Genomic DNA, 57,671 nt, shown 5'->3' with positions numbered 1-57,671 from the left:
TGCGCGAGGTGCTCGAAGCTGACCGCGAGGGCCAGGAACTCGCCCAGGCTGTCCCAGCGCAGGTAGTTCTCCTTGACCAGCTGCTGGACGTGCTTGGGCGCCGAGCCGCCCGCGCCGGTCTCGAACAGACCGCCACCGTTGATCAGCGGGACGACCGAGAGCATCTTGGCGCTGGTGCCCAGCTCCAGGATCGGGAACAGGTCGGTCAGGTAGTCACGCAGGACGTTGCCGGTGACCGAGATCGTGTTCTCGCCGCGGCGGATCCGCTCGAGGGAGAGCTTGATCGCCTCGACCGGGGCCAGGATCCTGATGTCCAGGCCCTCGGTGTCGTGCTCCGGCAGGTACGCCTTGACCTTCTCGATCAGGTTGGCGTCGTGGGCACGGCCCTCGTCCAGCCAGAAGACGGCCGGGTCGCCGGTGGCGCGGGCGCGGGTGACGGCCAGCTTGACCCAGTCCTGGATCGGCACGTCCTTGGTCTGGCACATCCGGAAGATGTCACCGGCGCCGACGACCTGCTCGATGACCGCGTTGCCCGCGCCGTCCAGGACGCGGACGGTGCCGGTGGTGGGGATCTCGAAGGTCTTGTCGTGGCTGCCGTACTCCTCGGCCTTCTGCGCCATCAGGCCGACGTTGGGCACCGAGCCCATCGTGGCCGGGTCGAAGGCGCCGTGGGCGCGGCAGTCGTCGATGACGGCCTGGTAGATCCCGGCGTAGCTGCTGTCCGGGATCACCGCGAGGGTGTCGTGCTCGTCGCCGTCCGGGCCCCACATGTGGCCGGAGGTGCGGATCATGGCCGGCATGGAGGCGTCGACGATGACGTCGGACGGCACATGCAGGTTGGTGATGCCGCGGTCGGAGTCGACCATGGCCAGCTCCGGGCCCTCGGCCAGCTCGGCGTCGAAGGACGCCTTGATCGCCGCGCCCTCGGGCAGGGCCTCCAGGCCCTTGAGGATGCCGCCCAGACCGTCGTTCGGGGTCAGACCGGCGGCGGCGAGGGTCTCACCGTGCTCGGCGAAGGTCTTGGGGAAGAAGGCGCGTACGCCGTGGCCGAAGACGATCGGGTCGGAGACCTTCATCATCGTGGCCTTCAGGTGCAGCGAGAACAGCACGCCCTCCGCCTTGGCGCGGGCCACCTGCGCCGAGAGGAACTCGCGCAGCGCCGCGACACGCATCACGGAGGCGTCCACGACCTCGCCCGCCAGCACCGGCACCGACTCGCGCAGCACGGTGGTGGAGCCGTCGTCGCCCGCCAGCTCGATGCGCAGCGAGCCGTCCTCCGGGATCACCACGGACTTCTCGGTGGAGCGGAAGTCGTCGGTGTCCATATGGGCCACATTGGTCTTGGAATCGGCCGTCCAGGCGCCCATGCGGTGCGGGTTGGCCTTGGCGTAGTTCTTCACCGAGGCGGGGGCGCGGCGGTCGGAGTTGCCCTCGCGCAGCACCGGGTTCACCGCGGAGCCCTTGACCTTGTCGTAACGGGCGCGGATCTCCCGCTCCTCGTCGGTCTTCGGGTCGTCCGGGTAGTCCGGCAGCGCGTAGCCCTGCTGCTGCAACTCGGCGACCGCGGCCTTCAGCTGCGGGATCGAGGCCGAGATGTTCGGCAGCTTGATGATGTTGGCCTCGGGGGTCTTGGCAAGGTCACCCAGCTCGGCGAGGGCGTCGGGGATGCGCTGGCCCTCTTCCAGGTGCTCGGGGAACTGGGCGATGATCCGGCCCGCCAGGGAGATGTCCCGGCTCTCCACGCCGACCCCGGCGGTGGAGGCATACGCCTCGATCACCGGCAGGAACGAGTACGTCGCGAGGGCAGGGGCCTCGTCCGTGTGCGTATAGATGATGGTCGAGTCAGTCACCGGGTGCTCCGCTCCACGTCTGCAACATTGCTCGACATCAAGATATCCGGTGCCGAGTGCTTTCCCGAAAGGGCCCTGGGCAGAAAGCCGCGCCCTGGTCACGGCACGCGCTTCGACGGGACCGTCCCGTCCATGCCGTTGACTCCGCGGGACGCGCGGGTGGTGCCGCGCCCCGCCGTCCCTTCCGATGTTCCCTCCCTGGCCGCGGTCCGCGCCACGCCCGCGGTGCACGCGCGCCGGCGGGGTCGCGCGGGCCTGGTGGCGGCGGCGGTGCGATCGCCGGCCACGATCCGCGCTTACGGCAAGGCCGGCTTACGGCAAGACCGGCTCACGGCAAGACCGGCTCACGGCAAGACCGGCTCACGGCAAGACCGGCTCACGGCAAGGCCGGTTTACGGCCCCGTCGGTGTCAGGCGGTCCTACGAGCGCGGTGCCGACGGTACGTGGCACGACGGGCCGCTGATGGATCCGCCGGCCGAGGAGCTCACGCCGTGAGCGGAGGCCCGCCGCGCCCCGCTGTCACGCACCGTCCACGCGCAGCCGCCACTCGCCCGCCCGGCCGGTGAGGGTGACCGTGGAGAGCGGCCGGATGTCGACGTTCCAGTAGCAGTGCGGCGGCGCCTTGATCGCGTACATCAGGGCGGCGCGGACCACCCCGGGGTCGGCCACGGCCACCATCTTGGCGTGGTCCTCGGCCGGGCGGGTGTCCAGCCAGCCGCCGATCCGCATGATGAACGCGTGCAGCGACTCCCCGCCGTGCGGTGCGGAGCGCGGATCGCCGAGCCAGGCGTCCACCTCCGTGGGTTCGCGCGCCATCACATCGGCGAGGGAGCGGCCCGCCCAGCGGCCCATGTCGCAGTCGCGCAAGGCGAGTTGGACCAGTGGCGTGAAGCCCAGCGCGTCACCGGTCTCGCGGCTGCGGGTCGACGGCGAGCAGTAGCGCAGCTCGGCCGCGGCCAGCGGCAGCAGCCCGGGGGCCGCGCGCTCGGCGGCGAGCCGGCCCTCCGGATCCAGCGGCCGGTCGTCACCGAAGCGCTCCCCCAACCGGGAGGAACTGCGACCGGCGGCGACCAGCGTCAGCCGAAACGTCATCCCGGCATCGTAAGGTCACGGCCGCGGCCGCAGGACCCGTAACCAGGAGAAGAGCAGCGCCTTTCGGTGTGCGCCGGGTCACCGGACGGCTCGAAGCGGCCGTCTCATGAACACCGCGCGCATCGCGGGTGGCGGGCAGGATGCGGCGCGGTCCGTGGGGCGCGGGGCCGTGCCGCACAGCGATGCTGAGAGAGAGGGCGCAGCCTCGCTCCGGGATCCGGGGCGCAACCCCACCCCGGGACCTGGGGCACAACCCCGCCCCGGGGTCTGGGGCGTAGCCCCCACGTGGCGGAGCCGCATATCGTCAGGTGCCGGGGAGGGGAGCAGCCCGCCGCAGGCGCCAAGAGCCGGCGGGCACCGGCTATGCCCCCGCCAGCACCTCCTCGCACGCGGTGCGCAACCGCCGCGCCCCCTCGGCCAGTTCACCGGTACCCGCCACCGACGCGAAGCTCAGCCGCACATGCGGCGCGGGCGGTTCGGCGCAGAAGTACGGGCGGCCGGGGGCGACGGCGACCCCGGCGCGCAGCGCGGCGGAGGCCAGGGCGGCCTCGTCGGTGCCCTGGGGCAGCCGCAGCCACAGGTGGTAGCCGCCGGGCGGGACATGGCGCAGCTCCAGCGCGGGCAGCTCCCGCCGTACGGCGGTGACGAGCGCCTCGCGGCGGATGTGCAGCTCGGCCGCCACGGTACGCAGATGGCGGGGCCAGGAGGGCGCGCCGACGAGTTCCAGCGCGGTCTCCTGGAGCGGGCGGGCCACGAAGAAGCTGTCGACGACCTGGATCGCCCGCAGCCGCTCCAGCGCGGGGCCGCGGGCCGCGAGCGCGCCCACCCGCAGGCTGGGCGAGGTGGCCTTGGTGAGCGAGCAGACGTGGACCACGGCCCCGTCGGGGTCGTCGGCGGCGAGGGTGGCGGGCAGCGGGGCCGCGTCCTCGTGGACGAGCCGGCGCGCGAAGTCGTCCTCCACCACGAACGCGCCCGCCTCGCGGACGATCGCGAGCACCTCGCGGCGGCGCCCGGCGGAGAGCGTCGCGCCGGTGGGGTTCTGGAACAGCGGCTGGCAGACGAAGACCCGGGCGCCGGTCGCCCGCAGCGCCTCGGCGAGCAGTTCGGGGCGCACCCCGTCGGCGTCCACCGGGACCGGGACGGGGCGCAGCCCGGAGGCGCGGGCGGCGGCGAGCATGCCGGGGTAGGTGGGGGACTCGACGAGGACGGGCGCGCCGGGCGGCGCGAGCGCACGCAGCGCGCAGGTGAGCGCGGACTGGCCGCCCGCGGTGACCAGGACGTCGGAGGCGCCGAGGGCCCCGGCCGGGCCGCCGATCTCGCGGGCGAACCAGGCGCGCAGCTCGGGCAGGCCCTCCACCGGCGGGCGGTCCCAGGCGCCGGGCCGCCGCCCGGCGCGGGCCAGGGCGGCGGCCAGCGCCCGTTCGGGCTGGAGGGAGGAGTGCAGATAGCCGCCGTTGAACTCCAGGATCCCGGGCGGCAGGGTGGCGAGCGTGGCCAGGACGCCGGAGGCGTCCACCGAGCGCGGCACCGACTCACCGGCCGTCTCCACGCTCAGCGCGACCTCCTGCCAGGAGGTGTCGCCCGGCCGCGGCACCCCGGCCCGCGGCCGGTCGGCGCGGAAGGCACCGGCGCCGGGGCGGGTGACCACCAGCCCTTCGGCGACCAGCGCGGCGAGGGCGCGGGAGACGGTCACCGGGCTCACCCGGTGGCGCTCGACCAGGGCCCGGCTGGGCGGCAGCTTCTCTCCGGGTGAGTAGCGGTCCAGGTCCTTCCGCAGCGATTCCGCGAGTTCGGCCACACTGCTACGCTGTTGCATGACAGCACAGGATAGCGCTACTGACGGCAGTGCGATAGCGGTGAGCGGTGCTCCCGCCCCGGGTGGCGACCCCGCACCCGGCGGCGATCCCGCCCCGGGGATTGACCTCGCCCCGGGCAACGGCCCAGCCTCGGGCAACGGCCCAGCCCCGGGCCGGGGCGAGGCCAGAGCGGCCCCGGCGCTCCCGACCCCGTTCGCCCTCCGCACCGGCACCCTGCTCGCCGCGCTCGGCGTGGCCGCCTTCTCCCTCACCTTCCCCGCCACCGCCTGGGCGCTCACCGGCCTCGGCCCCTGGTCGGTGACCACCTGCCGGGTGGTGCTCGCCGCGCTGATCGCGGGCGGGGCGCTGATCGCCCTGCGGGTCCCGGTGCCGGACCGCCGCCACTGGCCCGGACTGCTGGTCGTCGCGGCCGGGGTCGTCGTGGGCTTTCCGCTGCTGACCACGCTCGCCCTGGAGACCTCCACCACCGCGCACGCGGCGGTGGTGAGCGGTCTGCTGCCGCTCACCACCGCCGCCTTCTCGGCCGTACGGACCGGGGTGCGGCCCTCACGGGTGTTCTGGGCGGCGGCGCTGGCCGGGGCCGCGGTCGTGATCGCCTTCGCGGTGCAGCAGAGCGGCGGGGCGCTCACCATCGGCGATCTGTATCTGTTCGGCGCGCTGGTGGTGTGCGCGGCGGGCTACACCGAGGGCGGCCGGCTGGCCGGCCATATGCCGGGCTGGCAGGTGATCGGCTGGGCGCTGGTGGGCTGTCTGCCGCTGTCGGTGCCGGGCGCGGTGCTCGCGCTGGCGGGCGAGGACGTCCACCTCGGCGGCCGCGCGGTGGCCGGGCTGCTGTGGCTGGCGGTCGGTTCGCAGTTCGTGGGCCTGGTGGTCTGGTATCGGGGGATGGCCGCCATCGGGGTGGCCAGGGCCAGCCAGCTCCAACTGGCCCAGCCGCTGCTCACCCTGGTGTGGTCGGTGCTGCTGCTCGGCGAGACGCTGACCCCCGCCGCCCCGATCGCCGCCGTCGCGGTGCTGGTGTGCATCGGGGTGACCCAGCGGGCCCGGGTTCCGGCGGGCGGGGTACGGGCTTCCCACCCCGGCCGGACGCCCGAGCACCAAACCGCCGAAGGGACCGACCGAGTCCCCGAAGGGGCGGACGAGATCCCCGAAGCGGTGGACGAGATCCCCGAAGCGGTGGACCGGAATCGCTCCCCGGCCGGGGCAAACCAGGACAACCGGCCATAGACTGGCCTCAAGGGATCGCATGCCCTCAGCAGATCGCATTGCCCTCCAGCGGACGGGAGGTCACGCACATGGAGGCGACCGTAGGCGACAAGCTGCTGGTGCACGGCAGGGTTGTCGGAATTCACGATCGTGTAGCGGAGATCATCGAAGTGCTCGGGGACAACGGGGAACCGCCCTACCGCGTGCGTTACGAGGACGACGGACATGAGTGCCTGTTCTCCCCCGGGCCCGACTCGGTCGTCCGCCACCTGGCCGCCGGACCCGGGCAGCGTTAGGGGGTGCGGGGGGCGTCCGACGGATCTTGACGCCCGCGTCGGGCCGCTCCCCGCCCCGCCCCTTCCCGGCGGCTGACGCCCGCCCCTTCCCGGCACCTGACGATATGCGGCTCCGCCGCGCGCATCGGTGTGCGGCTCCGCCGCCTGGTCCGCCGGACACCCCGTAGCCGCCCCCACGGGGCCGGGCCCACGGGGCCGGGCCCACGGGGCCGGGCCCACGGGGCCGGGCCCGGGTCAGCGGGGCGGGCGGACGCGATACGGATAGTGGTCGGCGACCACCCGCGCCATGGCGCCGTTGCGGTCGGCGGCCACTTCCTTCGCCGAGAAGTACACATTGCCGCGCACCTGGGGAAAGCCCTGGTCGAGGGTGAGGTGCCGGGACAGCTCCGCCGGGTCCTGCCAGGGCGCGGGCTGCGCCGGATCGCCCGCCTTGTAGAGCGCCTCGCCGATGTAGAGGTTCACCCCGGTGTCCCGGACCGCCTCCGACCACCAGGGGACGAGCACCGCGTAGTCGGCGGCGGCGAAGCCGATGTTCCAGTAGACCTGTGGGACGACGTAATCCAGCCATCCCCGCCGCACCCAGCCACGGGTGTCCGCGTAGAGGTCGTCGTAGGTCTGCACCCCCGCCGTGGTGGCCGAGCCGAGCGGGTCGGTGGCCTGGTTGCGCCAGACGCCGAAGGGGCTGATGCCGAACCGCACCCGCCGCTTCAGTCGTTTGACGCGCACGGCCGTCTCGTACACCAGGCGGTCGATGTTGTTCCGCCGCCAGGCCGCGCGGTCCGGGAAGCCCGCGCCGTGGCGCTCGTACGCCGCGTCGTCGTCGAAGACCTGACCGGCCACCGGATACGGGTAGAAGTAGTCGTCCCAGTGGACGGCGTCGATGTCATAGCGCACGACCGCGTCCAGCATGGCGTCCTGGACGAAGCGGCGGACCTCCGGCAGCCCGGGGTTGTAGTAGAGCTTCCCGCCGTACGGCACGACCCACTCGGGGTGCACCCGGGCCGGATGGGTGGGGATCAGCCGCGAGGGGTCGGTGTGGTTGGCGATCCGGTACGGGTTGAACCAGGCGTGCAGTTCCAGACCGCGCCGGTGCGCCTCGCGCACGGCGGTGCCCAGCGGATCCCAGCCCGGGTCCTTGCCCTGCGCTCCGGTGAGGCACTCCGCCCACGGCTCGTACGGTGAGGGCCACAGCGCGTCCGCCGTCGGCCGCACCTGGAAGACCACCGCGTTGAGCCGGCGGTGCACGGCGGTGTCGAGGAAGCCCAGCAGCTCGGCCCGCTGCCGCTCCGCGGGGAGACCGGGTTTGGACGGCCAGTCGCGGTTGGCGACGGTGGCCAGCCACATTCCGCGGAACTGGGGCCGGTGCCCACCATCCCGCCCCTCCGCCAGCGCGTCACCCGCCGTGACGGTGGCGGCCAGGGCTCCGGCGGCCGCCACCGTGAGACTTCTGCGCGTGATCCGACCCATGAAACTCAGCTCCTCGCCCCAGGGACCTGCACGGCAACTCCCGCTGATGATGGGGCCCTTGTGGGGCGCCCGGCAATGCTTACCGCGAATCCGGGACGGTCGGGCCCAACACCCCTTGAGGACCCCTTGACTTCACCCTTCTCGCACGGCCATCCGGCCGCTAGCATCGGATGACGCACGCATGGGAGCGCTCCCAAATACCCTCGCCCGCATGGCCCTCATGGCTCACTACCCCCACGTCCGGAGAGGAAGTTCCCGTGCGCAGCAACGGCAGAAGACCGGTCGGCGCGCTCATGGCCGCGCTGGCGCTCGTCGGCGGATTACTCACCGCGGCGGCCTCCCCCGCCGCGGCCCGCCCCGAAGCCGCCCCCGCCCGGGGCACCGCCCAGGCCGACGCCTACACCTGGAAGAACGTCCGCGTGGACGGCGGCGGCTTCGTCCCCGGCATCGTCTTCAACCGCAAGGAGAAGAACCTCGCCTACGCCCGCACCGACATCGGCGGGGCGTACCGCTGGGACCAGTCCGGCAAGCGATGGGTGCCGCTGCTGGACTCGCTGGACTGGGACCACTGGGGCTGGACCGGGGTGGTGAGCCTGGCCAGCGACTCGGTGGATCCCAACAAGGTCTATGTGGCGGCCGGTACGTACACCAACAGCTGGGACCCGGGCAACGGTGCGATCCTCCGCTCGTCCAACCGGGGCGCGAGCTGGCAGTCCACCACCCTCCCCTTCAAGCTGGGCGGCAATATGCCCGGCCGCGGCATGGGTGAGCGGCTGGCGGTGGACCCGAACCGGAACAGCGTGCTCTATCTCGGCGCGCCGAGCGGCAATGGGCTGTGGCGCTCGACCGACTCCGGTGTCACCTGGTCGAAGGTGACGTCCTTCCCCAACCCCGGCACATACGTCCAGGACGCGAGCGACACCAGCGGCTATCTGAGCGACAACCAGGGCGTGGTGTGGGTGACCTTCGACGAGCGCACCGGCTCCGCCGGCAGCGCCACGAAGACCGTCTACGTGGGCGTGGCGGACAAGGACAACACCGTCTACCGCTCGACGGACGCGGGCGCCACCTGGTCGCGGGTGGCCGGGCAGCCGACCGGCTATCTCTCCCACAAGGGTGTCCTGGACGCCAAGAACGGCTATCTGTACGTCACCACCAGCGACAAGGGCGGCCCGTACGACGGGGAGAAGGGCCAGGTGTGGCGGTACACCACGGCCACCGGGGAGTGGAAGAACATCAGCCCCATGGCGGACGCCGACACCTACTTCGGCTACAGCGGGCTCACGGTGGACCGCCAGAAGCCCGGCACGCTGATGGTGACCGGCTACAGCTCCTGGTGGCCGGACACCCAGATCTTCCGCTCCACCGACTCCGGCGCCACCTGGACCCGGGCCTGGGACTTCACCAGCTACCCGAACCGGTCCTTCCGCTACACCCAGGACGTCAGTGCCGTCCCCTGGCTGACCTTCGGCACCAACCCCACCCCGCCCGAAGTCACCCCGAAGCTGGGGTGGATGACCGAGGCGCTGGAGATCGACCCGTTCGACTCCAACCGGATGATGTACGGCACGGGGGCGACGGTCTACGGCACGGAGAACCTCGGAAACTGGGACACGGGCGGCAAAATCGCCATCACGCCCATGGTCAGGGGCCTGGAGGAGACGGCGGTCAACGATCTGGCCAGCCCGCCCACCGGCGCCCCGCTGCTCAGCGCGCTCGGTGACATCGGGGGCTTCCGGCACACCGATCTCGACGCGGTGCCGGCGAGGATGTACACCTCGCCGACGTTCACCACGACCACCAGCCTGGACTACGCCGAGACCAGTCCGAACACCGTGGTCCGAGTGGGCAACAACGACTCCGCGCCACGGATCGCCTTCTCGACCGACAACGGCGCCAACTGGTTCCAGGGCAGCGAGCCGTCCGGGGTCACCGGCGGTGGCACGGTGGCCGCGGCGGCCGACGGCAGCGGCTTCGTCTGGGCCCCGGAGGGCACCTCGGCCGTCTACCACACCACCGGTTTCGGCAACTCCTGGTCGGCGTCGAACGGCATCCCGGCCGGGGCGGTCGTGGAGTCCGACCGTAAGAACCCCAAGAAGTTCTACGGCTTCAAGGCGGGCACCTTCTACGTCTCCACCGACGGCGGCGCCACCTTCACCGCCAGGGCGTCCGCCGGGCTGCCGGCCGACGGCCCGGTGCGGTTCAAGGCGCTGCCGGGCGCCGAGGGCGACATCTGGCTCGCGGGCGGCAGCACCGGCGGGGCGTACGGGCTGTGGCACTCCACGGACTCCGGCGCGACCTTCACCAAGCTGAGCGGTGTCCAGCAGGCGGACACCATCGGCTTCGGGAAGGCGGCGCCGGGCGCCTCGTACCAGGCGCTCTACACCAGCGCGAAAATCGGCGGGGTACGCGGCATCTTCCGCTCCACGGACGCCGGGGCGAGCTGGACCCGGATCAACGACGACGCCCATCAGTGGGGCTGGACGGGCGGCTCCATCACCGGCGACCCACGGGTCTACGGACGGGTCTACCTGGCCACCAACGGGCGCGGCATCCTGCGCGGCGACATCTCCTGACGGCGGGGGCGGGCCGGGGCCGGATTTCCGGCCCCGGCCCGCCCCCTACCGATAACCGGAGGGTAACGTCTGGGGCGACAGGGGGACGACACAACGGACAGTTGGACCAGCGAAAGGCACGATGTGACCGACATCGAACGCGTCGGAGTGGTGGGCTGTGGCCAGATGGGCGCGGGCATCGCGGAGGTGTGCGCCCGATCCGGCCTGGACGTCATGGTCGCGGAGACCACGGGCGAGGCCCTGGAGATAGGGCGTACCCGGCTGACCAACTCCCTCGGGAAGGCCGCCGAGCGCGGCAAGATCACCGAGGAGCAGCGCGACGCGACGCTGGACCGGCTGAGCTTCACCACCGATCTGGGGGAATTCGCCGACCGTGATCTGGTGATCGAGGCGGTCGTCGAGAACGAGCAGGTCAAGACGGAGATCTTCCAGGTCCTCGACCAGGTGGTGACCCGCCCGGACGCGATCCTCGCCTCCAACACCTCGTCCATCCCGCTGGTCAAGCTGGCCGTCGCCACCTCCCGCCCGGACCAGGTGATCGGCATCCACTTCTTCAACCCGGCGCCGGTGCAGGCGCTGGTGGAGCTGATCCCGGCGCTCACCACCGGTGACGAGACCATCAAGCGCTCCGAGGCGCTGGTCGGCGACATCCTGGGCAAGCACGCCATCCGCGCCCAGGACCGCGCGGGGTTCGTGGTCAACGCGCTGCTCATCCCGTATCTGCTGTCCGCCATCCGGATGTTCGAGTCCGGGATCGCCAGCCGCGAGGACATCGACAACGGCATGGAGCTGGGCTGCGCCCATCCGATGGGCCCGCTGAAGCTGTCCGATCTGATCGGCCTGGACACCATCGTGGCGATCGCCGACTCGATGTACGAGGAGTACAAGGAGCCGCTGTACGCCGCTCCCCCGCTGCTGCTGCGGATGGTGGACGCGGGCCGCATGGGACGCAAGACGGGCTCGGGCTTCTACACGTACTGAGCGGGCACGCGGCTCGTTCTGGATGACGGCGGTGCTGACCGGATCGTTCCGTCACCGGCCCCGATCGTGTCTGGTCGGTGGCGTTCGTCCCTGGTCAGACTGGGGACCATGAAGCGAGCGCTGATCGTCATCGATGTCCAGGAATCCTTCCGCGCCCTCCCGTCCTGGGAGCGGATCGCCAACCCGAAGATCGCGGATCCGGTCAACCGGCTGGTCCGCCTCGCCCGTGCCGAGGGGGACCAGGTGATCTGGGTGCTGCACACCGAGCCCGGCAGCGGGGGCGCGTTCGACCCGGAGCAGGGGCACATCCGGCCGCTGGAAGAGCTGGAGCGGCCGGCTCCGGGTGAGCCGGTCCTCCACAAGACCGCGCACAACGCGTTCACCACCACCCGGCTCCAGCGGCTGCTGACCGAGGCGGGCGTGCGCGAGCTGGTGGTCTGCGGGATCCGCACCGAGCAGTGCGTGGAGACCACCGCCCGGGTCGGTAGCGATCTGGGGTACGGGGTCGTGTTCGTCACCGACGCCACCACCACCCATCCGCTCGGCGCGCTGAGCGCCGAGGCGATCGTGGAGCGTACGGAGGCGGTGCTGCGCGACCGGTTCGCGCGCATCGCCACGGTGGCCGAGCTGGAGGCGGAGCCGGGAGCCTCCACGGTATGAGCCGGGTGGTGTTCGTGCTGGTGCCCGGGGTCCATCTGCTCGACCTGGCCGGACCGGCGCAGGTCTTCGGCACGGCGGCGGAACTCGGGCTGCCCTACGAACTCTGCTACGTGGCCGACCGGGAGCTGGTCCCCAGCGCCCAGGGTCTGACGCTCAACGCGCGGACCGAGTGGCCCACGACGGGCCCGGACGACCTGGTCGTGGTGCCGGGCCGACGCACCTCGCCGCCGTACGACGGCCGGGCTCCCGGTCCGGAGTCGCCGGCGCGGCTGTGCGCCCACCACGCGGCCGGGTCCACTGTGGCCAGCGTATGCGCCGGGGCGCTGGCGCTGGGACGGGCGGGGCTGCTGGACGGCCGCCGGTGCACCACCCACCATGAGCTGCAGGACGAACTGGCGGCCCGGCACCCCCGGGCGACGGTGGTCCGGGATGTGCTGTTCACCACCGACGACCGGGTCGTGACCTCGGCGGGCATCGCCAGCGGTATCGATCTGGCGCTGCATCTGCTGGCCGTGCGGCACGGACCGGCGCTCGCCGCCCAAGTGGCCCGGAACATGGTCATCTACGCCCGCCGCAACGGCGAAGAGCCGCAGGCCAGCGCGATGCTGCGGCACCGCGCCCATCTGGACGACGTGGTCCACCGGGTCCAGGACGTCATCGACACGCGGTTCACCGAACCGCTGTCGCCGGCGCGGCTGGCCGTCGGGGCGGGGGTCAGCGAACGTACCCTCACCCGGCTGTTCACCCGCGCCACCGGCGGGCTCACCCCGCTGTGCTACCAGCAGACGCTGCGGCTGGAGCGCGCGGAGCATCTGATCGGCCAGGGCTCGACGGTGGCGGCCGCGGCTCGGGAGGTGGGGTTCGACGACGCGCGGATGCTGCGCCGCCTCCGGGCGCGGGCGCTCTGACCTCGTTCCCGCCGGATCGTCAGTCGGAGGCGTCGAGGTCGTGGCCGGCGTCGGCGCCGAGGACGCCGTCCAGCTCGGAGATCTCCCCGACCAGCCGGAGGACGTCCCCGGTGCCCTCGAGGGCGAGCACCACCTCGGCGACGCCCGTATCGGAGGGCCGGGCCTCCTCCTCGGCCCGGACGATCCGGGCGGTGCGGTCCCGGCCCTTCCACGGCGCCCGGTCCACCCGGACCCGCAGCACCTTGTACCCGGCGGCCGTGCACAGCTCCAGCACCCGCGGCAGCAGCCCGGCGCCCACCCGGTACGAGAGCTGCAACTCCACCCGCTCGGCGGACCAGACGGTCGGCAGCCGCCGGGTGAGCACCGGATAGCCCCGGATCACCAGGAAGTGCACCGCGGTGGCGGCGGTGGCCAGCAGGGCCAGACCACCGCCGCAGGCCATGCCCACCGCACAGGTCAGCCAGACGGTCGCGGCGGTGGTCAGACCGCGGACGGCGTCCCGCCGGACGAAGATCAGGCCGCCGCCGATGAAGCCGATACCGGAGACGATCTGCGCCGCCACCCGCGAGGGGTCGAGGCTGACGTGGTCGCGGAGCAGCACATCGGCGAAGCCGTACTGGGAGACCTGCATGAACAGCGCGCTGCCCACCCCCACCAGGGTGTGGGTGCGCAGCCCGGCGCTCTTCTGCTGCACCGCCCTCTCGAGCCCGATCAGGGTGGACAGCACCAGCGCTACGCCGAGCTCGGCGAACTGCCGCACTCCCTGGTCGGCACCGAATTCCCACATCGGAGCGGCGATCAGTTGCACATCCGTCCCTTCTGTCCGGCCTGTGGATGGATCCGCTCCATCCGGTCCGCCCGCCCCTCACGGTCCCTTCCCTCGACCGCGGTCCCCCATGAGTACCCGTTGAGTACCCGCTGAGTACCGCCTTTCGCACGGGGTGTGCGCCGGTGACTCACACACCATCCCCACACACGCTCCCGCACCACCTGGGCATGCGCTTGACTCGGAGCGTCACCACTGCATGGACGTTACATCCGGAAGGGGATCAACCTGTGACCACCGAGCCCGAGCAAACCGCGTTAGCCGTGGAGCTCGCGGAACTGCGCCGGACCGTCGAAGTGGGCTTCACCCGCGTCGACGGCCGGCTCGCCCTGCTCGACCACCGCGGAGAGCAGGCTGAGGAGGACGTGAACCAACTGGGCGGTCGGCTGCGGATTCTGGAGCACGGACGCTGGCCGCTGCCCTCCATCGCCGCCCTGACCGGGGTATCCGCCCTGGCCGTCACGGTATGGCAGGCGGCGGGACACTAGCCAGGACGCCCGGCGGCCCGGCCTATCCGAGCCTGATGTGGTGGAGCAGCAGCAGCGCGGCCGCCATATTGGCCGCGGGCACCTCGCCCCGCGCCACCAGGTCGGGCACCAGCTTCAGCGGCACCCACTCGCGGCGGTCCGACTCGAAGTCGTCCTCCGGGTGACCGACGTACGACGCCTCCTCGGCCCAGTAGATGTGGTGCCGTGCGTCGGTGAGCCCGTTGGACGGCTCGACGGAGAGCAGATGGCGCAGCGGGCCGGGCCGCCAGCCGGTCTCCTCCTCCATCTCCCGGGCCGCGGCGTCGGCGATGTCCTCGCCGTCCTCGACGACGCCCGCGGCCAGCTCCCAGCCCCAGGCGTCGGTGATGAACCGGTGCCGCCACAGCAGCAGCACCTCGTTGGCCGCGTTCACCGCGGTGGCCACGGCCACCGGACGCAGCCGGATCAGATAGTGATCGAGTTGACGTCCGTCGGGGAGCCGGACATCGGCGAGGTTGACCCGGAACCATCGGTTCTCGTACACGGTCCGCTCCCTGAGATTCTTCCAGCGCACTGTCAGCCACCTTTCGTCGCACGGGAGGCCATCCTGGGCCACCCGCTGACGAGAGTGCGGACCCGCGAGCGGAACCGCGGTCACAGAGGAACGCGCAGTGCCCCGTCGATGAGTTCGGCGGCCTCGGCCGTCGCGGCGCTTCCGCTGGCCGCGAGGTGTTCCCGTACCGCCCGGAGCCGGTCGCGTAACCGCTGGGACTCCATGCCCCGGGCCCGCTCGGTCATCTCCACCGCGGTGGCGCCCGCCCGGTCCGCCTCGCCCTGGCGCAGCTCGATATGGGTGAGCATGGCGAGCCGGTGCACCCGGCCCCGGTCATGGGCGGGGGTGCCGACCGCGGCGGTGGCGTGCTCGCGGGCGCCGCCGAGATCGCCGAGGCTCAGCAGCGCCTCGGCCACCTGGACGTTCACCAGACCCGGCTGGACATAGCCGGTCTCGTCGGGCTCCTGGCCCGGTCTGATCCGGTCGGCGGCGGTCTCGGCGCGCCGGATGCAGGACAGCGCCCCGGCGCCGTCGCCGAGCCGGGCGTACGCCTTGGCCTGCATGGCGTAGAGGTCGGCGGCGAGCGCGGGGGTGATCTGGGAACCCGCGGCGCGCAGCGCCGACTCGGCGAAGGCGACCGCCTGCCGGTACTCCTTCATGAAGAGGGACTGGTTGACCAGCAGCGCTATCACATACGCGCCCAGGCCCCGGTCGCCGCTGGCCTTGGCGAGCCGCAGCGCCTGGTGGAAGTAGCGCTGGGCCAGGCCGTGGGTGTTGGAGTCGTACGCGCAGATCCCGGCGATGGCCACCAGGCCGCCGGTCGCCCGGTGCAGCTGGCGGCCGGTGTCGTCGGCGTACGCGCCGCGCAGCAGCGGCGCCGCCTCGGAGTTGAGGAACCCCACCACCCGGGTCCGGGTCGCGACACCGCCGGCCTTGCGGTACATCTGCTCGTAGTGGGCGCGGGCGGCGCGCAGCGTCTCGATGTCGGTCATGCTGACGCGGGTCAGCCCGCGCCGGGAGACATCGGAGTCCTCGGGAGGGTTCTCCCACTCCCACACCGGGATGACGGCGGGGGTGCCGGTGACCGCCGGGGCCTCGACGACATGCGGGCGCTGCTGTTCGTCGGAGCGCCACAGCGCGGTGGCGCGCTCGACGAATCCGGAGAGCGAGGTGGCGGGGCCGCGGGCGCTGCCGGGGGTGCCGAGGCCGATGTCGTCCAGGGTGAGGGCGCGGTGCAGCCGCTCGCCCAGCACCTCGCAGATGAGGTCGGGCACCTGGCCGCGCGGCCGCTGGCCCTTCAGCCACCGGGCCACCGCGGTGTGTTCGTACCGCAGCTTCATCCCCCGGGCCCGGCCCGCCTCGTTGACGTGCGCGGCCAGCCCCGCGTGGGAGACTCCGGCCTCGTCGAGCACGGAGTCGAGCAGTGTGTTGGGCTCCATCTCGCCCTCCCGAAGCGCTCGGTGGCGCCAGCGTAATGGAGGACGATTCGCACGGGGTGTGAACCGGATGGCCGTACCAGGCGGCCCTAGGCCCGGTGGGCGTCGGCGGCGGGGCGGGTGAGAGCGGTGGGGCTGGAGAGCGGGCAGTGGTCGTAGCGCAGGGCGAGCAGCGCCACGTCGTCGGAGAGCCGACCGCCGGTGTGGTGCAGCAGCGCCGAACGCACCCCCGCCACGACCGCCGCGGGGACGAGCGGTCCGGCGCCCGCGGCCTCGGACAGGGCGCGGCGCAGCGGGAAGAACGTGCCCTGGGCGTCGCGGGCGTCCTCGGCGCCGTCAGTGTGCAGCACCAGGGTGTCGCCGGTCGCCAGGGAGCCCCAGCGGGCGGTGGGGAGTTCGGCGGGGAGCGGGAAGAGGCCCAGCGGGGGCAGCACCTCGCCGGGCGCGGTCTGCCGGGCCAGGGCCGGGCCCACGGGCTGTTCGCGGAGGCGGTACGGCCACGGGTGGCCGCAGTTGAGCGCGGTGACCTCACCGTCCCGGCCCACATCCAGCAGCAGGACGGTCACGAACTCCTCGTCCACATGGCTGTCCAGCGGGCACTCCCCGTCGGCGCGGGCCCGCAGATGGCGCTCCAGGGCACGGTCGAGCCGGCGCAGCACGCCGCCGAGCCGGGGTTCCTCATGGGCGGCCTCGCGGAAGCTGCCGAGGACGGCGGCCACGGTGCCGATCGCGGCGAGGCCGTGCCCGCGCACATCGCCGATGATGACGCGGACGCCGTACGGGGTGGCCAGCGCCTCGTAGAGATCGCCGCCGACGGCGGCGCCCCGGCTGGCCGACAGATGGCCGCCCGCCAGCTCGATGCCGTCCAGCCGGGCCGGGAGCGGCCGCAGCACCACGTCCTGCGCCGCGGCGGCCACCGCCCGGAGCTCCTCCAGCTCGCGGACCAGCCGCATCTTGCGGCCCGCCGCGAGATAGCCGCCGACGACCACACCGAGGATGGCGCAGCAGGTGACCAGTGGTGCGTGCGGCTCCTCCACCTCGCCGTCGGGCTCCAGCGCGGTCGGAGGGGCGAGGGCGAACAGCAGGCTGGCGCCGCCGAGCAGCAGAACACATACGCGGCGGCCGCCGCTCGCGCAGGCGATGGCGGGCGCCGCGGCGATGAGCGGGACGACCTCGGTGTGGTGCGGGGTCAGCAGCTCCCAGCAGATGACGCCGAGCACCCACAGACAGGGGACGGCGCGGGCGGTCACCCGCAGGCTCCGTGCCCTCCGTACGAACGCGCCGCCGACTGCCGCTGTCCCGATCATGTGTCGCCCCCAACGCCGGCCAATGAGGCGGTCGGCCGGGCCACGGACGGTCGGTCCCGCGTGGGCCGTGCGACCGGCACGATTCTTGCGACAGCTTCTGCCAATTGGACCAGTCGCCTCCGCATCTCACCTGATCGGGTGACCGTCCCCCGCGCGCCCGCCCGAACACCCCGCCGTGCCGCGGACGGATGTCGGCTGTTTGCCGTTGACCGGGGGACGGGGGTTGGGGGCTACGGCGGGGCCGTGGCCCCCAAGCCCGCCCGGAAGGCCGACGGCGCCCGCCAGGGACCGACGGACCGTGACGCCTGCGGCGGGCTGTTCCCCTCCCCGCCCCTTCCCGTCGGCATCGATATGCGGCTCCGCCACGTGGGGGCCCCGCCCCAGACCCCGAACCGGGCTCCGCCGCACAGCGGGGCCCCGCCACACACCAGGGGCTCCGGGGTCCAGGGGCGGAGCCCCTGGTTACGAGAAGGGGCGGGGAGAGGAAAGCACCCCGCCCGCGGCGCGGCGTGGCGCGTGCGTCCGCCGTCCCGGGGCCGGGGTACGGCGGAGGGGCGCACCCGTTGTGTGCGGGCGCGCCCCTCCGTGGTGGCGCGGGGCGGGTGCCGTCAGGCTCCGCGCAGGGTGGCGCCCGTGCGGGCGGCGGCCGCCGACACCGCGGCGTCGCGGGACGCGGCGATCTCCTCGGCGGTCAGCGTGCGGTCCGGGGCGCGGAAGCGCAGCGCGTAGGCCAGCGACTTCCTGCCCGCGCCGAGCTGGTCTCCGGTGAAGACGTCGAACAGGCGGAGGGATTCGAGCAGTTCCCCCGCGCCCTCCCGCAGCGCCGTCTCGACCTCGGCCGCGGGCACGGACCCGTCCACGACCAGCGCGACGTCCTGGGTGGCCACCGGGAAGGTGGAGACATGGGGCGCCTCCACGCGGCCGGCGCCGGCCTGCTCAAGACGGTCGAGCTCGATCTCCATCGCGCAGGTGCGCTCGGGCAGCCCCAGGGCCTTGGTGACCCGGGGGTGGAGTTCACCGGCGTTGCCGACGAGGATCTCCTCGCCGTCGACGACGGCCAGCAGCGCGGCGCAGCGGCCCGGGTGCCACGGGTCCTGCTGGTCCTGGCGGACGATCAGCTCGGCGCCCGCCTCGCGGGCCACGACCCGGCCCGCCTCGATGGCGTCGGCCCAGCTCACCGGGGTGCCCTCGCCCCACCAGCCGGCCTGCTCGCGGTCGCCCGCGAGGACGACGGCGGCGCGGCGCGGCTGGTGCGGCAGCGCCGCGTCGAGCCCGGCGATCTGCTCGTCGGTGGGACGGCGGTCGACGGGCAGGATGGCCGCGGGCGGCTCGTCACCGGTGGCGCGGAAGACCAGACCCGTCTCGAAGAGCGCGAGGTCGTGCTCGCCGCGGCCGACGTTGCGGCGCAGCGCGCCGAGCAGTCCGGGCAGCAGCGTCGTACGGAGCGCGGGCTCGGTGTCCGACAGCGGGTTGACCAGCCGGACCAGATCGCGCCGCGGATCGTCGGCGGCCAGCCCGAACTGGTCGAGGACCTCGTCGCCGAGGAACGGGTAGTTCAGCGCCTCGACGTATCCGGCCCCGGCCAGCGCCCGGCCGACCCGGCGGTGCAGCCGCTGACGCTCGGTCAGCCCACGCCCGGCGGGGGGCCGGGGCAGGGTCGAGGGGAGGTTCTCGTACCCCTCGAGCCGGATGACCTCCTCGGCCAGGTCGTTGGGGTCGGTGAGGTCGGGCCGCCAGCTGGGCACGGTGACGGTGAGGTCGTCGGCGCCGTAGACATCACAGCCGATCTGCTGCAGCCGGCGCACCACGGTCTCGCGGCCGTAGGCCACCCCCGCGACCTTGTCCGGGTGGTCGGCGGGCAGCGTGATGGTGTGCGGGGCGCTGGGCGCGATGATCTCGGTGACGCCCACCTCGGCGGTGCCGCCCGCGAGCAGCACCAGCAGATCGACGGTGCGCTGCGCCGCCGCCGAGGTGGCCTCCGGGTCGACACCGCGCTCGAACCGCTTGGACGCCTCGGAGGACAGCTTGTGGCGGCGGGCGGTACGGGCCACCGAGACGGGGGCGAAGTGCGCCGCCTCGACGACCACCTCGGTGGTGCCCGCCACCTGGCCGGACTCGGGGTCGGCGGCGGTGTCCGCGATCTCGGTGTTGGCGCCGCCCATGACACCGGCGAGGCCGATGGGCCCGCTCTCGTCGGTGATGACGAGGTCCTCGGCGTCCAGGACGCGCTGGGTGCCGTCGAGGGTGGTGAGCTTCTCGCCGGGCTGCGCGCGGCGCACCCCGATCGCCCCGGTGATCCGGGAGCGGTCGTAGGCGTGCAGCGGCTGGCCCAGTTCGAGCATCACGTAGTTGGTGACGTCGACGGCGAGCGAGACCGGGCGCATCCCGGCCTTCTGGAGCCGGCGCCGGAGCCAGATCGGGGAGTGCGCCTCGGGGTCGAGCCCGGTGACGGTGCGCGCGGTGAAGCGGTCGCAGCCGACCGGGTCGGCGACCTTGACCGGGTAGCCGTGGCCGTTGGGCGCGGGCACGTCGAGGAGGGCCGGGTCGCTCAGCGGCAGCTGGTAGGCGGTCGCGGTCTCGCGGGCGACGCCGCGCATCGACAGGCAGTAGCCCCGGTCCGGGGTGACGGCGATGTCCAGGACCTCGTCGACCAGTTGCAGCAGCTCGATGGCGTCGGTGCCCGGCTCGTACTCCGGCGGCAGCACGATGATGCCGTCGTGGTCGTCGGACATGCCCAGCTCGCTCGCGGAGCAGATCATGCCCTCGGAGGTCTTGCCGTACGTCTTGCGCGCGGAGATCGCGAATCCACCGGGCAGCTCGGCGCCGGGGAGCACGACGACGACCTTGTCGCCCTCGCGGAAGTTCCGGGCGCCGCAGACGATGTTCTGCGGCTCACCGGTGCCGTTGGCATCGCCGACGTCCACCTGGCAGTAGCGGATGGGCTTCTTGAACCCCTCCAGCTCCTCGATGGCCAGCACCCGGCCGACCACCAGCGGGCCCTTGAGCCCGGCGCCGAGCTGCTCGACCGTCTCGACCTCGAGCCCGGCGGCGACGAGTTTGGCCTGTACGTCACGGCCGGTCTCACCGGCGGGCAGGTCGACGTACTCCCGCAGCCAAGAAAGCGGGACCCGCATCAGATCTCCATCCCGAAGGGCCGGGTGAAGCGCACATCACCCTCGACCATGTCTCGCATGTCTTCCACGTTGTGCCGGAACATCAGCATCCGCTCGATGCCGAAGCCGAAGGCGAAGCCGCTGTACTTCTCCGGGTCGAGCCCGCAGGCGATGAGCACCCGCGGGTTGACCATCCCGCAGCCGCCCAGCTCGATCCAGCCCTCGCTGGAGCAGGTGCGGCAGGGCCGGTCCGGGTTGCCGACGGACTCGCCGCGGCACACGTAGCACAGCATGTCCATCTCGGCGGACGGCTCGGTGAACGGGAAGAAGTTCGGCCGCAGCCGGGTGGACATGCCCTCGCCGAACAGCGCCCGCACCATGTGGTCGAGCGTGCCCTTGAGGTCGGCCATGGTCAGGCCCTCGTCGATGGCCAGCAGCTCGACCTGGTGGAAGACGGGGGTGTGGGTGGCGTCCAGCTCATCGGTGCGGAAGGTGCGGCCCGGACAGATCACATAGATGGGCGGCTTCCGGTCGATCATCGACCGGATCTGCACCGGCGAGGTGTGGGTGCGCAGCACCACACCGGAGGTCTCGCCCTCCTCCGCGCCCTGGACGAAGAACGTGTCCTGCATCTCGCGGGCGGGGTGGTCGGGCGGGAAGTTGAGCGCGTCGAAGTTGAACCACTCGGCCTCGACCTCGGGGCCCTCGGCGACCTCGTAGCCCATCGCCACGAAGACGTCCTCGATGCGCTCGGAGAGCGTGGTGATCGGGTGGCGGGCGCCGGCCGGGGTGCGGTCGTACGGCAGGGTGACATCCACCGCCTCCTCGACCAGCACCCGGGCGTCACGCTCCGCCTCCAGCTCCTCCTGCCGGGCCTTCAGCGCCTGGTTGACCTGGCCGCGGGCCTGGCCGACGCGCTTGCCCGCGTCCGCCTTGGCGTGCGGCGGCAGGGCGCCGATCTCGCGGTTGGCGAGCGCCAGCGGCGAGCGGTCGCCGGTGTGGGCGACCTTCACCTCGCGCAGCGCCTCGAGGTCCCCGGCGGCGGCGATGGCGGCGAGCGCCTCGTCCCGCCTGCGGGCGATCTCTTCCGGTTTCAGTGCCTCGACCTCGACAGGGTCGTACGACTTATTGGGTGCCGACATCTCTTCCCGTGCTTCCGATTGTCCCCCAGCTACCGCTGGGAGGTGCCCCCCGGCTGCGCGACCCCGGCTCGACTGGCTGCGACCGCTGCGCCCCGTGCAGGGGACGCCAAAGGTGCCAAAGCCCGAGTCTAAGGGGCGCGGGAGGGGTGCTGTTCCGGGGGACGCCGCGCGACGGCCGCCGCGCTCGGGGTCCGCCCCGTGCTGGAGAAGCCCGCGGGTGGATCAGGCCAGATAGGCCGGGGTGCCCACGGGCAGGATAAATCGAAACTCCGCGCCGCCGCCGCGGGCCCGGTCGACGGTGATCGTGCCGCCGTGGGCCTCGACGATGCCCTTGACGATGTAGAGGCCCAGGCCGGTGCCGCCGCGCTTGCTGCCCCGCCAGAAGCGGGTGAAGACGCGGCTCATCGACTCCTCCGGGATACCGGGGCCCTCGTCGCTCACGGTGACGGCGGTCCTTTCGACAGTGGGGCCTTCAGCGAGGCCCTCCCTGGGGCCTTCTTCAGGGCCTTCCGCGACCGGTTTGGCCGGTGCGGGCGCTATGTCAATGGTGACGGTTCCCTCGCCGTGGCGCACCGCGTTTTCCAGCAGGTTGCCCAGCACCTGATCGATCTTGTCCGGATCGGCCCACAGCCTGGGCAGCGGGCCCCGCACCCTGATCAGGAACCGCTCGGCGGTGTGCCCGGCCGCGGTGAGCGCCTGCACATGGCGGCGGACCGCGGCGGCGAGGTCCACCGGCTGGCGGCGCACCTCCAGCCGGCCGGAGTCGATCCGCGAGATGTCCAGCAGCTCGGCGATCAGCCGGGTGACCCGGTTGGCGTCGGCGTCGACGGTCTCCAGCATCAGCCGCTTCTGGTCGTCGGTGAACCGCTCCCACTTGGCCAGCAGCGTGGCCGTGAACCCCTTCACGGACGTCAGCGGCGAGCGCAGCTCATGGGCGACGGTCGCGATCAGCTCGGCATGGCTGCGCTCGGTGCGACGGCGGGCCTCGGTGCCGCGCAGACAGACCACCACCCGGCGCACCGGCCCGGTCGGCCGCTCGCGCACATAGCGGGCCGAGACCAGCACCTCACGGCCGCCCGGCAGCAGCAGGTTCCGCTCGGGCTGACCGGCCCGGATGGCCAGCCCTCCGTAGGGATCGGTCAGCGCCCACCAGCGCCGGCCGTCCAGGTCCTCTAACGGCAGGGCCACCTCGAGACGGCGGCCGAGCGCGTCCGCGGGGTCGGTGGCGGTGATCCGGGCCGCGGCCGCGTTGAAGCACGTGACCAGGCCGGTCTCGTCGGCCACGACCAGGCCGTCGGGCAGATCGTCGGGGTGCGGCCCGAGGGCGTCCGGCGCGCCGCCGGGCCCCTCGTCCTGCCTGTCGTCGTGCCGTTCGCCCAGCTCCTCGCCGGGCGGCTCCGCTCCGGGCGCATGGGCTTCGGCCGCCCTGGCGCCGGAGGTCCTGACGTCCATCCCCACACCCCCTCTCGGGTCCCCTCCCAGAGGGGGCAACCCTACTAGGTCGATGTGACGGAGCGGCACCCTGCGGGAGCGCGCTGCGCACGAGCGGAGGCATAGAGGCACACGGCGGCGGCCGTGGCGAGGTTGAGGCTCTCGGCCCTGCCGTGAATCGGAACGCGCACCACCTCGTCCGCGAGTGCGCGGGTAGCCTCCGGCAGGCCCCATGCCTCATTGCCGAAGATCCAGGCGGTGGGGGCGCCCAGCAGCCCGTCGTCCAGCTCGGAGTCCAGGTCCCGCTCCCCCGCCCCGTCCGCGGCCAGCACCCGCGCCCCGGCCTCCCGCAGCCCGCTCACCGCGCGCTCGACGGGTACGCCGACGGCGACGGGGAGATGGAAGAGCGAGCCGACGGAGGCGCGTACGGCCTTGGGGTTGTACGGGTCCACGGAGGCGTCCGTCAGCACGACCGCGTCCGCCCCGGCGGCGTCGGCGCACCGCAGCACGGTGCCGGCGTTGCCGGGGTCGCGGACATTGGCGAGCACGGCGACGAGCTTCGGCCGGGCGGCCAGGATCTCCTCGAACGGCGAGTCCAGGAAGCGGCACAGCCCGACGATGCCCTGTGGGGTGACCGTGTCGGACATCTCCGCGACGACGTCGTCGGTCGCGGAGAACACGGGGATGCCCGCGGCGCGGGCGGCGTCCAGGATCGGCCGATGGCGCTCGGCGGCCTCGGGGGTGGCGTACACCTCCACGAGATGCGCGATGGCCTCCCGTACGGCCTGCGGCCCCTCGACGATGAACCGCCGCTCCTTGCCGCGGAAGCTGCGCTTGGCCAGCCGCCGGGCGGCGGTGACGCGTGGCGATCGCAGGGACGTCAATTCGGGGATCGCCATGGGGTGCGCTTTCTCGTGTGGTGTGTTGGTTGCGCGGGCCGGGGATCAGCAACGGGCCCGGTCGCGACGCCCCGCGAGCCCCGGTGGGGCAGCGCCGCGCCCGGCCGCGGGCATCGTCCCGGGGGCGGATCCCCCACCCCGCCCCTCCCCGAACCGGAGGCAAGCCCCCGGCCCCCCGGGAAAGGCAGCGGCGTACCCGGCCGCGGGCATCATCTCGCGGAGCGGATTCCCCTACCCCGCCCCTTCCCGAAACCGGGGGACAGGCCCCGGGCCCCCGGAGAGGCAGCGGGTTGTCCGTCCCGCAGGGCGGAACGCCCCCCGTTGTGGGCAATCGTCCCGCGGAGGGGGCACCTCCCAGCGGTAGCGGGGGGAGGGACGGGTGGGCACAACCCGGCCACCGGCCCGCACCCGGCGACGAACCCCCAGGGGGCACAGCTCGCGCCACCGGGCCGCGCCCGGAAACGAGACCCCCGGGGGCACCGACGTGCGCGGACCCGCAGGTGATGCGTTCACCTGCGGGTCCACTCGGCAAAGCTCAGCGCAGCGGTTACGCGGCCTTCGGCGCGTTCACATCGCTCGGCAGCGCCTTCTGCGCAGCCTCCACCAGCGCCGCGAACGCGTTCGCGTCGTTGACCGCGAGGTCCGCCAGAATCTTGCGGTCGACCTCGATGTTCGCGGCCTTCAGACCCTGGATGAAGCGGTTGTACGTCATGCCATTGGCGCGGGCAGCGGCGTTGATGCGCTGGATCCACAGCTGGCGGAAGTCGCCCTTGCGCTTCTTGCGGTCGTTGTAGTTGTAGACCAGAGAGTGGGTGACCTGCTCCTTGGCCTTGCGGTACAGGCGGGAGCGCTGGCCCCGGTAGCCGCTGGCCTGCTCGAGGATCGCCCGGCGCTTCTTGTGGGCGTTGACTGCCCGCTTGACGCGTGCCACTTGTTAACTCCTTGTACGGGGCCGCGGGTGACTCACGCGGCCCGGAAACGAATAGGTCCCGGTGGGTCCCGGTCTGGCGCTCGCCTCACCCCGCCGGAGCGGGGCGGGGGCGTCACTTGCCGAGAAGCTTCTTGATCTTCTTGGCGTCGGCAGGGGCCATCTCGACCTTTCCGGCCAGGCGGCGCGTCAGCGTGGACGGCTTGTGCTCGAGAAGGTGGCGGCGACCGGCGCGCTGGCGCACCACCTTGCCGGAGCCGGTGAGCTTGAATCGCTTGCTGGCACCGCTGTGCGTCTTGTTCTTCGGCATGTCGCCGTTCTCTCCTCGTCAGGGCGCTGTCCGGGCGACCGCGGGCGCGGGGGTGACCGCGGTCCGGGCGTCCGGAAGCGTCATGTGTTTCGGTTGGTCCCCGGGGCCATACGGCTCCGGGTGGGCGGTCGAGGCTCACGCCTCGCCCATCACGCCTCGGCGGGCTCCTCAGCGGGGCTGTCCGTCTGCTGGCGCTCCGCCTTGCGGGCTGCCTGCGCCTCACGGGCTTCGGCCATCGCCTCGGTCTTCTTCTTGTGCGGACCGAGAACCATGATCATGTTGCGCCCGTCCTGCTTGGGGTTGGACTCCACGAAGCCCAGCTCCTGGACGTCCTCAGCGAGCCGCTGCAACAGGCGATAGCCCAGCTCGGGCCGGGACTGCTCACGGCCACGGAACATGATCGTGATCTTGACCTTGTCGCCCTGCTTGAGGAACCGGACGACGTGACCCTTCTTGGTGTCGTAGTCGTGCGGGTCGATCTTCGGCCGGAGCTTCATCTCCTTGATGACCGTGTGCGCCTGGTTCTTGCGCGCCTCACGGGCCTTCATGGCCGACTCGTATTTGAACTTTCCGTAGTCCATGAGCTTGCAGACCGGCGGACGGGCGGTCGCCGCCACCTCGACCAGGTCGAGGTCGTACTCCTGCGCAAGCTCCAGGGCCTTGGCAAGCGGCACAATGCCGACCTGCTCGCCACTGGGACCGACGAGTCGCACCTCGGGGACGCGAATCCGGTCGTTGATGCGGGGCTCGGCGCTGATGGATCCTCCTCGGTTACACCACGCGACCGCCTGGCGGACTGCCGCGTAAGTCTGTTTCGGTTGAGACCACCGCGCCGTGGCGCACAAAACGCCCCGGACGGTACACAGGCGGGGCTCCTCATTGACCGGGAGCACCGCCGCGATATCACCGCGGGGCGCAGCCTGACCGATGACCTGCCGACCCGGGGGGTCGGGAGGTGGGAGCTGGGGAGCCTCCACTTGTGGGCCGGACACACAGGTGACCAGCCGGTCGTTTATCTACGATACCAGCACCCGCGCGGGATGCTCACCCGCTGCGCCTCCGGCATCCGCCGTTCCCCCGGTCCCCGGACTCCCGGCTTCCCCCGTCCCTCTCGTTCCTGTGAACTCACCCGCCCCGTGCGTACGGCGCCGGGCGGACGCCTAGGCTGGGGCACACCGTCCATCAGGAAGTGAGCCCGTACCACCATGACCGACGCCAACGCCGGGCAGCCGCCGGCCCCCGACTTCGACCGGTTGACCCGGGACATCGCGGATGTGCCCGCCGTCGAGGTGATCACCACGGTCGCGGTGCACCTGATGAGCGCCGCCGCGGTCAACCTCGGACTGGCCGAGGAGGGCCCCCAGCACAAGGACCTGGACGAGGCGCGGAAACTGATCAACGCCCTGGCGGGGCTGATCACGGCCAGCGCCACGGAGATCAGCTCCTTCCACGCCGCTCCGCTGCGGGACGGCTTGAAGTCGCTCCAGCTCGCCTTCCGCGAGGCGTCGGTGGTGCCGGACGAGCCGGGGCAGGGACCCGGCGAGAAGTTCACCGGCCCGGTCTTCGGCTGACGGCTGCCGTCTCCGGCCGACCGGCTACGGTCTTCGGCCGACCGGCTGCCGTCTTCGGCCGACCGGCTGCCGTCTTCGGCCGACCGGCTGCCCCCTTACGGCCGGGCCCCCGGCAGCGGCTCAGGCCGCCTCCGGGCCCTTGGTCTCCGGGCCCTTGGTCTCCGGGCCGCCCGCCTCGGGGCGGTGGCCGCCGCGCATGCGTCCCCACGGCCCGGTCGCCGGGGGCGGATGCGCCTCCTCCTGCTCGGCCCGGCCCGCCGGATGTTGATGGGTGAACCGGTGCACCACGGCGGCGAGCACCCCGCCGACCAGCGGTGCCACGATGAACAGCCACAGCTGGCCCAGTGCGTCGCCGCCCGCGAAGATCGCGGGGCCGAAGCTGCGTGCCGGATTGACCGAGGCCCAGGTCAGCGGGATGCCGATCAGGTTGGCCGCGGCGTAGGCGAGGCCCACCGGGACCGGTTCTGCGCCGACCATCGGCACCGCGTGGGTCACCGTGAGGAAGACGAAGACCAGCAGGAAGGTCAGCAGCACCTCGGCGAGGAAGGCCCCGCCCGCGCCCATGCCCACCGGTGAGCGGCCGCCGTAGCCGTTGCTGCCGAAGGCGCCGGCCGTCTGGAGCCGGGGCACCTGGTTGGCGAGCAGGAACAGAATCGCCGCGCCCACGATCGCGCCCACGAACTGCGCGACCCAGTACTGGACGGCCGTACGGATGTCGATGCGCCTGGCCAGCAGCACACCGAGGGTCACCGCCGGGTTGACGTGGCAGCCCGAGATGCGCCCGAACGCAAAGGCGATCGCGATCAGCGTGAAGCCGAAGGCGAGCGAGATCCCGAGGGCGTTGATGTAGTCGCCCGCCAGGACCAGCGAGCCGACTCCGAAGAGGACCAGCATCGCGGTCCCGATGAACTCCGCTACGACCGTTCTCGTCTCCATGGCGCTCTCCTCACGCAGATTCCGACCGCCAGTCGCCTAAGCATTGTGGGGGGAATCGGGAGGATTCGCCTGTTGTCCGAATGGGGAGGGCCGGGCCCGGTCCTCAGCGGGTGAAGAGCGGTTCGCCGGGGACCTTCGCGTCCGGCGGCAGCAGTGCCAGGGTCAGCCCGCGCACCAGCCGCGCCCGCAGCACCTCGTCGGCGGCCAGGGCGCCCGCCACCCGGTGCGCCGTCTCGCGCGCCCGCGCCTCCGGCGCCAGGGCGAGCGCGAGCATCCCGTCGGCGTCCGCCGCCGGGGCCAGATGAGCCCGGAGCACCTCCGGTTCGGCGGCCAGCACGGTGCGCACCGCCTCGGTCACGGCCGGGTCGGCGAGCGGATCGGCGCTGGTCCGCCCCTCGGCGAGGGCGAGCAGGGCGGGACCGGTCAGCTGGTACGGCACCGGACCCGCGAGGTCCAGCACCAGGGTGTCCGCCTTCTCATGGGCGGTGGCCTGCAGCGCCTGGCGCAGCGGTACGGCCACGGGCCGGGCGTCCGGGCGCCAGCGGGCCAGTGTCTCGAGCGAGGTGAACGCGGGCAGCGCGCGTCGGCCGTCGGGGGCCTGGAGCGTGGGCACCGCCATGTCGCTGGTCTTGTCGCGGCGCAGCCCGCCCGCCCGTCGCCCACCACCACCCTCAACGGACGCTTCGCGCGGCTTGGATTCCACTTCCTCGGCCTCACCGAGGATCGCCACCACGGGGACGAGCAGGCGGGCTTCGGTGAGCGCGGCGAGCACCTCCGGTTCGGCCGAGCGGTCATCGGCCCAGGCGGCGAGGGCCGCGGTCAGCCGAGGGTCGGCTGAGCCGTCGTCGCCGGAGAAGCCGGGGTCGGGAATGTTCTTGAGCGCCACGCCTTGAGGGTATCGAGAGCGCGGAGACCGAGATCCCCCGCACCCCCACCCGGGGCGGGGCGGCAGTGAAGGAGACGGCGTGGAACGCGTGACCGACGGCGGCCCGGCCCCGTCCGCCCAGTCCCTCCCGGGCGGGCTGAGCGGCGCGCTCGCCGAGCGGCTCGCGCCCCTGGCGGCGGGCTCCACCGCGGACTTCTCGGTCGCGATCCTGGAACCCGGGTCCGGAACGAGCGGGTCCCATGGCGACGGTTCGTACGCCACGGCGAGCGTCATCAAGGTCGGCATCCTCGCGGCGCTGCTGCTCGGGGCGCAGGACGAGGGGCGGCGGCTGACCGCCCAGGAGCGTTCGTACGCGGGCGTGATGATCGAGAAGAGCGACAACGACGCGGCCACGGCGCTGTGGGGGACGATCGGCGGGGCGAACGGCCTCGAGGCCGCGCTGGGACGGCTCGGGCTGACCGCCACCCACGCCGACGACCGCGGACGCTGGGGTCTGACCCGCACCACCGCGGCCGACCAGCTGACCCTGCTGCGCGCGGTCTTCCTGGACGGCTCCCCGCTCAGCGCGCACTCGCAGGCGTATCTGCGGACGCTGATGGGCCGCGTCACCGCGGGTCAGAGTTGGGGCATCGGGTCCGCCGCGGACGGCACCGGCGCCGCGCCGCGACTCAAGAACGGCTGGATGCCCCGCGATGCCACCGGCCTGTGGGTCATCAACAGCATCGGCGAGGTGACGGTGAACGGTCGGCCCTGTCTGGTCGCGGTGCTGTCCGAGGGCCATGCCGACCGGGAGAGCGGGGTGGCGCTGGTGGAAGAGGTGGCACGAACGGCCGTGTCGACGACCGCCGCCTGCGCATCGCGATAGACGGCCGGCGGCCCCGCGCCGACGACGCGACGGGCGCCGCTCAGCGCGTACGCGCCCCCGTCAGCAACGCTCGCAGCCGCCGGGGCACCCGTAGCGGGCCCGAGCCGCGCCACAGGGACACCGCGGCGACCACCAGGGCTGTGCCCGCGAGGCCGGCGAGGAGGGCCATCCGGTTGGGGCCGGAGCCGTCGTGGGCGCCCTGGGTGTGGCCGGGGCCGTCGCCGAAGTAGCGGTTCGGGGAGGCGGCCGCCGCGGGGCGCTGGGCCTCGGGCTTCAGCTTGTCGCCCGCGGTGATCGCCGCCGCCGGGTTCACCAGGCCCGCGCCGAGGTCGTCGCTGCGGCCGCCCTCGGGGGCGTCCTGGGCGGTCCGGGTGAGGAGCCCGCGGATCTGGCGCGGGCTCAGGTCGGGGTGGGCGGCGCGGACGAGGGCGACGGAGCCGGAGACGAAGGCGGCGGCCGCGCTGGTGCCCCAGCCCTCGTAGTAGCGCTTGTCGGGGTCGGCGATGACCACGTCGACGCCGGGTGCGCTGACGGTGGCGTACCAGCGGCGGGTGGAGAAGGCGGCGCGGGAGCCGTAGCGGTCCACGGCGGTCACGGCGATCACCCCGGGGTAGGCGGCCGGGTAGGAGACCCGGTCGCCCTTCTCACCGCCGTTGCCCGCGGAGGCGACCACGACCGCGCCCTTGCGCAGCGCGTACTGCACGGCGGCGTCCTCGGCGGCCTCGGGGTGGGCGGAGGCGCTGTCGTCGCCGAGCGAGAGGTTGATGACGTCGGCGCCGTGGTCGGCCGCCCAGCGGATCCCGGCGGCGAGCGCGCCGCCACGGGTCGAGCGGGCCTTCTTACGGTCGGGGTCCGAGTCCTCGAGGATCACCCGCACCGGCAGGATCCGGGCCTTCGGGGCGACGCCCAGGACGCCCTCGCCGCCGGAGGCGCCGTGGCCGTGCCCGGCGATGATCCCGGCCATGGCGGTGCCGTGGCGGGCCCAGGCGCGCTCGCCGCGCCGGGCGCCGAAGCCGATGAGGTCCTTCCCCGGCTCCACCTGGCCCGCGAGGTCCGGGTGGCCGTCGTCGACGCCCGTGTCGAGGACGGCGACGGTGATCCCGGAGCCCTTGGTGGTCTGCCATGCCTCGCGGACGTGGAGGGTGTCCAGCGCCCACTCCTGGGCCTGTATGCCGTCGGCGTATCCGGGCGCGGCGGGCACCAGGGTCAGCCCGGCGGCGGCGAGGGCCACGACGAGGCGCCGCCCGAACCCGGTCATGACGTGGTCTCCGTGAACGTGGCCAGGGCCCGGCGGAATCCGGGCTCGATCGCGTCGGCGATGCCCCGGGCGTCGTTGCCGAGACCGGACTGCGCGGGGGCCGAGGTGGCGCCGCGCTGGGTCGCCTCGCCCGCCGACTCCGGGTCGGTGACCTCACGGCCGTCGGCGAAGCCGGTGACGGTGTAGATGACGGCGGGGGCGTCGGTGAGGATCCGGATCCGCCAGCTGGCGCGCTGGTCGTCGCCGAAACCGGCGGCGGCGGTGCCCTTGGCCGCGTAGGCGCGCGGCATCAGATCGGTGCGCTCGTCCAGCTTCTCGGCCACGAAGCGCTGCCGCAGCGCCCGCATGCCGGTGGGTCCCGATGTGGTGATCAGCACGCCGACGGTGGTGACGCTGGTGCTGGTGGCGTCGGTGTACGTGGCGCGCACCAGCCGTTCGCAGCCCACCGGGGCCAGCGCCTTGGCGAGCAGCGGATCGAATCCGCCGCCACAGCTGCTGTCGGGGGCCACGGCTATCCGGGTCCAGACGCGGTCGGCGCCGCCGGGGCCCTCGCCCTTGCCGCGCAGGGTGCGCGGGAAGAGGTCGTCCACGGGGATGCTGTGCCAGGCGGAGCGGGCGTGGGCATAGGTGTCGGCGGTGGACGGCGGGGCGCCGGGGTCGTCGCCCAGCCAGCTTCCGGCCGCCGCCCCGCCGAGCAGCCCGAGGCCGAGGACGAGACTCGCGGCGGCGGCCGCCGTACGGCTGGGGGGACGGCGTCGGCCGCCCAGCCCGCCGTCCGCGAAGAGCGCGCCGTCCGCGAACAGCCCCCCGGCGCGCGGTGGCGCGGAGGGGCGCGGCGGTGCCGAGGGCTGCGGGGGCACTCCGGTGCCGGGCGCCCCGGCGGTGGCTCTGGAGAACGGCGTCTTCGCCCGTACGCCGAGGACGGGGGTCTCCGGATCCGGGGTGAACCGGGGCGCGTTGGCGGGGCGCGGAGGGTGCGCGGAGGGCCGCTCGGGCGCCGTGCGCGGGGGTTGTGCGGGGCGTGGTGGGGGCGTGCCGTGGGGTGAGTGCGCCTGTTCCGCGTCGGTGCTCACCTGCACCCCCTCGCACCCGTCGAGACCTGCTTCACCTGGCTCCGTCCGGTTCGCCGCGCCACCGCACCGCCTTTCGGGCAGGCGGGCCCGTATACGGACAACACGCCGCTGACCTGCCGGTCGTAGCGTGCGCGACACTCTACGGCCAGCCGGGGGCCCTGCGCACCGGCCGCCCTCTACCCAGTGGTAATAGCGGTCTGGCAAGCTGCGTCCATGTCCGCTGCCGCCGCTGACCGGGCCCGGTACGACCGGGCCACCGCCCATCTCGAAGCGCCCGTGGCGATTGTCGACCTGGGAGCCTTCGACGACAACGCACGGGATCTGGTCCATCGGGCGGGAGGCAAACCGATCCGCGTGGCCAGCAAATCCGTGCGCTGCCGCGCGCTGTTGGAGCGGGCGCTCGCGCGCGACGGCTTCGCGGGGATCATGAGCTTCACGCTCCCGGAGTCGCTGTGGCTGGCCCGCGAGGGGTTCGACGACGTGCTGCTCGCCTACCCCTCCGCCGACCGGGACGGCTTCGCCACCCTCACCGGCGACCCCAAGCTGGCCGAGGCCGTGACCGTGATGGTGGACGACCTCTCCCATCTCGATCTGATCGACAGCGTTCGTGCCGGGACCGAAGAGGTCCGGGTCTGCCTGGAATTGGACACCTCGCTGCGGATGCTCGGCGGGAAGGTGCGGGTCGGGGCGCTGCGCTCACCGCTGCGCGAACCGGAGCAACTGGCCGCCCTGGCGCGGGCGATCGCCGACCGCCCCGGCTTCCGGCTGGTCGGGCTGATGGCGTACGAGGGGCATGTGGCGGGCGTGGGCGACGCGGTGCCCGGGAGCCCGCTGCGCTCGCGCGCCATCCGGCTGATGCAGTCCGTCGCGCGCCGGGAGCTCGCGGTGCGCCGGGCCGCGGCCGTACGGGCGGTGCGGGCCGTGGCGGACCTGGAGTTCGTCAACGGCGGCGGTACGGGCAGTGTGCAGCACACCGCCGCGGAGGACGCGGTGACCGAGATCGCCGCCGGATCCGGGCTCTACCAGCCGCGGCTGTTCGACCACTACACCTCCTTCCGCGGCCGCCCGGCGGCCCTGTTCGCCCAGCCGGTGGTGCGCCGCCCCGGGGTGGGCGTGGTGACGGTGCTCGGCGGCGGCTATCCGGCGTCGGGCGCGGCGGGCCGGGACCGGCTGCCGGTGCCGTATCTGCCGGAGGGGCTCGCGTACGACTCGATGGAGGGGCCGGGCGAGGTGCAGACTCCGCTGCTGGGCACGGCCGCCGACGATCTGCTGATCGGCGACAAGGTGTGGTTCCGGCACGCCAAGGCCGGTGAGCTGTGCGAGCGGTTCGACACGCTGCGGCTGATCGAGGGGGACCGGGTGGTGGCCGAGGTGCCGACGTACCGGGGCGAGGGCAGGACGTTCCTGTGACCGATACTTTTCGAGCAACGACCGGAATGTGCCGCCACAACGCGGCTAGATGGACCGGCCGTCGCCCGCCAGCGCCTCGATGCCCTTGACGATCTTGTCCATGTCGCCGAGCGGCGGCGCCTTGTCGCTCTCGTCGAACCCGAAGCGCACCACGACCATCGTGTCCGGCATGGTGGGCGAGGGGAACGCCACCGACTGGACGATGCCGTCGTCGCCCTTCTTCGTCACCACCTTCCAGCGGACCAGATAGCCCTTCTCGCCCGCGACCTCGACCGTCGAGGCCTTCAGCTGCTTGTGGGAGGTGATCCCGCCGTACGCCTTGCGGTCGGTGTCCTTGTCCGTGCCGTAGGACTCCTCGGCGTTCTGCGCGATGTCCTCCTTGGCTATGCCCTTGGCGGAGGTGGCCCGGTAGCCCTCGGCGGTCCGGGAGAAGGCGCCGCCGCGCACGCAGTCGGTGGACGGGTCGCCCGGACAGGGGTAGCGGGAGGTGGTGACGCCCGCGCCGCCGGAGCTGCTGCGCCCCGCCTGCCAGCCGGAGAGCACCGGCAGGCTGATGCCGTTGGCCTGGTCCGGGGCGGTGTCCGGGTCGTAGCTCGGCGGTGCGCTGGGGCTCTCGGTGGGCCCCTCCGAGGGGTTGTCCGGGGTCGGGAGGTCCGGGGCCGGATCGCCGCCGTCGTCCGGTGCGGAGGTGCTGGGGGCGGGCCCGGTCTGGGCGTTCCCACCGCCGTCGCCGCCGTCGCCAAGCAGCACGATGCCACCGGCGATCGCGGCGACGACGACGCCGACCGCGACGGAGAGCGCCGCGATCCTCGGGCCCCGGCCCCGGCTGTGCCCGTGGCCCCCCTGCCGCCCCGGCAGGTAGGGGGGCGGCGGCGGGCCGAAGGCCGGGTCCGCGGCGCCCGAGGCATCACGCGTGTACTCGGTCCAGGCCGAGCCGTCCCACCACCGTTCCATGGCGGGGCCGTTACCTGCGTAACCGGGATCGGGGTACCAGCCGGGAGGCGTGTTCATGGTCACACGGTCAGCCTATGGCCAGGGGTGGGGTCCGTACACCGCGGATGGCAGGACTACGCACCCGGACTACAACGGCGTGACATATGCCCCGGCGATCCCGCCGTCCACGAGGAACTCGGCGGCGTTGACGAAGGACGCGTCATCGCTGGCCAGGAAGGCCACGGCGGAGGCGATCTCCTCCGGCTCGGCGAACCGGCCCACCGGTACGTGCACCAGCCGGCGCTGGGCCCGCTCCGGGTCCTTGGCGAACAGCTCCTTCAGCAGCGGGGTGTTGACCGGCCCCGGGCACAGCGCGTTGACCCGGATGCCCTCGCGGGCGAACTGCACGCCCAGTTCACGGGACATGGCCAGCACCCCGCCCTTGGAGGCGGTGTAGCTGATCTGGGAGGTGGCGGCGCCCATCACGGCCACGAACGAGGCGGTGTTGATGATGGAGCCCCGGCCCTGCCGCCGCATGTACGGCAGCGCGGCCTTGCAGCACAGATAGACGGAGGTGAGGTTGACCTCCTGGACCCGCTTCCAGGCGTCGAGCCCGGTGGTGAGGATCGAGTCGTCGTCGGGCGGGGAGATCCCGGCGTTGTTGAAGGCGATGTCCACCGAACCGTAGGTGTCGAAGGCGGTCTTGAAGAGCGCCTCGACCTGCTCGGCGTCGGTCACGTCCACCCGCACGAACAGCCCGCCGACCTCGTCGGCGGCGGCCTTGCCCGCGCTCTCGTCGATATCGGCGCAGACGACCTGCGCGCCCTCGGAGGCCAGGCGGCGGGCGGTGGCCAGGCCGATGCCGCTGCCCGCTCCGGTGATGACGGCGGTACGGCCCACCAGACGGCGGCACACGGGGGTCTCGGTCACGTCACTGCTCCTCGGTGCTGATGAAGACGTTCTTGGTCTCGGTGAAGGCGGCGAGGGCGTCGGGGCCCAGCTCCCGGCCCAGGCCGGACTGCTTGTAGCCGCCGAAGGGGGTGGCGTACCGCACGCTGCTGTGCGAGTTGACGGACAGGTTCCCGGCGGCGACGGCGCGCGAGACCCGGACCGCGCGGCCCACGTCACGGGTCCAGATCGAGCCGGACAGGCCGTAGTCGGTGGCGTTGGCCAGCCGTACGGCGTCGGCCTCGTCCTCGAAGGGGAGGACGACGGCGACCGGGCCGAAGATCTCCTCCACGGCGGCGCGGTCCCCGGGTCCGGTGGCCTCCAGCACGGTGGCCGGATACCAGAACCCCTTGCCCGTCGGGGCCTCGCCGCGGATCGCGGCGGGCGCGTCCTCGGGTACGTAGGACCGTACGCGCTCCCGCTGGGCGGCCGAGATCAGCGGGCCCATGGCGGTGGCGGGGTCGGCCGGGTCGCCGACCGCGAAGGAGGTCACCGCGGGCGCCAGCAGCTCCATGAACCGGTCGTAGACGCTCCGCTGGACCAGGATGCGGCTGCGGGCGCAGCAGTCCTGCCCGGTGTTGTCGAGGAAGGAGCCGGGGGCGGCGGCCGCGGCACGCTCGAGGTCGGCGTCGGCGAAGACGATGTTCGGGCTCTTGCCGCCGAGTTCGAGGGTCACCCGCTTCACGCCCGCGGCGCATTTGGCCATGATCTCCTTGCCGACCGCCGTGGAGCCGGTGAAGACGACCTTGGCGACACCGGGGTGCTCGACCAGCGCCGCGCCCGCGACCGGCCCGGCCCCGGGCAGCACCTGGAACAGCCCCTCGGGCAGGCCCGCCGCCAGGGCGAGTTCGGCCAGCCGGAGCGCGGTGAGCGGGGTGGTCTCGGCCGGTTTGAGGACCACGGCGTTCCCGGCGGCCAGGGCGGGCGCGGTGCCCCAGGCGGCGATCGGCATGGGGAAGTTCCACGGCGCGATGACCGCGACCACGCCGAGCGGCTCGTGGAAGGTGACGTTCAGACCGCCGGCCACCGGGATCTGGGCGCCGCTCAGCCGCTCCGCTCCCCCGGCCGCGTAGTCCAGCAGATCGCGCACATTGCCCGCCTCCCAGCGGGCGTTCCCGATCGGATGGCCCGCCTCGCGGACCTCGAGGGCGGCCAGCTCCTCGAGGTGGTCGTCCACGGCGGCGGCGAAGCGGCGCAGCAGCCGGGCGCGGTCGGCGGGGGCGAGCGCGGCCCAGCCGCGCCGCGCCTCGGTGGCGCGGGCCACGGCGGCGGCCACCCCGTCCGGGGTGGTGGCGGGGACGGTGGCGATGACCTCCTCGGTGGCCGGGTTGAGGATGTGGTGTTCGTGGGGGTGTTCGGTGCTCACTCGCTGGTTCCTCACATGCGCTCGAAGGACCGGAAGCGCTCCCAGTCCGTGACGGCGGTGTCGTAGGCGTCCTGCTCGACGCGTGCCATGTTGAGGTAGTGCTCGACCACCTCGTCGCCGAAGGCGGCCCGCGCTATCGGGCTGTTCCGCCACAGCTCGGCGGCGTCGCGCAGCGAGGTCGGGACGTGCTCGGCGTCGCCGGTGTAGGCGTTGCCGGTACAGACCTCGGGGAGCTCCAGCTCCTGCTCCACGCCGTGCAGCCCGGCGGCCACCATCCCGGCCACGGCCAGGTACGGGTTGACGTCGCCGCCGGGGAGCCGGTTCTCCAGCCGGTGGGAGGGGCCGTGGCCGATGACGCGCAGCGCGCAGGTGCGGTTGTCCGGGCCCCAGGCGACGGCGGTGGGCGCGAAGGAGCCGGGGCGGAACCGCTTGTAGGAGTTGATGTTCGGGGCGTAGAGCAGGGTGAAGTCGCGCATCGCCGCGATCTGTCCGGCGAGGAAGTGGCGCATGGTCTTCGACATGCCGTACTCGCCGTCGTCGGCGGCGAGCACGGCATGCCCGGCCTCGTCGCGCAGCGAGAGGTGGATATGGCAGGAGTTGCCCTCGCGCTCGTCGTACTTGGCCATGAAGGTGAGCGCCATGCCCTCCTGGGCGGCGATCTCCTTGGCGCCGGTCTTGTAGACCGCGTGCTGGTCGCAGGTGGTCAGGGCGTCGGCGTAGCGGAAGGCGATCTCGTGCTGGCCGAGGTTGCACTCCCCCTTGGCCGACTCGACGGTCATCCCGGCGGCGCCCATCTCGTTGCGGATGCGGCGCAGCAGGGGCTCGACCCGGCCGGTGCCGAGGACGGAGTAGTCGACGTTGTACTGGTTGACGGGGGTCAGCCCGCGGTAGCCGGTGTTCCACGCCTGCTCGTAGCTGTCCCTGAAGACCATGAACTCCAGCTCGGTGCCGGTGTACGCGGTCCAGCCGCGCTCGGCGAGCCGGTCGAGCTGACGGCGCAGGATCTGGCGCGGGGAGGCGACCACCGGGCTGCCGTCGTGCCAGGCGAGATCGGCGGTGAGGAGGGCGGTGCCGGGGTTCCAGGGGGTGCGGCGCAGGGTGGCGGTGTCGCCGTGCATGGCGAAGTCGCCGTAGCCGCGCTCCCAGGAGGACATGGCGTAGCCGTCGACGGTGTTCATCTCGGTGTCGACGGCGAGGAGGTAGTTGCAGCCCTCGGTGCCGTGTGCCAGGACGTCGTCGAGGAAGAAGCGGGCGGCGAACCGCTTGCCCTGGAGCCTTCCCTGCATATCGGTGAAGGCCAGGACGACGGTGTCGATCTCCCCGGCGGCGACCAGTCTGGTCAGCTCGTCGACCGAGAGCGGGGGCGTGCGGTCTGCCACGGTGGGGCCTCCTGCGTCGGAGAATTCGGGGGAACGGAGGGTGCGGGGAGGGGTCGGGGGGCGCGGGGTGGCCTTAAGGTAATACCGCAGACCATTGGTTGGGAAGTAGGTGCGGACGGTTCGATGAGCGAGAGCGGGAGTGGGCGCGGGAGCGCGGCGGAGGACCGGCTGGCGCCGGTGCTGCGCCCGGTGCGCGCGGGGAACGGCTTCGAGGAGGCGCTGGAGCAGATACTCCAGGTGCTGCGGCTGGGGCTGGTCCCGGACGGCGGCCGGCTCCCGGCCGAGCGGGAGCTGGCCGGCCGGCTGCGGATCAGCCGGGTGACCCTGCGCGAGGTGCTGAAGGTGCTCCAGGACCAGGGGCTGGTGGAGAGCCGCCGCGGCCGCTACGGCGGCACCTTCGTCCGGGCCAGGCCCGAGCCCGCGGAGGGCGGCGAGGACGAGTTGCGGCGCCGGGTCGAGGCGGTGGACGTCGAGGACACCCTGCGGTTCCGCGAGGTCCTGGAGGTGGGCGCGGCGGGGCTGTGCGCCGCGCACGGGCTGGGGGCGGGGCAGGCGCGGCGGCTGCGGGCGGCCCTGGACGCGACGCGGGACGCCCCGTTGGCGGACTACCGCCGTCTGGACACGATGCTCCACCTCACGCTCGCGGAGCTGGCGGGCTCACCGTCGCTGGCCGCCCAGTACGCGGCCGTCCGCGCGACCGTCAACGACCTGCTGGACTGCATCCCGCTGCTGGTCAAGAATCTCGAGCACTCCCAGGCCCAGCACGGGGCACTGGTCGAGGCGGTGCTGGACGGGGACGCGGACGGGGCGCGCGAGGTGATGCGGGAGCACTGCGAGGGCACGGCGGCGCTGCTGCGCGGCTTCCTGGTCTGAGCGGCCGGCCCCAGGGAGGCCCTGGGGGGTTGGGGGGTCCTCGGGGGGCTCGGGGGTCCTCGGGGTCCTCGGGGTCCTCGGGGTCCTCGGGGTCCTCGGGGTCCTCGGGGTCCTCGGGGTCCTCGGGGTCCTCGGGGGTCCTTAACCACGGTTTTACGCAGAGGTCTTGCGCATCGCCGATGGGAAGGCAAAGGTATGGCCCCACACCTTTGCCATCGCCCCCTCGTGTGGAGCAGGAGTGTCCCCCATGGCCGACGGTACCGAATCCGCCCGCACCGAATCCGCTCGTGGCTCCGCCGGTGGCGCCCCGCCGGGCGGCGGCCCGGCGACATCCCCCGAGGACGCGTATCTGGAGCGCCGCACCCTGCGGCGCGGCAGCGCGGGCCCCCTACTGCTGACCGGCCTCGGCGTCGCCTATGTCGTCTCCGGCGACTTCTCGGGCTGGAACTTCGGCTTGGCGGAGGGCGGCTTCGGCGGTCTCGCCATCGCCGCCCTGCTGATGGGCCTGATGTACGCCTGCATGGTGTTCGCCCTGGCGGAACTGGCCGCGATCCTCCCCACCGCGGGCGGCGGCTACGGCTTCGCGCGGCGCGCCCTCGGCCCCTGGGGCGGCTTCCTCACCGGCACGGCGATCCTCATCGAGTACGTCCTGGCGCCCGCCGCCATCTCCATCTTCATCGGCGACTACGTCGAGTCGCTGGGGCTCTTCGGCCTGGAGTCCGGCTGGCCGGTCTATCTGGCGTGTTTCGTCATCTTCATCGGCATCCATCTGTGGGGCGTGGGCGAGGCCCTGCGGTTCAGCCTGGTCGTGACCGCCATCGCCGTCGCCGCGCTGCTGGTCTTCGCCGTGGGCGCCCTCACCGACTTCGACGCGGGCTCGCTCAACGACATCCCGGCGGACCACTCCTCCTTCGGCGCGAGCTCCTGGCTGCCGTTCGGGCTGCTCGGCATCTGGTCCGCGTTCCCCTTCGGCATGTGGTTCTTCCTGGGCGTGGAGGGGGTGCCGCTGGCGGCCGAGGAGACCCGGGACCCGGCCCGTACGCTGCCGAAGGCCATGGCCTGGTCCATGGGCATCCTGCTGCTCCTCGCCCTGCTCACCTTCCTCGCGGCGACGGGGGCGCGCGGCCCGAGCGCCGTCCAGGACGCGGGCAACCCGCTGGTCGAGGCGCTGCAGCCGGACGGCAAGGCCACCGCGCTGTCCCGCATCGTCAACTACGCGGGGCTCGCCGGGCTCGTGGCCTCCTTCTTCTCCCTGATCTTCGCCGGTTCGCGCCAGCTGTTCGCGCTCTCCCGGGCCGGTTATCTGCCCCGCTTCCTCTCGCTGACCAGCAGCCGCAAGGCCCCCTTCCTGGGCCTGCTGGTCCCGGGCGCCATCGGCTTCACGCTCGCGGCGTGGACCGGCGACGGCGCCCGGATGCTCAACACCGCGGTCTTCGGCGCCACCATCTCGTACGCGCTGATGTCGCTCTCGCACATCGTCCTGCGCCGCCGCGAACCGGACCTGGAGCGTCCCTACCGCACCCCGGGCTCCACGGTGACGTCGTCCGTCGCCTTCGTCCTGGCCCTCTCGGCACTGGTGGCCACCTTCCTGGTGGACAAGGACGCGGCCTTCATCGCGCTCGGTGTCTACGCGGTGGCGCTGGCCTACTTCGCCTTCTACAGCCGCCACCGCCTGGTCGCGGCCGCGCCGGAGGAGGAGTTCGCGGCGCTGGCGGAGGCCGAGGCGGAACTGTCCCGCGACTGAGACCATTCCCACGGCGGAGAACCGTCCCACGGCGGAGAACCGTCCCACGGCGGAGAACCGACCCGCGGCCGGGAACCGTCCCGCGGCGGAGAACGGTCCCCGGCCGGGAACCGTCCCGCGACCGAGCAGATCCACGAAGATCGGAGTCCCCGGTGTCCAAGCCCCTGATCGGCGTCAGCACCTATCTCGAACCCTCGGCGAGCTGGGGCGTGTGGAACCTCCCCGCCGCGCTGCTGCCCGCGGGCTACCACCTGCTCGTCCAGCGCGCGGGCGGCCTGGCGGCGATGCTGCCACCGGACGAGGACCCGGCCGCCGCCGCGTACGTCGTCTCCCGCCTCGACGGGCTCGTCATCTCCGGCGGCCCGGATGTGGAACCGGTGCGGTACGGGGCCGAGGCGGAGCCGCGCACCGGGCCGCCCGCGCGGGAGCGGGACGCCTGGGAGCTGGCCCTGATCGAGGCGGCCCTGGCGTCGGGCACTCCCCTGCTGGGCATCTGCCGCGGCCACCAGCTCCTGAACGTCTTCCTCGGCGGCACCCTCGTCCAGCACTTGGACGGCCATACGGGCCCGCCCGGCGTCTTCGACCACCATGAGGTGAAGCCGGTCCCGGGCACGCTCCTCGCCGGGATCCTCCCGGAGCCGATGTCCGTCCCCACCTTCCACCACCAGTCCGTGGCCCAGCTGGGCAAGGGGCTGACCCCGTCGGCCCACGCCACGGACGACGGAACGGTGGAGGCGGTGGAGCTGCCGGACGCGGAGGCGTTCGTGCTGGGCGTCCAGTGGCATCCGGAGGCGGGCGACGATGTCCGGGTCATGCGCGCCCTGGTGGAGGCGGCGTCCGGCTGAGGCGGGCCGTACCGGGACGGGACCGGCCCGCGGCGAGGCCGGCTCAGCCGAGCTTGAGCAGCAGTTCGGTGAGTTCGGCGGGCATGGTGATCATGCAGTCGTGGCCGGTCTCCAGCTCCCACACCTGTGCCGGGGTGCCGTTGGGCTGGATCGCGGGAACGGGCCGCCGGGTGATGCCCTCCGGCACGTCGGCGACGCAGTGGATGTGGGTCCGCGGGATCGCGTTCACGGCCGGGTTGTCCAGCCGGACCGGCTGCTGGAGGCAGCGCACCGGCTGATCCGACAGCATCGACCGCAGCCACTCCACATCCGCCGGTTCGGTGACCCCGAACAGACTCGAGGACGGCTCCACTCCGGCCAGCGGCGGAATCCGCCAGCCGCTCTCGGACGCCACGGCCTGGTCGATCATGGCCTGGGCGAAGGGCATGACATCGGCCGCGCTCTCGCCGTCCTCCGGGACCATGGCGTCGAGATAGACCAGATGCCCGGTCCGCTCCGGGACCCGGTTGGCCGCGGACGAGATGACCAGCCCGGCGTAGCTGTGCCCGACGAGCACCACGTCGGTGAGGTCCTCCTCGGTGATCAGCCCGACGATGTCGTCGACATGCGTGTCCAGTCCCACCTCCGGGCCCGCCAGATGCGCCGTGTCGCCGTAGCCGGTCAGCGTCGGCGCCAGCACCCGATGGCCGGCCGCCGTCAGCAGCGGGACCACCCGCTCCCAGCACTGCCCACTGTGCCAAGCGCCATGCACCAGCAGATATGTCGACATAGCCCTACTCCATCCCCACGCCAAATAAACGGGACACTGTCCCGATTGAAGATATGGGACAGTGTCCCGCTTAGCAAGCGGGGACCGGCGCGGCGGTCAGGAGTTGATCTCGTACGGGTCGCCGTAGACCTTCCACTTCAGCGGGGGCGCCAGGTCGAAGTTCTTCTCGTTGAGGAACTTCCGCTGCTCGGTGTCGACGCGACTGGTGTCGCTGTGCGCCTCCTCGCTCTTCATGGCCTCCTTACGGGCGTCGAGGAAGGCGTTGAGGTAGGTGGTCTCATTGCCGCCCTGCGCCGGGGACTTGGCCTTGGACAGGGCGGTCTTACGGATGCCGCCGAAGCTGTACTTGCTGTCGCCTGGGCCGTGCATCACGATCGCGTCGTAGTAGATGAACTGGCCGAGCGCGCCCACGCCGTCGCCCTTGCCCTGCTTGACGGCCGGGTTGAAGTAGACGCGGTCGCGCTCGTGCTCCTGGGCGTCCTGGAACGCCTTGTCGGCGGCGGCCTTCTTCCAGTCCTTGGTGAAGTTCGGGTCCAGACCGTCGTGGGAGTCGCCGCCGTTCACCTCGCGCAGCGCGGGGAGGTACTTGGCCAGGACGTTGCCGGGCTTCTGCTGGGTGTAGTACTCGACGAGTTCCAGCATGTCGCCGGTGCCGGAGCAGAATCCGATGATGCCCGCGGTGTAGCCGCGGCCGTCGCCTATGTCCTCGATGTACTTGAACTGGGCGCGCCAGTCGAGCGAGGAGTTCTCGGCGCTGGAGACCAGCTTCATGGCGATCTCCTTCTTCGCCGGGTCGTCCAGGTTGCTCGCCGCCGCGACCTTGAGCGCCGAGTGGGTGTGGCGCGCGTCCGACGAGGACGGCAGGTGGTCGGACGCCTGCCCGACTCCGACGCCGGTGAAGACGAGCGCGGCCGGTACCGTGACGGCCACGGCCGCGAGGCCGATCCTCCGCTGCATGGGGGACATGGGGACTCCGTTCCTTGTCGACTGTGGGGGAAGTGCGCGCGGCCGCCCCAGGGCGCGCCGGGGCAGCCCCGGGCCCTTGAGGCGATCCGTTAGGAACCTTTCCTAACCATTCAAGCGAGCGCGCCGTGTCCACCACAAGGGTTTGGACGCCATTCAGCGCCATTCGACAAAGAAGCAACCCGTGTCGTACCGCCTCGGGAGGCGGCGCCAACCCCCGTGTTACGACTGGGGGATGGGCATCGCGGGGTCCGCGCCGCCGGTCGCCCCGGGACGCTTTCCGGCCGTCCCCGAAGCCCCGGCGCCGGACGGTCCGGCGGGAAGGGCCGGCTCGGCCACACCCTCGGCCGCGGCCGGTACCTCCGTCACCGGCCGTGCCGCGATCGCCCGCCACCACGACTCCAGCGGCAGCCCGCGCTCCGGCTCGAACGGCTGGCCAGGACGCGGAACGGCCACATTCGCCCCGGCCTCCTTGGCCGCCGTCACCGTGCCCTCGGCGGGCTCCTCCCACGGGTGCGGGGCGAGGTTGAAGGTGCCCCAGTGGATCGGCAGCATGACCCCCCGCGTCGGGTCCCCGCCCTGGAGATCGAGATGGGCCCGCATGCCCTCCTCGGGGGTCATATGGATGTCCGGCCAGTGTTCGGAGTAGGCACCGATCTGGATCATGGTCGCGTCGAACGGCCCGTACGCCGCGCCGATCTCCGCGAAACCGGGGAAGTAGCCGGTGTCGCCGCTGTGGTAGATCCGGCGCCCGGAACCGGACACCACCCAGGAGGCCCACAGGGTGTGCTGGGTGTTGCGCAGCCCGCGACCGCAGAAGTGGCGGGCCGGGGTGGCGGTGAGGGTGAGCCCGGCGACCTCGGTGGACTCGTGCCAGTCCAGCTCGGTCATCCGCTCGGCCGGGACGCCCCAGCGCTCCAGATGGGCCCCCACCCCGAGCGGGACGACGAACATCGCGTGGCTCCGCACCAGCGCCCGGATCGTGGGCATGTCCAGATGGTCGTAGTGGTCATGGGAGATGACCACCACGTCCACCGGCCCCAGCTCCCGCAGCGGCACCGGCACCGGGTGCAACCGCTTGGGCCCCACCATCGAGAAGGGCGAACAGCGCTGCCCCCATACGGGGTCGAACAGCACCCGCCGCCCGTCGATCTCCGCCAGCACGCTGGAGTGCCCCATCCAGGTCAGCCGCAGCCCGGAGCCGGGCGGGGTGGCCAGATCGGCGACGGTGGTGGGATGCACCGGCACGGTCCCGGCCGGGGCCCGGCGGACGCGCTCCTCCTTGCGGAAATAGGTGGCCGCGAACTTCAGCATCGAGCCGGACGGGGCGGTACGGGCCCCCACCGGGTTGACGAACACACCGTTCGCGAAGTTCGGCGACCGCCGGATGCGCTCCATCCGCTCCCCGCTCGGATCCGCCCCGAAGGCGGCGGGGCGCAGGGCTGCGGTGAGCCGGGAACGTGTCGGATGGGAGCCGGTCACGGGGCCTCCAGGGTGAGAGGGCGGGAGCACTCCAACGCGCGGTGAGGTTGGGCTGCAATGACACAACTCTTACGAGGGGTGACCTTGTTCCGGAACGGCGGGCCCGGCCGTCGAGACGGTGCGCTCCGCCGCCAGGTCGGCACCCTCGGCCGCGGAGAAGGACAGCACCAGATGCTCCTCCACCGGGCGGTAGCCGAGACGCTGGTAGAGGGCGTTGCTGGTGGGGTTGCCGAGATCGGTGAAGAGCAGGACCTCCGTCACCCCGGCGGCCCGCGCGGCCCCGCTCACGGCGGCCGTGGCGGCGCCCGCGTAGCCGCGTCCGCGCAGCTCGGGCGGGGTGTAGACCAGGGCGACCCGGGCCATGCCGGCGATCGTACGGCTGATCCCGGCGCAGGCCACCGGCCGGCCGTCGAGCTCCCAGACCGTGATCCCGTCATGGCCGAGCTTGTCGTCCACCTGCGCCGTGACATCGCCCCTCAGCGCGTCGGTCTCGCGGGCGAACCCCTCGTACCAGGTGATCAGCAGGTCCCGGTCGGCGGTGGTGGCGGTCCGGGGCCGCCCCGGCGGGGCGGGGTCGGGCGGGGTGAGGGCATCGAGACGATAGAGCAGGTGGGTCTGGTCGACGCTGCTCGCCGCACCGGTGAGGCCCGTCCAGGCGGTGGCGAAGGCCTCGGCGGTCTCGCGCCCCGCGTTCACTCCGGTGATCTTCAGCTCGCCGTCCCGGGCGAGGGTGCGGGCGAGGGCCCGCGCCGCCTCGCCGGAGAGGGCGGAGAGCAGCGGGGGGTACGGCGGGGTGCACAGGAACGCGCCCTCCGCCCGGCCCTGCCCCTCCCCGGTCCACCAGCCGTAGACCGGCGGCTCGTCGCCGTATCTGCCGCTGCCCGCCACCGTCAGGGAGGAGACCACCGTGAGCAAGGTGGTGTTCCGGGCCGGGTGGGCGCGCAGAAAGCCACCCGCCGCGGCCCGGAACTCCTCGAGGTCGTACGTCACCGTCCACGCCATGTGCTCCAGGCTGGCGCGTGGCGGCGGAGCGGCGCACCTCAATTTCCTCGCTTCCGACCGGACGGCCGCTCGGCGCCGGTCAGCGGCAGCCGGTCAGCGGCAGCCGGTCAGCAGCGGCCGGTCAGCAGCTCAGGTTGGAGCCGGGGGTGGTGCCGAGTATCTGGACGAACCGCTGGTAGGAGTCTATTCGGCTCTGCACCTGACCGGGGTTGCCGCCGTTGCACTCCAGGCTGCCGTTGATCGCGCGGATGGTCTCGCCGAAGCCGCGCTGGTTGACCATGGCGTCGTGCGGGGTCATCGAGCCGGCCCCGCGCTGGGTGTTCCAGAACCACAGGGCGGTCTTCCAGGACACCGCGGCGTCCCGCTCCACCAGCCAGGGGTTGCCGAGCAGATCGATGCCGAGCGCGTCGCCCGCGGCCTTGTAGTTGAAGTTCCAGCTGAGCTGGATCGGTCCGCGGCCGTAGTACGCCGCCTGGCCCGCGGGGCAGCCGTAGGGCTGGTTCCAGTCGCAGTAGTGCGGGTAGTTGGCGGTGTTCTGCTCCACGATGTGGACCAGACCGCCGGTCTCGTGGTTGACGTTCGCCAGGAAGGCGGCCGCCTCCTGCTTCTTGACGGTGTCGCTGCCGGTGTTGGCGAAGCCGGGGTAGGCGCTCAGGGCGGCGGTCAGGCCCTGGTAGGTGTAGAACGAGTTCCGGTTCGGGAACATCTGGTTGAACTGCGCCTCGCTCACCACGAAGCCGCTCGGGTTCTGGCCCTCGCCGCCGCAGTTGTAGGGCTCCCAGTACCAGGTGCTGATCACCGGGTCATAGCCCGGGTTGTCGTGCTCCGCGCGGTAGTACTTGCCGTCGGTGTACCGGACGATGTCACCGGTGACGTACCACTTGCCGGCCGCCCAGTTCGGGTAGTTGCAGGCCGCCTGGGCGGTCGTCCCCGCCGCCGAGGCCGAGGCCATGGGCATGACAAGCACACTCGCACACACCGCCGCGGTCGCCGCGAGCGGCACCAGAACACGTCGTCTCCACATGGGGCCGATCTCCTTCGCGTGGGGGGCCCTGGAACTTCGAGGAACACTCAAGCGGTTTGGTCTATACCAGTCAAGGTATAGACCAAACCTTTGTGCCAGGATGAGCAAAAGAGTCGCCTCTGAAGCAATTCCGGGCGCACGAAGGCGATCCGACCCGGGATCCATCCGCACCGAGGCGCCGGTCCGCCATGGCGGACCGGCGCCTCGGTGATCTCAACGGAACTGGTCTATTTCTACGATCGATCGTACCGCGCGGCGCTACGGCCCCGCCGGTCGCTTCGTGGTCGGTCGGTCACACCGTTTCCCCCTCGATCCCCATGGTCACGATGAGCGTCACAGAACCGGACGTCACACAGGACGTCACAGGAACAGAAAGTCCGCCTCCCCGGCCTTCGCGCTCTGGATGAAGCGTTTCATCTCCAGATGCGTGTAGATCAGGGCCGGTCCGTCCGGATCGGTCGACTGGCGCAGCGCCACCCGCCCGTCCGTCAGTCTCATCGCCTCGACGCAGCTTCCCCCATTGCCACCGCTCCACGGCTTGTGCCAGCCCTCGCTGCCGAGGTCCCTTGCCGGCATGCCGCTGTAGACGCGGCTCCCGCATATGCGATCCATCGTTCAGATCTCCTTGCGAATGCGACTCAGAATCGCCTGAGTCGTCTGTGCAGGCGCGGCCTGCGCGCACATCCGGTCCAAGGCCTCCAGGAACGCCGATACATCATCACGCTGGTCGAAGTAGGAGCCGCTGACGAGCGTCTCCGTATACGCGATATCGGGCAGCTCCGGGATCGGGAACCGGAAGATATGGAAGGGGCCGTACATCGCCGGGTGCGGACCGGCGTCGAACGGCATGACCTGCAGCCGGATATGAGCGGCCTCGGCCTCCTCGATGAGCCGCGTGATCTGGGCCCGCATGGTCTCGGCGCCGCCGATGGGGCGACGCACCACCGTCTCGTCCATGACCACCCACAGCATCGGCGGGTTGTCCCGGGCGAGCAACGCCTGGCGCTCCATGCGGAGGGCCACGTTGCGCTCGATCTCCGACTCGGGCGCATGCGACATGCCCGCACGGAGCACCGCGCGGGCGTAGTCCTCGGTCTGCAGCAGCCCCGGGACGTAGTGCGGCTCGTAGGCACGGATCAGATTGGCCTCCACCTCCAGACTTACGAAGGTGTTGAACCACTCCGGCAGGACATCGCGGAACCGGTGCCACCAGCCGGCCTTGTTGGCCTCGCGCGCGAGGGAGAGGAACCCCTCGACCTCCTCGGGGTCGGTGACGCCGTACGTCCGCAGCAGCTTCTCGACGTACGGGAGCTTCAGGCCGACCTCGGCCTTCTCCATCCGCCGGATCGTGGCATGGGTGACGTCCAGGGCACGCCCGGCCTGTTCGAATGACAGCCCGGCCTTCTCCCGAAGGTCCTGGAGCCGTTTGCCGAGCACGACTCGCAGGACGGTCGGGGCTCCGCCCGCCCGCGCATCCGCCACTACCGTCCCCCTCCAAGTACCTTCACGACACAGCAGTTTGGCATGGGCTCAGCATTCCGAACAGCCTGCGCTTGCGATTCTGTAATTTACAGATTGAACCTTGCCATACGCGAGCGTGACAGAGCATAGTGTCGGCGTGGCTCCTTCCTATGAGGCTCTCCGGTTAGGGCGCGGCGGCACCGTGGTCGCTCCGCCCCGCCACGACGTGTTTCGTCTGCCGGCGCTGAGCACGTCCGTCGCCGAGGCGAGAAGGCATGTCGTCCGGCGGCTGGGCTCATGGGGCATCGACCAGGACACCCGGGACAGCGCGGAGTTGATCGTCTCCGAACTCTTCACCAACGCGGTGCGCCACACCTCCAGCGAGGACGTCCGCTGTTCACTCCAGCTCATAGGCACCCGGCTGCGGCTCGAGGTGGCCGACCAGGGCTGTGCACGCACGGTGCCGGAGGCCCGGTCGGTGACCGCGGACCAGGAGGGCGGCCGCGGGCTGATGCTGGTGGAGGCCATGTCGGAGGCCTGGGGGGTCAGGCCGAATCAGGGCGGCGCGGGCCGCGCCGTCTGGGCCTACCTGGCGATATAGCGGCCCGCGGCGACGACACGGCGTACGCGGGCGGTGCCGAGGGAATAGGGGCAGCGACAGCGCACCGGGCGGTCAGCCCCGGGGCGCCAACGGGGGTCTGCCCCTATTCCTCCGGGACCGCTTCGGGTCACGGATCGTTCGTCACGGTCGTTCGGCACGGATCTTCGGCACGGATCGTTCAGGGCCGCAGCGGCAGCAGATCGGGCCGCTTGGGCTCCACATGGTCACCCGACGACTCACCGCGCAGCCGTCGGCCGATCCAGGGCACCAGATATTCGCGCGCCCAGTGGATGTTGTCCCGGCGCACCTCGGCCGCGGTGCGCTGCCCCTCCGGGGGCCAGGGCTGATCGGGGTCGGCCGGAACGTCGAGGCCGAGCACCTGACCGGCCCTCAGCGCGACCCGGGTGTGCCCGTCCGGCGACAGATGCAGCCGGTCGGCGTCCCAGGCCCGGCGGTCCTGCACCGAGCGCAGCGACCACAGGTCGAGCACCGGGCAGCCGTGCCGGTCGGCGATCGCCCGCACATGCGCCGTATACGTGGCGATCTTGCCCCGCAGATGGCGCAGCACCGGCACCCCTCTGGTGTCGAAGCCGGTGCACAGCAGCACCGTGCCCACCCGCGCCCGAAGGTCGGCCACGGCCGTCTCATAGCGCTCGGCCACATCGTCGGGGTCGCTGCCGGGGCGCAGGATGTCATTGCCACCCGCACAGAAGGTGACCAGATCGGGGCCGAGTTCGATGGCGCGGGCCACCTGCTCGGCCACGATCTGGTCAAGGAGTCGACCGCGTACGGCCAGATTGGCGTAGCGGAAATCGTCGTGGGGTCGTTGGTCGGACAGCAGGACGGCGAGCCGGTCGGCCCAGCCGACGAACACCCCGTCAGGACCGGGGTCGCCGACGCCCTCGGTGAAGCTGTCGCCGACGGCCGCGTACGACCCGATGGAACCGTTGCTGAATCTCTCCTTATCGTCTGCCACGTCGGGACATCATTCACCCGATGGCGTGACTTACGCCACCGTAACCAGGGCTTGACGTGGGGTGATCTATCCCACCCGGTCAGTTTCGGCGAAGGTGGAATACGGCGGCGTCGAGGTCGCCGCGCAGCCCGGTGCGCAAGCCCCGGTGGGCGAGCACCGCTCCCCGGTGCACCTCCCCGCTCTCCAGGTCCCGGTACGTGGCCGCCGGGTCGAGCCCGCGCAGCCGCAGCGGAGGCTGTGCCCGGCCGTAGTGCTGCGCCTGGAGCCAGGCCAGCACCACGGTCTCCGCGCCCCGGACGTACTGCACCGCGCTGAGCCCGTCGCCCTCCGGCGGCCGCAGCCGGTACAGCTCACCGTGCTGGACGACCGGGCGCACCCGCTTGTAGAGCGCCACCCAGTCGCGGGCCTCGGCGAGTTCGGCCTCGCTCCAGCGGGTCAGATCGCCCCCGACGCCCAGCACCCCGGCCATCGCGCTGATGAAGCGGAAGCGCAGCGAGCTGACCCGGGCGTTGCCCATGGCGTTGGGGCTGTCGGTGACCCAGGCGGCCATCACCCGGGCCGGGTGGAGCTGGCCGAAGCCGTGCTGGATGGCCAGCCGGTCCAGCGGATCGGTGTTGTCCGAGGTCCACACCTGGTCGGTCAGGCCCAGGACGCCGAGGTCGATCCGGCCGCCGCCGCCCGAGCAGGACTCGAAGGCGACCCCGGGGTGGGCGGCGCGCAGCCGCTCCAGCAGTTCGTACAGCCCGCGTACGTGGTCGATCCACAGCCGCCGCGGATAGGGGTCGCCGGGCCAGCCGGGGTCCGCGAAGGAGCGGTTGAAGTCCCATTTCACATAGTCGATGGGTGCGCCGCCGAGCAGGGTGTCCAGCCGCTCCCACAGGTACGCGCGCACCTCGGGGCGGGCGAGGTTGAGCACGAGCTGATTGCGGAACTCGGTGCGGGTACGGCCGGGGTGGTGCTGCGCCCAGTCGGGGTGGGCGCGGTAGAGGTCGCTGTCGGGGTTGACCATCTCCGGCTCGACCCAGACGCCGAACCGCATCCCCAGCGCGTGCACCTCGTCGGCCAGCGGCTTCAGCCCGTGCGGAAAGCGGTCCGGGTTGGGCGTCCAGTCGCCGAGCCCGGCCCGGTCGCTGGTGCGGGCCCCGAACCAGCCGTCGTCCACCACGAACAGCTCGACGCCCAGGCCGGCGGCCAGCCGCGCCAGCGAGCGCTGCTGCTCCTCGCTCACCTCGAACTCGGTGGCCTCCCAGGAGTTGTAGAGCACCGGCCGGGACCGGTCGGCGCCGGGGACCACATGCGCGAGCTGCCAGGCGTGCCAGGCGCGACTCGCGGCCCCGAAGCCGCCGTCGGTCCACAGCCCCGCGAAGACGGGCGTGCCGAAGGACTCGCCGGGCGCGAGGAGCAGCTGGCCCGCGTCGTCGTGGCCGACCCCGCCGACCGCCTGGAGGGCGCCGTCGCTCAACAGCTGGACCGCGATCCGCCACGCCCCGGACCAGGCGAGCGCGCAGCTGTGCACCTCGCCGCTCTCCTCGGTGGCGGCCCCGCCGTCCAGGGCGATCCAGGGCAGATGGTGATGGCTGGTGTGGCCACGGCGGCTGCCGATCACCTTCTCGCCGGGGGTGAGCTCGGTGCGGGCGAGCCGGCTCTCGGCGGCCCAGCGGCCGTGCAGATGGGACAGCCGCCAGCGGTCGCGCGCCGGGAGAGCCCAGGCGGCGGAGTCGGCGCGCAGCAGCTCCACCGGCTCCTGCCCCGCGGTGCCGGTGTGGGTGAGGGTGGTCCAGCGCTCGATGACATCGCCGTCGTCCCGCATCCGGTAGTGGAGGGTGATGTCGAGGTGGTGCAGCGGATCGTGGAAGCCCAGCCGCAGCTCCTCGCCGGTGCCGGGGTCGAGGACGGTGTCGCCGTCGAAGCGCCACTCGGTGCCGCGTACGCCTCCGGCGTGTGCGGACAGGGCGGGGCGAACGAAGCGCGGGCCGCCCTCCACCGGGTACTCCTCGCGCCCGTCCAGCGGTGATTCGAACGGCCAGTCCGGCGGCCCCGGCTCGGCGGCGAGCGCCTCGGCGTCCTCGACCGCGATCCTCGGTCCCCAGTGGAGATGGAGCAGCTCATCACGGTCGGTGAGATGCAGGGCATAGCTACTGTGCCGCCCCGAGAGCACCCAGAGCCGACCACTTCCACCGGTTTCGATCATCGCTCTCCCCAATTCTCCACAGGTATCAACATGATCGAGGAGGGCGGGCGGTGCGGCAATGCCCGCACTCACACGAGACCGGTTGCCCGCTGCACGCATGTCGTATGGTCAGCTTCAGCCGCCTCGTCGACGAGCCGCGTCGGCGGCCGATGGTGAAGGAGAGCCCGTGACGCAGCAGTCGCAGTCGCCGCAGGTCCCCCAGACCGATAGCCGGCTGGTGGGGGTACGCAATTTCCGTGATCTCGGTGGACTGCCGGCTGCCGACGGCCGCCGCGTACGGCCCGGAGTGCTGTTCCGCAGCGGCCATCTCGCCCATGCCACCGAGACGGACACGGCCTACCTCGACTCGCTCGGCCTGCACACCGTCTTCGACTTCCGCAACGCCGCCGACATCAAGCTGGAGGGCCCGGACGTCACGCTCCGCGGGGTCCGCAACGTCAATCTGCCGCTGTCCGACCCGGCCGACGGCGCCGGGTTCTGGACCATGGTCCGCGAGGGCGATCTGAAGACCCTGCGCGAGCTGCTCGACGAGGGCCGGGCCGAGAAGCGCATGATCGGCTCCTACCGCTCCATCATCACCACCCGGCTCGTCGAGCACGGCCGGATCCTCCGCGACATGGCCGAGGACAGCTCGCCGGTGCTGATGCACTGTTCGGCGGGCAAGGACCGGGCCGGGCTGTCCATCGCGGTGACCCTGCTGGCCCTCGGCGTCGACCAGCAGGTCATCGAGGCCGACTACCTCGAGTCGGCGGCCGCCCACCGGCGCTACAAGATCTGGCGCAAGGGCTCTCCGGGGGACCGCTCCGACCCCATGTCCCCCGAGGTCATGGCGCTGCTGCTGCCGCTGTTCGACGCACGCGCCGAGTATCTGGCGGCGGCCTTCACGACCATCGAGGAGACCTGGGGCGGCACCGAGCGCTATCTCGCCGAGGGGCTCGGCCTCGCCCCCGAGCAGCGCGACCGGCTCCGCGAGCGGCTGCTCACGGCCTGACGCCCGGTCCGGGCGGGCTCATGGCCCGCCCACCGGTTCACCACATGGTGCCGGCTACGGCCTCCGGCTCGGTGACCCAGCCCGCCGTCAGCACCAGACCGGTGGCGCGGTGCACGGCCAGGAAGCCGAACGGCCGCTCGTACCGCACGCTGATCAGCTTCGCCGTCCGCTGCGGCGGCGCCGAACCGGGCGCCGTGGCGAACGCGGTCACCGCCGCCGCGAGGAAGCCCTCGGCGCTGAACGAGGCGGTCATGGACTGCTCCGCCGAGGACAGCGCCAGCGCGGCGGGGCTGATCCCCGGAAAGTGGCCGCGCGCGGTGTCCTGCGCGGTACGCAGCCCGAACAGCTCGGCCCGGCGCAGCAGATCGTGCCGCGCCGTCACGGTGAACTGCGGGGTGGTGAGCATCGCCCGGGGTGTGGGGTCCCAGCTCGGGACCTCCATCACCCGGACCCCGGGCCCGGCCTCGCCCGGCGGCAGCGCCGAGCCGGGCCATCCCGCGTAATTCCCGGCCACCGCGCCGATCCCGGCCTCCAGCACCTCGCCGCCCGGGGCGTCCTCGGCGCCGAGGACCAGATGGACGTCGAGCCCGTTGCCGCCCGCGACCCCGGACAGGGTGAGCGGACCGGCCGGGGTGTCGGGGACGACCCGCAGCGCCCTGTCGAGGTCGTCGGTGGACCGGGTGAGCCCGGCCAGCCGGCGGTCCCGCCAGGGGCCGCTCGCCGGCCTCAGCAGGCCCGGCTGGAACGGCTGGAGCCAGGCCGTCTCCACCGTGAGCGCCCCGGCCAGCACCAGCCGGGTGTCGGGGGTGAGCGGCACCGGCATCTCGGCGATCGCGCCCCGGGTGCGCGCGGACGCCCAGCCGTCCAGCTCCTTGCGGTCACGCTCGGCGTCCCCGGTCAGCGTGGAGCGTACGCCCGGGGGCAGCGCGGCCGCCCACTCGGGCCGGATCGGCAGGTCCTGACGGGTCCACAGCCCGGTGGCCGCGTGGACGCCGTCCATGGCGTCCAGCGACCCGAGCAGCCGCCCGCCGAGCGCCGTCGCCCCGTCCGCGCCGACGCCCAGCGCGCCCGCCAGCTCCTGCCGGGCCGGGCCGTCGGCACCGCCCGCGAGCAGGGCGAGCAGCGGCCAGACCCCGGTGGCGGCGAAGGCCGTGCCCTCGTCCGCCACGGCCGCCCGCGCCCACCTCGCCGTCATCGTGTTCACGGCCCGTACGGCGGTCGCGTCGATCATGCGGGGTCCCCCATCGGTCAGCGGTTGGCCACCGCCTGTTTGACGAGCGTCCGGCCGAAGTCCCAGATCAGGCCGCCGCCGTCGTGTGCGTCATCCATGACCGCTGTGAACGCCTCGACGAAGCGGTCCACTTCCCGCTCGCCGATGATCAGCGGCGGGATCAGCTTAATGACCTCCAGATGGTCGCCGGACACCTGGGTGAGGATGCGATGGCGCCGCAGCAGCGGGACGACGACCATCTGCGCGAACAGCCCCTTGCGCGCCGCCTGGAGCATCGCCCACCGGCCGCGCAGCCCCAGTGAGCTGGGTCTGCCGAACTCGATGCCGATCATCAGCCCCCGGCCACGGACGTCGTGCAGCAGCTCGTAGCGGTCCACCAGCGCGGCGAGGCGGTCGCGCAGCAGCTCACCGGTGCGGCGGGCGTTGGCCACGACCTCCTCGTCCGCCATGACGGCGAGGACGGCGAGCCCGGCCGCCATGGCCTGGGCGTTGGAGCCGAAGCTGGCCGAGTGGACCAGCACCCGGTCCATCGACGAATAGACCTTTTTGAAGATCCAGTCCTTGCCGAGGGTCGCGCCGACCGGCACATAGCCCCCGGAGAGTGCCTTGGCCACGCACACCAGATCCGGTTCGACGCCCTCCTCGTGCTGGTAGGCGAAGAAGTCCCCGGTGCGGCCGAGGCCGGTCTGCACCTCGTCCGCGATGAGCAGGGCCTTGTGGCGGTGGAGCAGCTCCTGCGCGGCGCGCAGGAAGCCGGGCGGGGCCTCGTGCACCCCCTTGCCCTGGATGGGCTCCACCACGAACCCCGCCACGTCCCCGCGCGCCAGCTCCCGCTCCAGCGCGTCGAGGTCACCCATCTCGACCTGGGTGTCGGGCAGCAGCGGGGCGAACCCCGTCCGGAAGCCGTCCTCGCCGTTGACCGACAGCGCGCCGGTGGTCAACCCGTGGAAGGCGTGGGCGCAGTACAGGACGCGCGGCTTGCGGGTGGCGTAGCGGGCGAACTTCAGGGCCGTCTCGACGGCCTCGGTGCCGCTGTTGCCGAAGAAGACCCGGTCCAGGTGCGGGGCGTGGGTCAGCAGCCGCTCGGCCAGCAGACCGGGCAGCGGCTGGCAGTCGAAGCGGGTCAGATCGGCCAGGTCGGCGTCCAGGACGTCGTGCAGCGCCTTGCGGACCACGGGGTGGTGGCGGCCCAGGCCCATCACCCCGAAGCCGGCGAGCATATCGAGGTAGTCCTGGCCCTCGTCGTCCCAGAAGTACGCGCCCTCGGCCCGTTCGTAGACCTTGTCGAACCCGATGGTGCGCAGCATCCGGGGCAGCTGGTGGTTGAGGTGCCGGGTGTGCAGGTCGTACCGCTCCGACGCGCGCTCGGCCAGCAGCTTCCCGAGGTCGAAGCCCGAACGCCGCTGCTGCTGCTCGGCTGCTGTCATGCCTGGCTCTCCTTGGCGGCGGTACGGGCCTCGGCCGTCGTACCGGCCTGGGCGGGGGTACGGGCCCCGGCGGCGGTAGGCGCCTGTTCCGGGTGGACCGCCCCGATCCGGGTCAGGGCCGCCCCGATCCGGCCCGCGATCTCGGCGGGGGTGAGCCCGATGTCGGCGAGCACCTCACCGCGCTTGGCATGCGCCAGGAACGCCTCGGGGATGCCGAACGTCCGTACCGGCAGGTCGACTTCGGCGTCCCGCAGCGTCTGGGCCACCGCCGCGCCCACCCCACCGGTGCGCACGTTGTCCTCCACGACCGCCACCAGCCGGTGGCGCGCCGCGAGTCCGGGCAGCTCGGGGTCGACGGGCTTGACCCAGCGCGGATCCACCACCGTGCAGCCGATACCGCGCCCGGCCAGCAGCTCGGCGGCGCGCAGCGCGACGGGGGCCATGACCCCGGCCGCCACGAGGAGGACGTCCTCGCCCCGGCGCAGGACGTCCATCCCGCCCACCCGGTCGAGCGCCGGAATCGGCTCCCCCACCGACTCCTTGGGGAAGCGGATGACGGTCGGCGCGTCGTCCACGTCGACCGCCTCGCGCAACTGGGCACGGAGCTGGTCCGCGTCGCGCGGGGCGGCGATCCGCAGCCCCGGCACCACCTGGAGGACGGACATGTCCCACATGCCGTTGTGGCTCGGCCCGTCGGTGCCGGTGACACCGGCCCGGTCCAGGACGAAGGTCACCCCGCACTTGTGCAGGGCGACATCCATGAGCAACTGGTCGAAGGCGCGGTTGAGGAAGGTGGCGTAGACGGCGAGGACCGGGTGGAGTCCGCCGGTGGCGAGCCCGGCCGCCGAGACCGCCGCGTGCTGCTCGGCGATGCCCACGTCCCACACCCGCTCGGGATACGCCTCGGCGAAGCCGGCGAGGCCCACGGGGTGCAGCATCGCGGCGGTGAGGGCGACCACATCGGGCCGCTCGGCGCCGATCCGCACCATCTCCTCGCCGAACACCGAGGTCCACGAGCGGCCGCCGGAGGGAGTCAGCGGCGCGCAGGTGAGCGGGTCCATCGCGGCCACTGTGTGGAAATGGTCCGCCTCGTCCTCCAGCGCGGGCGGGTAGCCGCGCCCCTTCTCGGTGAGGCAGTGGACGAGGACCGGGCCGTGGAACCGCTTGGCGCGGCGCAGCGCCGACTCGACCGCCTCGGTGTCATGGCCGTCGATGGGGCCCACGTACTTCAGCCCCAGGTCCTCGAACATGCCCTGCGGCGCGAAGGCGTCCTTGAACCCCTTCTTGGCGCCGTGCAGCGATCCGTACAGCGGCTGGCCGACCACGGGGGTGCGCTGCAGCACGTCCTTCCCCCAGGCCAGGAAGCGCTCGTAGCCGTCGGTGGTGCGCAGGGTGGCGAGGTGGTTGGCGAGCCCGCCGATGGTCGGCGAGTAGGAGCGCTCGTTGTCGTTGACGACGATGACCAGCGGCCGGTCCCGGGCGGCGGCGATGTTGTTGAGCGCCTCCCAGGCCATCCCGCCGGTCAGCGCCCCGTCCCCGATGACGGCCACCACATGGTCGGTGCTCCCGTGCACCTCATTGGCCTTGGCGAGGCCGTCGGCCCAGCCCAGCACGGTGGAGGCATGACTGTTCTCGATGATGTCGTGCTCGGACTCGGCCCGTGACGGATAGCCGGACAGCCCGCCCTTGTGGCGGAGCTTGGAGAAGTCCTGGCGGCCGGTGAGCAGTTTGTGGACGTAGGACTGGTGGCCGGTGTCCCACAGGATGCGGTCGGCGGGCGAGTCGAAGACGCGGTGCAGGGCTATGGACAGCTCGACCACGCCGAGGTTCGGTCCCAGATGGCCCCCGGTCCTGGCCACCGCGTCGATCAGGAACTCCCTGATCTCCTGGGCGAGCGCGGCCAGTTCCTCACCGGTCAGCGCCTTGAGGTCGTGCGGGCCCCGGATGTTCTCCAGCAACGGCACGGTCGGTTCCCCTCCTCGGTGTATCAGCTCACGGTGACGTCCGGGGTACCCGACGGGCCCCCCTCGTCCACCATGCGCCGCGCGATGTTCATGGCCTCGTCGATCAGGGTCTCCACGATCTTCGACTCCGGCACGGTCTTGATGACCTCGCCCTTGACGAAGATCTGCCCCTTGCCATTGCCTGACGCCACCCCCAGATCCGCTTCCCGCGCCTCACCAGGACCGTTCACCACACAC

General features: G+C 72.5%; 51 protein-coding genes (1 of these 51 running past the window's edge). 15 read left to right on the top strand and 36 right to left on the bottom strand.

Annotated elements, in window-relative coordinates; genetic code table 11:
* From NP777_RS16785 to NP777_RS16775, 3 genes are all read right to left on the bottom strand, one after another.
* On the bottom strand, positions 1-1,850 hold the 5' portion of the coding sequence (locus NP777_RS16785; RefSeq protein ID WP_256650963.1) for an NADP-dependent isocitrate dehydrogenase. Its footprint begins 370 nt before the window's first position; the window shows 1,850 of its 2,220 coding nt (coding positions 1-1,850); the start codon lies at positions 1,848-1,850; its stop codon lies off the left edge, out of view.
* Between the two features lie 519 nt (positions 1,851-2,369).
* Positions 2,370-2,942, bottom strand: coding sequence for a histidine phosphatase family protein (locus NP777_RS16780; protein WP_256650962.1), 573 nt, complete (start codon positions 2,940-2,942; stop codon positions 2,370-2,372).
* Between the two features lie 361 nt (positions 2,943-3,303).
* A complete protein-coding gene (locus tag NP777_RS16775) occupies positions 3,304-4,758 on the bottom strand; it encodes an aminotransferase-like domain-containing protein (RefSeq protein WP_256650961.1) in 1,455 nt (484 codons plus the stop codon).
* Here NP777_RS16775 and NP777_RS16770 point away from each other — a divergent pair.
* Positions 4,757-5,986: a DMT family transporter gene (locus NP777_RS16770; RefSeq protein ID WP_256650960.1), complete on the top strand. Its 1,230-nt coding sequence runs from the start codon at positions 4,757-4,759 to the stop codon at positions 5,984-5,986. The genes NP777_RS16775 and NP777_RS16770 overlap by 2 nt on opposite strands.
* 68 nt (positions 5,987-6,054) lie before the next feature.
* Positions 6,055-6,261, top strand: coding sequence for a DUF1918 domain-containing protein (locus NP777_RS16765; protein WP_020867170.1), 207 nt, complete (start codon positions 6,055-6,057; stop codon positions 6,259-6,261).
* A gap of 234 nt (positions 6,262-6,495) precedes the next feature.
* Here NP777_RS16765 and NP777_RS16760 read toward each other — a convergent pair whose 3' ends face one another.
* On the bottom strand, positions 6,496-7,728 hold the full coding sequence (locus NP777_RS16760; protein WP_256650959.1) for a glycoside hydrolase family 10 protein: 1,233 nt from the start codon (positions 7,726-7,728) through the stop codon (positions 6,496-6,498).
* Between the two features lie 257 nt (positions 7,729-7,985).
* Between NP777_RS16760 and NP777_RS16755 the strand changes: the two genes are divergently transcribed.
* The 4 genes from NP777_RS16755 to NP777_RS16740 all read left to right on the top strand — a co-directional run bounded on the left by NP777_RS16755 (position 7,986) and on the right by NP777_RS16740 (position 12,853).
* Positions 7,986-10,304 (top strand): xyloglucanase, encoded by a 2,319-nt coding sequence (locus NP777_RS16755; protein WP_391858527.1) that lies wholly within the window; start codon positions 7,986-7,988, stop codon positions 10,302-10,304.
* Positions 10,305-10,427: 123 nt separating this feature from the next.
* Positions 10,428-11,285, top strand: a complete 858-nt coding sequence (locus tag NP777_RS16750) for a 3-hydroxybutyryl-CoA dehydrogenase (RefSeq protein ID WP_256650958.1) — start codon at positions 10,428-10,430, stop codon at positions 11,283-11,285.
* Positions 11,286-11,393: 108 nt separating this feature from the next.
* A complete protein-coding gene (locus tag NP777_RS16745) occupies positions 11,394-11,945 on the top strand; it encodes a cysteine hydrolase family protein (protein ID WP_256650957.1) in 552 nt (183 codons plus the stop codon).
* The gene (locus NP777_RS16740; protein WP_256650956.1) at positions 11,942-12,853 is read left to right on the top strand and encodes a GlxA family transcriptional regulator; all 912 of its coding nucleotides are present in this window, start codon (positions 11,942-11,944) and stop codon (positions 12,851-12,853) included. The genes NP777_RS16745 and NP777_RS16740 overlap by 4 nt, the downstream gene beginning before the upstream one ends.
* A 19-nt stretch (positions 12,854-12,872) precedes the next feature.
* Here NP777_RS16740 and NP777_RS16735 read toward each other — a convergent pair whose 3' ends face one another.
* Positions 12,873-13,640 (bottom strand): MgtC/SapB family protein, encoded by a 768-nt coding sequence (locus tag NP777_RS16735; RefSeq protein ID WP_305889853.1) that lies wholly within the window; start codon positions 13,638-13,640, stop codon positions 12,873-12,875.
* Positions 13,641-13,909: 269 nt separating this feature from the next.
* On the opposite strand from NP777_RS16735, the gene NP777_RS16730 reads away from it, so the two are divergent.
* The gene (locus NP777_RS16730; RefSeq protein ID WP_256650954.1) at positions 13,910-14,167 is read left to right on the top strand and encodes a hypothetical protein; all 258 of its coding nucleotides are present in this window, start codon (positions 13,910-13,912) and stop codon (positions 14,165-14,167) included.
* Positions 14,168-14,189: 22 nt separating this feature from the next.
* On the opposite strand, the gene NP777_RS16725 is transcribed toward NP777_RS16730, so the two are convergent.
* The 10 genes from NP777_RS16725 to infC all read right to left on the bottom strand — a co-directional run bounded on the left by NP777_RS16725 (position 14,190) and on the right by infC (position 26,023).
* Positions 14,190-14,720 carry an NUDIX hydrolase gene (locus tag NP777_RS16725; RefSeq protein ID WP_044568677.1) on the bottom strand — a complete coding sequence of 177 codons (531 nt, stop codon included), beginning with the start codon at positions 14,718-14,720 and terminating at the stop codon, positions 14,190-14,192.
* Between the two features lie 80 nt (positions 14,721-14,800).
* On the bottom strand, positions 14,801-16,138 hold the full coding sequence (locus NP777_RS16720; protein ID WP_086885177.1) for a transcriptional regulator: 1,338 nt from the start codon (positions 16,136-16,138) through the stop codon (positions 14,801-14,803).
* An 86-nt stretch (positions 16,139-16,224) separates the two neighbouring features.
* On the bottom strand, positions 16,225-17,385 hold the full coding sequence (locus tag NP777_RS16715; protein ID WP_256650953.1) for a PP2C family protein-serine/threonine phosphatase: 1,161 nt from the start codon (positions 17,383-17,385) through the stop codon (positions 16,225-16,227).
* Positions 17,386-18,050: 665 nt separating this feature from the next.
* Complete coding sequence (gene pheT, locus NP777_RS16710; protein ID WP_256650952.1) at positions 18,051-20,576, bottom strand: phenylalanine--tRNA ligase subunit beta; 2,526 nt, start codon at positions 20,574-20,576, stop codon at positions 18,051-18,053.
* Positions 20,576-21,697: a phenylalanine--tRNA ligase subunit alpha gene (gene pheS / locus NP777_RS16705; RefSeq protein ID WP_256650951.1), complete on the bottom strand. Its 1,122-nt coding sequence runs from the start codon at positions 21,695-21,697 to the stop codon at positions 20,576-20,578. Before pheS ends, pheT begins: the two co-directional genes overlap by 1 nt.
* A 222-nt stretch (positions 21,698-21,919) precedes the next feature.
* A complete protein-coding gene (locus NP777_RS16700; protein WP_256650949.1) occupies positions 21,920-23,149 on the bottom strand; it encodes a sensor histidine kinase in 1,230 nt (409 codons plus the stop codon).
* A gap of 44 nt (positions 23,150-23,193) precedes the next feature.
* Positions 23,194-24,027, bottom strand: a complete 834-nt coding sequence (locus NP777_RS16695; RefSeq protein WP_256650948.1) for a TrmH family RNA methyltransferase — start codon at positions 24,025-24,027, stop codon at positions 23,194-23,196.
* A 547-nt stretch (positions 24,028-24,574) separates the two neighbouring features.
* Positions 24,575-24,958 carry a 50S ribosomal protein L20 gene (rplT, locus tag NP777_RS16690; RefSeq protein WP_009713826.1) on the bottom strand — a complete coding sequence of 128 codons (384 nt, stop codon included), beginning with the start codon at positions 24,956-24,958 and terminating at the stop codon, positions 24,575-24,577.
* 112 nt (positions 24,959-25,070) lie between these two features.
* Entirely contained in the window at positions 25,071-25,265 is a 195-nt protein-coding gene (gene rpmI / locus NP777_RS16685; RefSeq protein ID WP_020867203.1) for a 50S ribosomal protein L35, read from the bottom strand.
* 149 nt (positions 25,266-25,414) lie between these two features.
* Positions 25,415-26,023 carry a translation initiation factor IF-3 gene (infC, locus tag NP777_RS16680; RefSeq protein WP_256651136.1) on the bottom strand — a complete coding sequence of 203 codons (609 nt, stop codon included), beginning with the start codon at positions 26,021-26,023 and terminating at the stop codon, positions 25,415-25,417.
* A 447-nt stretch (positions 26,024-26,470) separates the two neighbouring features.
* Here infC and NP777_RS16675 point away from each other — a divergent pair, with 447 nt between their 5' ends.
* The gene (locus NP777_RS16675; RefSeq protein ID WP_256650947.1) at positions 26,471-26,836 is read left to right on the top strand and encodes a DUF1844 domain-containing protein; all 366 of its coding nucleotides are present in this window, start codon (positions 26,471-26,473) and stop codon (positions 26,834-26,836) included.
* Between the two features lie 120 nt (positions 26,837-26,956).
* Here NP777_RS16675 and NP777_RS16670 read toward each other — a convergent pair whose 3' ends face one another.
* Together NP777_RS16670 and NP777_RS16665 are read right to left on the bottom strand one after the other, a co-directional pair.
* Positions 26,957-27,772: an aquaporin gene (locus tag NP777_RS16670; RefSeq protein ID WP_256650946.1), complete on the bottom strand. Its 816-nt coding sequence runs from the start codon at positions 27,770-27,772 to the stop codon at positions 26,957-26,959.
* Positions 27,773-27,875: 103 nt separating this feature from the next.
* Positions 27,876-28,658, bottom strand: a complete 783-nt coding sequence (locus tag NP777_RS16665) for an SseB family protein (protein WP_256650945.1) — start codon at positions 28,656-28,658, stop codon at positions 27,876-27,878.
* A gap of 79 nt (positions 28,659-28,737) precedes the next feature.
* On the opposite strand from NP777_RS16665, the gene NP777_RS16660 reads away from it, so the two are divergent.
* Positions 28,738-29,523 (top strand): serine hydrolase, encoded by a 786-nt coding sequence (locus NP777_RS16660; protein ID WP_308405140.1) that lies wholly within the window; start codon positions 28,738-28,740, stop codon positions 29,521-29,523.
* Positions 29,524-29,563: 40 nt separating this feature from the next.
* Here the strand turns inward: NP777_RS16660 and mycP are convergent, their stop codons facing one another.
* Entirely contained in the window at positions 29,564-30,781 is a 1,218-nt protein-coding gene (gene mycP, locus NP777_RS16655) for a type VII secretion-associated serine protease mycosin (RefSeq protein ID WP_256650944.1), read from the bottom strand.
* The gene (locus NP777_RS16650; RefSeq protein WP_256650943.1) at positions 30,778-31,854 is read right to left on the bottom strand and encodes a hypothetical protein; all 1,077 of its coding nucleotides are present in this window, start codon (positions 31,852-31,854) and stop codon (positions 30,778-30,780) included. The genes mycP and NP777_RS16650 overlap by 4 nt, the downstream gene beginning before the upstream one ends.
* Positions 31,855-32,067: 213 nt before the next feature.
* Between NP777_RS16650 and NP777_RS16645 the strand changes: the two genes are divergently transcribed.
* Positions 32,068-33,264 (top strand): amino acid deaminase/aldolase, encoded by a 1,197-nt coding sequence (locus NP777_RS16645; RefSeq protein ID WP_256650942.1) that lies wholly within the window; start codon positions 32,068-32,070, stop codon positions 33,262-33,264.
* Positions 33,265-33,309: 45 nt separating this feature from the next.
* Here the strand turns inward: NP777_RS16645 and NP777_RS16640 are convergent, their stop codons facing one another.
* The 4 genes from NP777_RS16640 to NP777_RS16625 form a co-directional block, all read right to left on the bottom strand.
* Positions 33,310-34,275 carry a DUF2510 domain-containing protein gene (locus NP777_RS16640; RefSeq protein ID WP_256650941.1) on the bottom strand — a complete coding sequence of 322 codons (966 nt, stop codon included), beginning with the start codon at positions 34,273-34,275 and terminating at the stop codon, positions 33,310-33,312.
* A 69-nt stretch (positions 34,276-34,344) separates the two neighbouring features.
* Positions 34,345-35,127 (bottom strand): 3-oxoacyl-ACP reductase, encoded by a 783-nt coding sequence (locus NP777_RS16635; RefSeq protein WP_256650940.1) that lies wholly within the window; start codon positions 35,125-35,127, stop codon positions 34,345-34,347.
* A 1-nt stretch (position 35,128) separates the two neighbouring features.
* On the bottom strand, positions 35,129-36,511 hold the full coding sequence (locus tag NP777_RS16630) for an aldehyde dehydrogenase family protein (protein ID WP_256650939.1): 1,383 nt from the start codon (positions 36,509-36,511) through the stop codon (positions 35,129-35,131).
* Between the two features lie 11 nt (positions 36,512-36,522).
* The gene (locus tag NP777_RS16625; RefSeq protein ID WP_256650938.1) at positions 36,523-37,890 is read right to left on the bottom strand and encodes a glutamine synthetase family protein; all 1,368 of its coding nucleotides are present in this window, start codon (positions 37,888-37,890) and stop codon (positions 36,523-36,525) included.
* Positions 37,891-38,013: 123 nt separating this feature from the next.
* Between NP777_RS16625 and NP777_RS16620 the strand changes: the two genes are divergently transcribed.
* The 3 genes from NP777_RS16620 (at position 38,014) to NP777_RS16610 (ending at position 41,352) form a co-directional block, all read left to right on the top strand.
* A complete protein-coding gene (locus tag NP777_RS16620; RefSeq protein ID WP_256650937.1) occupies positions 38,014-38,763 on the top strand; it encodes a FadR/GntR family transcriptional regulator in 750 nt (249 codons plus the stop codon).
* A gap of 247 nt (positions 38,764-39,010) precedes the next feature.
* Positions 39,011-40,507: an ethanolamine permease gene (eat, locus tag NP777_RS16615; RefSeq protein ID WP_256650936.1), complete on the top strand. Its 1,497-nt coding sequence runs from the start codon at positions 39,011-39,013 to the stop codon at positions 40,505-40,507.
* 152 nt (positions 40,508-40,659) lie between these two features.
* Positions 40,660-41,352, top strand: coding sequence for a gamma-glutamyl-gamma-aminobutyrate hydrolase family protein (locus NP777_RS16610; RefSeq protein ID WP_256650935.1), 693 nt, complete (start codon positions 40,660-40,662; stop codon positions 41,350-41,352).
* Positions 41,353-41,395: 43 nt separating this feature from the next.
* Here the strand turns inward: NP777_RS16610 and NP777_RS16605 are convergent, their stop codons facing one another.
* The 7 genes from NP777_RS16605 to NP777_RS16575 all read right to left on the bottom strand — a co-directional run bounded on the left by NP777_RS16605 (position 41,396) and on the right by NP777_RS16575 (position 48,074).
* The gene (locus tag NP777_RS16605) at positions 41,396-42,121 is read right to left on the bottom strand and encodes an alpha/beta fold hydrolase (RefSeq protein WP_256650934.1); all 726 of its coding nucleotides are present in this window, start codon (positions 42,119-42,121) and stop codon (positions 41,396-41,398) included.
* A 96-nt stretch (positions 42,122-42,217) separates the two neighbouring features.
* Positions 42,218-43,087, bottom strand: coding sequence for a chitosanase (locus NP777_RS16600; RefSeq protein ID WP_256650933.1), 870 nt, complete (start codon positions 43,085-43,087; stop codon positions 42,218-42,220).
* Positions 43,088-43,306: 219 nt separating this feature from the next.
* Entirely contained in the window at positions 43,307-44,566 is a 1,260-nt protein-coding gene (locus tag NP777_RS16595) for an MBL fold metallo-hydrolase (protein WP_256650932.1), read from the bottom strand.
* Between the two features lie 69 nt (positions 44,567-44,635).
* Positions 44,636-45,568, bottom strand: coding sequence for a GNAT family N-acetyltransferase (locus tag NP777_RS16590; RefSeq protein WP_256650931.1), 933 nt, complete (start codon positions 45,566-45,568; stop codon positions 44,636-44,638).
* A 121-nt stretch (positions 45,569-45,689) separates the two neighbouring features.
* A complete protein-coding gene (locus tag NP777_RS16585) occupies positions 45,690-46,592 on the bottom strand; it encodes a glycoside hydrolase family 19 protein (RefSeq protein ID WP_256650930.1) in 903 nt (300 codons plus the stop codon).
* Positions 46,593-46,952: 360 nt separating this feature from the next.
* Complete coding sequence (locus tag NP777_RS16580) at positions 46,953-47,204, bottom strand: DUF397 domain-containing protein (RefSeq protein ID WP_078956534.1); 252 nt, start codon at positions 47,202-47,204, stop codon at positions 46,953-46,955.
* 3 nt (positions 47,205-47,207) lie between these two features.
* Complete coding sequence (locus tag NP777_RS16575; RefSeq protein WP_256650929.1) at positions 47,208-48,074, bottom strand: helix-turn-helix domain-containing protein; 867 nt, start codon at positions 48,072-48,074, stop codon at positions 47,208-47,210.
* Positions 48,075-48,210: 136 nt separating this feature from the next.
* Between NP777_RS16575 and NP777_RS16570 the strand changes: the two genes are divergently transcribed.
* Positions 48,211-48,654, top strand: coding sequence for an ATP-binding protein (locus NP777_RS16570; RefSeq protein ID WP_256650927.1), 444 nt, complete (start codon positions 48,211-48,213; stop codon positions 48,652-48,654).
* A gap of 178 nt (positions 48,655-48,832) precedes the next feature.
* Here the strand turns inward: NP777_RS16570 and NP777_RS16565 are convergent, their stop codons facing one another.
* Positions 48,833-49,630: an SGNH/GDSL hydrolase family protein gene (locus tag NP777_RS16565; protein WP_256650926.1), complete on the bottom strand. Its 798-nt coding sequence runs from the start codon at positions 49,628-49,630 to the stop codon at positions 48,833-48,835.
* Between the two features lie 79 nt (positions 49,631-49,709).
* Entirely contained in the window at positions 49,710-51,821 is a 2,112-nt protein-coding gene (locus tag NP777_RS16560; protein WP_256650925.1) for an alpha-galactosidase, read from the bottom strand.
* Positions 51,822-51,987: 166 nt separating this feature from the next.
* On the opposite strand from NP777_RS16560, the gene NP777_RS16555 reads away from it, so the two are divergent.
* Complete coding sequence (locus NP777_RS16555; RefSeq protein WP_256650924.1) at positions 51,988-52,812, top strand: tyrosine-protein phosphatase; 825 nt, start codon at positions 51,988-51,990, stop codon at positions 52,810-52,812.
* A 37-nt stretch (positions 52,813-52,849) separates the two neighbouring features.
* On the opposite strand, the gene NP777_RS16550 is transcribed toward NP777_RS16555, so the two are convergent.
* The 4 genes from NP777_RS16550 to NP777_RS16535 form a co-directional block, all read right to left on the bottom strand.
* Complete coding sequence (locus NP777_RS16550; protein ID WP_256650923.1) at positions 52,850-54,043, bottom strand: serpin family protein; 1,194 nt, start codon at positions 54,041-54,043, stop codon at positions 52,850-52,852.
* Positions 54,044-54,060: 17 nt separating this feature from the next.
* Positions 54,061-55,470: an aspartate aminotransferase family protein gene (locus NP777_RS16545; RefSeq protein WP_256650922.1), complete on the bottom strand. Its 1,410-nt coding sequence runs from the start codon at positions 55,468-55,470 to the stop codon at positions 54,061-54,063.
* Positions 55,467-57,434: a 1-deoxy-D-xylulose-5-phosphate synthase gene (gene dxs / locus NP777_RS16540; RefSeq protein ID WP_256650921.1), complete on the bottom strand. Its 1,968-nt coding sequence runs from the start codon at positions 57,432-57,434 to the stop codon at positions 55,467-55,469. Before dxs ends, NP777_RS16545 begins: the two co-directional genes overlap by 4 nt.
* 23 nt (positions 57,435-57,457) lie before the next feature.
* Positions 57,458-57,671: flavodoxin-dependent (E)-4-hydroxy-3-methylbut-2-enyl-diphosphate synthase (locus tag NP777_RS16535; protein ID WP_256650920.1), on the bottom strand; the 214-nt coding region annotated here is incomplete at its 5' end.

It is taken from the genome of Streptomyces rugosispiralis (assembly GCF_024505145.1).
In the GTDB taxonomy this organism is placed as follows: Bacteria; Actinomycetota; Actinomycetes; order Streptomycetales; family Streptomycetaceae; genus Streptomyces; species Streptomyces rugosispiralis.
The sequence above is the reverse complement of the archived record's forward strand: the minus strand, read 5'-3'. Positions and strand labels throughout refer to the sequence as shown.

Coding starts and splice junctions, on each gene's coding strand:
- NP777_RS16675 (WP_256650947.1), top strand. CDS start 26,471: ATGACCGACGCCAACGCCGGGCAGCCGCCGGCCCCCGACTTCGACCGG.
- NP777_RS16775 (WP_256650961.1), bottom strand. CDS start 4,758: ATGCAACAGCGTAGCAGTGTGGCCGAACTCGCGGAATCGCTGCGGAAG.
- NP777_RS16740 (WP_256650956.1), top strand. CDS start 11,942: ATGAGCCGGGTGGTGTTCGTGCTGGTGCCCGGGGTCCATCTGCTCGAC.
- NP777_RS16695 (WP_256650948.1), bottom strand. CDS start 24,027: ATGGCGATCCCCGAATTGACGTCCCTGCGATCGCCACGCGTCACCGCC.
- pheT (WP_256650952.1), bottom strand. CDS start 20,576: ATGCGGGTCCCGCTTTCTTGGCTGCGGGAGTACGTCGACCTGCCCGCC.
- rpmI (WP_020867203.1), bottom strand. CDS start 25,265: ATGCCGAAGAACAAGACGCACAGCGGTGCCAGCAAGCGATTCAAGCTC.
- NP777_RS16720 (WP_086885177.1), bottom strand. CDS start 16,138: ATGGAGCCCAACACACTGCTCGACTCCGTGCTCGACGAGGCCGGAGTC.
- NP777_RS16545 (WP_256650922.1), bottom strand. CDS start 55,470: ATGACAGCAGCCGAGCAGCAGCAGCGGCGTTCGGGCTTCGACCTCGGG.
- NP777_RS16605 (WP_256650934.1), bottom strand. CDS start 42,121: ATGTCGACATATCTGCTGGTGCATGGCGCTTGGCACAGTGGGCAGTGC.
- mycP (WP_256650944.1), bottom strand. CDS start 30,781: ATGACCGGGTTCGGGCGGCGCCTCGTCGTGGCCCTCGCCGCCGCCGGG.
- NP777_RS16760 (WP_256650959.1), bottom strand. CDS start 7,728: ATGGGTCGGATCACGCGCAGAAGTCTCACGGTGGCGGCCGCCGGAGCC.
- NP777_RS16780 (WP_256650962.1), bottom strand. CDS start 2,942: ATGACGTTTCGGCTGACGCTGGTCGCCGCCGGTCGCAGTTCCTCCCGG.
- NP777_RS16590 (WP_256650931.1), bottom strand. CDS start 45,568: ATGGCGTGGACGGTGACGTACGACCTCGAGGAGTTCCGGGCCGCGGCG.
- NP777_RS16735 (WP_305889853.1), bottom strand. CDS start 13,640: ATGTGGGAATTCGGTGCCGACCAGGGAGTGCGGCAGTTCGCCGAGCTC.
- NP777_RS16670 (WP_256650946.1), bottom strand. CDS start 27,772: ATGGAGACGAGAACGGTCGTAGCGGAGTTCATCGGGACCGCGATGCTG.
- NP777_RS16620 (WP_256650937.1), top strand. CDS start 38,014: ATGAGCGAGAGCGGGAGTGGGCGCGGGAGCGCGGCGGAGGACCGGCTG.
- NP777_RS16585 (WP_256650930.1), bottom strand. CDS start 46,592: ATGTGGAGACGACGTGTTCTGGTGCCGCTCGCGGCGACCGCGGCGGTG.
- NP777_RS16745 (WP_256650957.1), top strand. CDS start 11,394: ATGAAGCGAGCGCTGATCGTCATCGATGTCCAGGAATCCTTCCGCGCC.
- NP777_RS16770 (WP_256650960.1), top strand. CDS start 4,757: ATGACAGCACAGGATAGCGCTACTGACGGCAGTGCGATAGCGGTGAGC.
- NP777_RS16580 (WP_078956534.1), bottom strand. CDS start 47,204: ATGGATCGCATATGCGGGAGCCGCGTCTACAGCGGCATGCCGGCAAGG.
- NP777_RS16640 (WP_256650941.1), bottom strand. CDS start 34,275: ATGAACACGCCTCCCGGCTGGTACCCCGATCCCGGTTACGCAGGTAAC.
- NP777_RS16700 (WP_256650949.1), bottom strand. CDS start 23,149: ATGGACGTCAGGACCTCCGGCGCCAGGGCGGCCGAAGCCCATGCGCCC.
- NP777_RS16645 (WP_256650942.1), top strand. CDS start 32,068: ATGTCCGCTGCCGCCGCTGACCGGGCCCGGTACGACCGGGCCACCGCC.
- pheS (WP_256650951.1), bottom strand. CDS start 21,697: ATGTCGGCACCCAATAAGTCGTACGACCCTGTCGAGGTCGAGGCACTG.
- eat (WP_256650936.1), top strand. CDS start 39,011: ATGGCCGACGGTACCGAATCCGCCCGCACCGAATCCGCTCGTGGCTCC.
- NP777_RS16600 (WP_256650933.1), bottom strand. CDS start 43,087: ATGTCCCCCATGCAGCGGAGGATCGGCCTCGCGGCCGTGGCCGTCACG.
- NP777_RS16560 (WP_256650925.1), bottom strand. CDS start 51,821: ATGATCGAAACCGGTGGAAGTGGTCGGCTCTGGGTGCTCTCGGGGCGG.
- NP777_RS16765 (WP_020867170.1), top strand. CDS start 6,055: ATGGAGGCGACCGTAGGCGACAAGCTGCTGGTGCACGGCAGGGTTGTC.
- NP777_RS16550 (WP_256650923.1), bottom strand. CDS start 54,043: ATGATCGACGCGACCGCCGTACGGGCCGTGAACACGATGACGGCGAGG.